The sequence below is a fragment of the Streptomyces sp. NPDC043876 genome (genome assembly GCF_056435825.1).
This window is the reverse complement of record NZ_JBWKDV010000018.1, coordinates 1-57,671: the sequence shown is the minus strand read 5'-3', so window position 1 is coordinate 57,671 and position 57,671 is coordinate 1. Positions and strand designations below refer to the sequence as shown.

At 68.5% G+C, this 57,671-nt stretch carries 38 protein-coding genes and 12 pseudogenes (1 of these 50 running past the window's edge); 27 read left to right on the top strand and 23 right to left on the bottom strand.

Translation table 11 applies throughout. The features are described from left to right. Window positions 1-810 carry the 5' portion of an L-rhamnose isomerase gene (gene rhaI / locus AC0693_RS36165; RefSeq protein WP_478804226.1) on the bottom strand. It extends 351 nt beyond the left edge of the window, so the window shows 810 of its 1,161 coding nt (coding positions 1-810); its start codon is at window positions 808-810; its stop codon lies off the left edge, out of view. Between the two features lie 204 nt (window positions 811-1,014). On the opposite strand from rhaI, the gene AC0693_RS36160 reads away from it, so the two are divergent. Next, complete coding sequence (locus tag AC0693_RS36160) at window positions 1,015-2,034, top strand: LacI family DNA-binding transcriptional regulator (protein ID WP_478804225.1); 1,020 nt, start codon at window positions 1,015-1,017, stop codon at window positions 2,032-2,034. A gap of 27 nt (window positions 2,035-2,061) precedes the next feature. Here AC0693_RS36160 and AC0693_RS36155 read toward each other — a convergent pair whose 3' ends face one another. Both AC0693_RS36155 and AC0693_RS36150 read right to left on the bottom strand, forming a co-directional pair. Then, complete coding sequence (locus tag AC0693_RS36155; protein WP_478804224.1) at window positions 2,062-4,404, bottom strand: beta-glucosidase H; 2,343 nt, start codon at window positions 4,402-4,404, stop codon at window positions 2,062-2,064. A 342-nt stretch (window positions 4,405-4,746) separates the two neighbouring features. Continuing rightward, a complete protein-coding gene (locus AC0693_RS36150; RefSeq protein WP_478804252.1) occupies window positions 4,747-5,901 on the bottom strand; it encodes an MFS transporter in 1,155 nt (384 codons plus the stop codon). Window positions 5,902-6,347: 446 nt separating this feature from the next. Between AC0693_RS36150 and AC0693_RS36145 the strand changes: the two are divergent. After that, window positions 6,348-7,019 (top strand): annotated as a pseudogene (locus AC0693_RS36145) (transposase); the annotation flags it as partial. Between the two features lie 809 nt (window positions 7,020-7,828). Next, window positions 7,829-8,047 (top strand): annotated as a pseudogene (locus tag AC0693_RS36140) (JmjC domain-containing protein); the annotation flags it as partial. Window positions 8,048-8,584: 537 nt separating this feature from the next. On the opposite strand, the gene AC0693_RS36135 reads toward AC0693_RS36140, so the two are convergent. Continuing rightward, window positions 8,585-10,360, bottom strand: a complete 1,776-nt coding sequence (locus tag AC0693_RS36135) for a 2-isopropylmalate synthase (protein ID WP_478804223.1) — start codon at window positions 10,358-10,360, stop codon at window positions 8,585-8,587. 157 nt (window positions 10,361-10,517) lie between these two features. On the opposite strand from AC0693_RS36135, the gene AC0693_RS36130 reads away from it, so the two are divergent. Beyond that, window positions 10,518-11,210, top strand: coding sequence for a FadR/GntR family transcriptional regulator (locus AC0693_RS36130; protein ID WP_478804222.1), 693 nt, complete (start codon window positions 10,518-10,520; stop codon window positions 11,208-11,210). A 66-nt stretch (window positions 11,211-11,276) separates the two neighbouring features. On the opposite strand, the pseudogene AC0693_RS36125 reads toward AC0693_RS36130, so the two are convergent. From AC0693_RS36125 to AC0693_RS36115, 3 genes and pseudogenes are all read right to left on the bottom strand, one after another. Beyond that, a pseudogene (locus AC0693_RS36125) lies at window positions 11,277-11,579 on the bottom strand (transposase); the annotation flags it as partial. A 420-nt stretch (window positions 11,580-11,999) separates the two neighbouring features. Then, window positions 12,000-12,533 carry a hypothetical protein gene (locus AC0693_RS36120; RefSeq protein WP_478804221.1) on the bottom strand — a complete coding sequence of 178 codons (534 nt, stop codon included), beginning with the start codon at window positions 12,531-12,533 and terminating at the stop codon, window positions 12,000-12,002. Between the two features lie 101 nt (window positions 12,534-12,634). Continuing rightward, complete coding sequence (locus AC0693_RS36115) at window positions 12,635-13,219, bottom strand: amidase domain-containing protein (protein WP_478804220.1); 585 nt, start codon at window positions 13,217-13,219, stop codon at window positions 12,635-12,637. Window positions 13,220-13,548: 329 nt separating this feature from the next. Here AC0693_RS36115 and AC0693_RS36110 point away from each other — a divergent pair. Together AC0693_RS36110 and AC0693_RS36105 are read left to right on the top strand one after the other, a co-directional pair. Further along, window positions 13,549-13,869, top strand: a pseudogene (locus tag AC0693_RS36110) (transposase); the annotation flags it as partial. 50 nt (window positions 13,870-13,919) lie between these two features. Then, a pseudogene (locus tag AC0693_RS36105) lies at window positions 13,920-14,297 on the top strand (DUF6193 family natural product biosynthesis protein). A 113-nt stretch (window positions 14,298-14,410) separates the two neighbouring features. Here the strand turns inward: AC0693_RS36105 and AC0693_RS36100 are convergent. Together AC0693_RS36100 and AC0693_RS36095 are read right to left on the bottom strand one after the other, a co-directional pair. After that, complete coding sequence (locus AC0693_RS36100) at window positions 14,411-14,623, bottom strand: DUF4287 domain-containing protein (RefSeq protein ID WP_469318577.1); 213 nt, start codon at window positions 14,621-14,623, stop codon at window positions 14,411-14,413. Window positions 14,624-14,694: 71 nt separating this feature from the next. Then, the gene (locus AC0693_RS36095; protein ID WP_478804219.1) at window positions 14,695-15,366 is read right to left on the bottom strand and encodes a DUF998 domain-containing protein; all 672 of its coding nucleotides are present in this window, start codon (window positions 15,364-15,366) and stop codon (window positions 14,695-14,697) included. A 124-nt stretch (window positions 15,367-15,490) separates the two neighbouring features. On the opposite strand from AC0693_RS36095, the gene AC0693_RS36090 reads away from it, so the two are divergent. Continuing rightward, complete coding sequence (locus AC0693_RS36090) at window positions 15,491-16,114, top strand: TetR/AcrR family transcriptional regulator (protein ID WP_478804218.1); 624 nt, start codon at window positions 15,491-15,493, stop codon at window positions 16,112-16,114. 320 nt (window positions 16,115-16,434) lie between these two features. Then, on the top strand, window positions 16,435-16,920 hold the full coding sequence (locus AC0693_RS36085; RefSeq protein ID WP_478804217.1) for a hypothetical protein: 486 nt from the start codon (window positions 16,435-16,437) through the stop codon (window positions 16,918-16,920). Here AC0693_RS36085 and AC0693_RS36080 read toward each other — a convergent pair. Both AC0693_RS36080 and AC0693_RS36075 read right to left on the bottom strand, forming a co-directional pair. After that, entirely contained in the window at window positions 16,917-17,093 is a 177-nt protein-coding gene (locus AC0693_RS36080) for a hypothetical protein (protein WP_478804216.1), read from the bottom strand. The two genes, AC0693_RS36085 and AC0693_RS36080, sit on opposite strands and share 4 nt — an antisense overlap. A 346-nt stretch (window positions 17,094-17,439) precedes the next feature. Then, the gene (locus AC0693_RS36075) at window positions 17,440-23,793 is read right to left on the bottom strand and encodes a DNRLRE domain-containing protein (protein ID WP_478804215.1); all 6,354 of its coding nucleotides are present in this window, start codon (window positions 23,791-23,793) and stop codon (window positions 17,440-17,442) included. Between the two features lie 515 nt (window positions 23,794-24,308). Here AC0693_RS36075 and AC0693_RS36070 point away from each other — a divergent pair. Then, on the top strand, window positions 24,309-25,577 hold the full coding sequence (locus AC0693_RS36070) for an ISL3 family transposase (RefSeq protein ID WP_478804251.1): 1,269 nt from the start codon (window positions 24,309-24,311) through the stop codon (window positions 25,575-25,577). Window positions 25,578-26,025: 448 nt separating this feature from the next. Here the strand turns inward: AC0693_RS36070 and AC0693_RS36065 are convergent, their stop codons facing one another. From AC0693_RS36065 to AC0693_RS36055, 3 genes and pseudogenes are all read right to left on the bottom strand, one after another. Next, complete coding sequence (locus tag AC0693_RS36065) at window positions 26,026-27,081, bottom strand: tyrosine-type recombinase/integrase (RefSeq protein ID WP_478804214.1); 1,056 nt, start codon at window positions 27,079-27,081, stop codon at window positions 26,026-26,028. Between the two features lie 109 nt (window positions 27,082-27,190). Then, window positions 27,191-27,319, bottom strand: a pseudogene (locus AC0693_RS36060) (HNH endonuclease); the annotation flags it as partial. 67 nt (window positions 27,320-27,386) lie between these two features. Continuing rightward, a complete protein-coding gene (locus tag AC0693_RS36055; RefSeq protein WP_478804213.1) occupies window positions 27,387-28,748 on the bottom strand; it encodes a HEAT repeat domain-containing protein in 1,362 nt (453 codons plus the stop codon). Window positions 28,749-29,351: 603 nt separating this feature from the next. Between AC0693_RS36055 and AC0693_RS36050 the strand changes: the two genes are divergently transcribed. The 9 genes and pseudogenes from AC0693_RS36050 (at window position 29,352) to AC0693_RS36010 (ending at window position 39,248) form a co-directional block, all read left to right on the top strand. Next, window positions 29,352-29,810 (top strand): lytic polysaccharide monooxygenase, encoded by a 459-nt coding sequence (locus tag AC0693_RS36050; protein WP_478804212.1) that lies wholly within the window; start codon window positions 29,352-29,354, stop codon window positions 29,808-29,810. A gap of 506 nt (window positions 29,811-30,316) precedes the next feature. Beyond that, window positions 30,317-30,922, top strand: coding sequence for an ABC transporter ATP-binding protein (locus tag AC0693_RS36045; RefSeq protein WP_478804211.1), 606 nt, complete (start codon window positions 30,317-30,319; stop codon window positions 30,920-30,922). Then, window positions 30,919-31,743, top strand: a complete 825-nt coding sequence (locus AC0693_RS36040; RefSeq protein ID WP_478804210.1) for an ABC transporter permease — start codon at window positions 30,919-30,921, stop codon at window positions 31,741-31,743. Before AC0693_RS36045 ends, AC0693_RS36040 begins: the two co-directional genes overlap by 4 nt. A gap of 140 nt (window positions 31,744-31,883) precedes the next feature. Continuing rightward, window positions 31,884-33,635, top strand: a complete 1,752-nt coding sequence (gene uppS, locus AC0693_RS36035; RefSeq protein WP_478804209.1) for a polyprenyl diphosphate synthase — start codon at window positions 31,884-31,886, stop codon at window positions 33,633-33,635. 308 nt (window positions 33,636-33,943) lie between these two features. After that, window positions 33,944-35,290: a cytochrome P450 gene (locus tag AC0693_RS36030; protein ID WP_478804208.1), complete on the top strand. Its 1,347-nt coding sequence runs from the start codon at window positions 33,944-33,946 to the stop codon at window positions 35,288-35,290. Between the two features lie 380 nt (window positions 35,291-35,670). Beyond that, window positions 35,671-35,937 (top strand): MoaD/ThiS family protein, encoded by a 267-nt coding sequence (locus AC0693_RS36025; RefSeq protein ID WP_478804207.1) that lies wholly within the window; start codon window positions 35,671-35,673, stop codon window positions 35,935-35,937. Window positions 35,938-36,326: 389 nt separating this feature from the next. Beyond that, a pseudogene (locus AC0693_RS36020) lies at window positions 36,327-37,819 on the top strand (NF041680 family putative transposase). Between the two features lie 74 nt (window positions 37,820-37,893). After that, the gene (locus AC0693_RS36015) at window positions 37,894-38,367 is read left to right on the top strand and encodes a hypothetical protein (RefSeq protein WP_478804206.1); all 474 of its coding nucleotides are present in this window, start codon (window positions 37,894-37,896) and stop codon (window positions 38,365-38,367) included. A 125-nt stretch (window positions 38,368-38,492) separates the two neighbouring features. Beyond that, on the top strand, window positions 38,493-39,248 hold the full coding sequence (locus AC0693_RS36010) for a 2-phosphosulfolactate phosphatase (protein WP_478804205.1): 756 nt from the start codon (window positions 38,493-38,495) through the stop codon (window positions 39,246-39,248). Window positions 39,249-39,300: 52 nt separating this feature from the next. Here the strand turns inward: AC0693_RS36010 and AC0693_RS36005 are convergent. Then, window positions 39,301-39,482 (bottom strand): annotated as a pseudogene (locus tag AC0693_RS36005) (IS5-like element IS4811 family transposase); the annotation flags it as partial. 128 nt (window positions 39,483-39,610) lie between these two features. Between AC0693_RS36005 and AC0693_RS36000 the strand changes: the two are divergent. Next, the gene (locus AC0693_RS36000) at window positions 39,611-40,276 is read left to right on the top strand and encodes a hypothetical protein (RefSeq protein WP_478804204.1); all 666 of its coding nucleotides are present in this window, start codon (window positions 39,611-39,613) and stop codon (window positions 40,274-40,276) included. 164 nt (window positions 40,277-40,440) lie between these two features. Here AC0693_RS36000 and AC0693_RS35995 read toward each other — a convergent pair whose 3' ends face one another. Beyond that, window positions 40,441-40,977, bottom strand: coding sequence for a hypothetical protein (locus AC0693_RS35995; protein ID WP_478804203.1), 537 nt, complete (start codon window positions 40,975-40,977; stop codon window positions 40,441-40,443). Between the two features lie 390 nt (window positions 40,978-41,367). Beyond that, window positions 41,368-42,315 carry an alpha/beta fold hydrolase gene (locus tag AC0693_RS35990; RefSeq protein WP_478804202.1) on the bottom strand — a complete coding sequence of 316 codons (948 nt, stop codon included), beginning with the start codon at window positions 42,313-42,315 and terminating at the stop codon, window positions 41,368-41,370. 88 nt (window positions 42,316-42,403) lie between these two features. Here AC0693_RS35990 and AC0693_RS35985 point away from each other — a divergent pair, with 88 nt between their 5' ends. The 5 genes and pseudogenes from AC0693_RS35985 (at window position 42,404) to AC0693_RS35965 (ending at window position 47,629) form a co-directional block, all read left to right on the top strand. Then, window positions 42,404-43,186, top strand: a complete 783-nt coding sequence (locus tag AC0693_RS35985; protein ID WP_478804201.1) for a TetR/AcrR family transcriptional regulator — start codon at window positions 42,404-42,406, stop codon at window positions 43,184-43,186. Between the two features lie 459 nt (window positions 43,187-43,645). Continuing rightward, window positions 43,646-44,114: pseudogene (locus AC0693_RS35980) on the top strand (MarR family transcriptional regulator). Between the two features lie 154 nt (window positions 44,115-44,268). Continuing rightward, window positions 44,269-46,194, top strand: coding sequence for a sensor histidine kinase (locus AC0693_RS35975; RefSeq protein WP_478804200.1), 1,926 nt, complete (start codon window positions 44,269-44,271; stop codon window positions 46,192-46,194). Then, window positions 46,158-46,811, top strand: a complete 654-nt coding sequence (locus AC0693_RS35970) for a response regulator transcription factor (RefSeq protein WP_392900409.1) — start codon at window positions 46,158-46,160, stop codon at window positions 46,809-46,811. The genes AC0693_RS35975 and AC0693_RS35970 overlap by 37 nt, the downstream gene beginning before the upstream one ends. Before the next feature lie 155 nt (window positions 46,812-46,966). After that, the gene (locus AC0693_RS35965; protein ID WP_478804199.1) at window positions 46,967-47,629 is read left to right on the top strand and encodes a VC0807 family protein; all 663 of its coding nucleotides are present in this window, start codon (window positions 46,967-46,969) and stop codon (window positions 47,627-47,629) included. 446 nt (window positions 47,630-48,075) lie between these two features. On the opposite strand, the gene AC0693_RS35960 is transcribed toward AC0693_RS35965, so the two are convergent. From AC0693_RS35960 to AC0693_RS35945, 4 genes and pseudogenes are all read right to left on the bottom strand, one after another. Then, entirely contained in the window at window positions 48,076-49,617 is a 1,542-nt protein-coding gene (locus tag AC0693_RS35960) for an ISL3 family transposase (protein ID WP_478804198.1), read from the bottom strand. A gap of 82 nt (window positions 49,618-49,699) precedes the next feature. Further along, window positions 49,700-50,251, bottom strand: a pseudogene (locus AC0693_RS35955) (IS256 family transposase); the annotation flags it as partial. Between the two features lie 843 nt (window positions 50,252-51,094). After that, window positions 51,095-51,571, bottom strand: a pseudogene (locus tag AC0693_RS35950) (IS5 family transposase); the annotation flags it as partial. After that, on the bottom strand, window positions 51,547-51,819 hold the full coding sequence (locus AC0693_RS35945; protein WP_478804197.1) for a hypothetical protein: 273 nt from the start codon (window positions 51,817-51,819) through the stop codon (window positions 51,547-51,549). The gene AC0693_RS35945 and the pseudogene AC0693_RS35950, both read right to left, overlap by 25 nt. 83 nt (window positions 51,820-51,902) lie before the next feature. Here AC0693_RS35945 and AC0693_RS35940 point away from each other — a divergent pair. Then, a pseudogene (locus AC0693_RS35940) lies at window positions 51,903-52,061 on the top strand (HNH endonuclease signature motif containing protein); the annotation flags it as partial. 504 nt (window positions 52,062-52,565) lie between these two features. Here the strand turns inward: AC0693_RS35940 and AC0693_RS35935 are convergent. Beyond that, window positions 52,566-52,727 (bottom strand): hypothetical protein, encoded by a 162-nt coding sequence (locus AC0693_RS35935; protein WP_478804196.1) that lies wholly within the window; start codon window positions 52,725-52,727, stop codon window positions 52,566-52,568. Window positions 52,728-53,441: 714 nt separating this feature from the next. On the opposite strand from AC0693_RS35935, the gene AC0693_RS35930 reads away from it, so the two are divergent. Continuing rightward, a complete protein-coding gene (locus tag AC0693_RS35930; RefSeq protein ID WP_478804195.1) occupies window positions 53,442-54,533 on the top strand; it encodes a hypothetical protein in 1,092 nt (363 codons plus the stop codon). A gap of 50 nt (window positions 54,534-54,583) precedes the next feature. Here the strand turns inward: AC0693_RS35930 and AC0693_RS35925 are convergent, their stop codons facing one another. Next, on the bottom strand, window positions 54,584-56,560 hold the full coding sequence (locus tag AC0693_RS35925; RefSeq protein WP_478804194.1) for a hypothetical protein: 1,977 nt from the start codon (window positions 56,558-56,560) through the stop codon (window positions 54,584-54,586). Between the two features lie 386 nt (window positions 56,561-56,946). On the opposite strand from AC0693_RS35925, the gene AC0693_RS35920 reads away from it, so the two are divergent. Beyond that, the gene (locus tag AC0693_RS35920; RefSeq protein WP_478804193.1) at window positions 56,947-57,273 is read left to right on the top strand and encodes a hypothetical protein; all 327 of its coding nucleotides are present in this window, start codon (window positions 56,947-56,949) and stop codon (window positions 57,271-57,273) included. Window positions 57,274-57,671 lie beyond the last annotated feature (398 nt).

The following is a 57,671-nucleotide window of genomic DNA, read 5'->3' as shown; positions in this document are numbered from 1 at the left end:
GATCACCTCGTACATGATCCGGAAGAGCTGGAAGGGGTCCGCGGCGCCCACCATCAGGTCGTCGTCGGCGTAGAAGCGCGAGTTGAAGTCGAACGCGCCGAGCTTCCCCTCGCGCAGCAGCGTCGCGACGATGAACTCGATGTTGGTGCCCGGTGCGTGGTGCCCGGTGTCCACGACCACCTGCGCCCGCTCGCCCAGCTTCAGGCAGTGCGCGTAGGCGGTGCCCCAGTCCGGTACGTCCGTGGCGTAGAAGGCGGGCTCGAAGAACTTGTACTCCAGAAGCATCCGCTGGTCCTCGCCCAGCCGGCCGTAGACCTCGGCAAAGGCCTCGGCCAGACGGTCCTGGCGTGCGCGGATGTCGTCCTGGCCGGGATAGTTGGTGCCGTCCGCGAACCACAGCTTCAAGTCCCTGGACCCGGTGGCGTCCATGATGTCCACGCACTCCAGGAGGTGACCGACCGCCTTCTTCCGGACCTTCGGATCGGGGTGACAGACGCTGCCCAGCCTGTAGTCGTCGTCCTGGAAGACGTTCGCGTTGATCGCGCCCAGACGCAGTCCGCGCTCGGCCGCGTCCGCGGCGAGAGCCCCGTAGTCGTCCACGCGATCCCAGGGGATGTGCAGGGCGACGCTCGGCGCGGCCCCGGTCAACTCGTGGACCTTGGCGGCGTCGTCGAGCTTCTCCTGCGGGGTACGGGGCACCCCGGGCTGGGAGAAGACCTTGAAGCGGGTGCCGGAATTGCCGTAGGCCCACGACGGCGTCTCGATGGCCTGGGTCTTCAGGGCAGCCTTCACGGCGGCGTGGTCGGTCACTGGGCGCTCCTGCGGCATGAAGATGAAATGAAACGATTCAATTACTTGCTCGGGACGCTAAGAGCTTGCCCGGGTGCCTGTCAAGCCTGCTCGTGTCGCAGGGCGGCGGGCTCGCTGTGGCTGCTGTGGGAGGTGTGGTTAAAACGATTCATCCATTAACCTGGAGGTTCGCTGTCAGCTCGTACTGCCTGGAGGTCTGGGCCCATGGCCCCATCGGTGGGGATCAAAGACGTCGCCCGTGCTGCCGGGGTCTCCGTGGGAACCGTCTCAAACGTGATCAACCGCCCGGACTCGGTCTCCGAAACCACCAGGCTCCGGGTGCAAGCCGCCATCGACCGGCTCGGCTACGTACGCAGCGAGTCCGCACGCCAGCTGCGCGCCGGTCACAGCCGCATCCTGGGTCTGCTCGTCCTCGACATGGCCAACCCCTTCTTCGTCGACATCGCGAAGGGTGCCGAACGGGCCGCGCGCCGGGCGGGACTGGGCGTCATGGTGTGCAACAGCGGGCAGAGCCCCGCCGAGGAAGCCGAATACCTCGCGCTCTTCGCGGAGCAGCGGGTGCGGGGCGTGCTCCTCACACCCGCCGATGCCAGTGGCCGCAACCTCGAGGCGTTCCGGCGGCACGGCATTGCCTTCATCGTCGTCGACCGGGTCGCCGAGGGCGCCGACCAGTGTTCGGTCTCGGTCGACGACGTGGTCGGCGGGACCCTGGCCGTACGCCACCTCATCGATGGTGGGCATCGATCGATCGGCTACGTGTCCGGGCCCGAGGAGCTCAGCCAGGTCAGGGACCGGCGCACCGGAGCATGGAGCGCGCTGACCGAAGCCGGCCTGGCACGGTCGGCGCTGTTCGAGCTGCCGGCCGGAAGTCTCGACGTGGCCGCGGGCCGGGACGCGGGCTCCCGCTTCCTGGGCCTGTCCGACCGGCCGACCGCGGTCTTCTGCGCCAACGACCTGCTGGCCCTCGGATTCCTCCAGACCATGTACGCCGCCGGCGTGCGGGTCCCCGACGACGTGGCCATCGTCGGCTACGACGACATCGAATTCGCCGCGGCGGCCGCGGTTCCGCTGACATCCGTCCGGCAGCCGGCCGTCATGATGGGCACGATGGCGGCCGAGATGCTCCTCGAGGAGACGGGTGAGGCCGGGGCCGCACATGAGCACCGGCACATCGTCCTGCAGCCTGAACTGGTGGTGCGCGGCTCCTCTCTGCCCTCACGGTGATACGGAACCGGGAGGGCAGAGGGGCGGTCAGCCGATGGAGAGGGTGCGCTGCCCGGTGATGTCGCGGGACGCACGCGCCGCGGCGAAGGTGTAGAGCCCGGGAACGAGCGTCCAGTTGCCCGAGTTCCACACCATCAGGTCTTCGGGCGCGATGGTGAAGACGAGGCGCTGAGCGGCACCTCGATCCAGGGACACCTTGCCGAACGCGACCAAGCGGCGCGGTTCGGCTGAGGCGGCGCTGGGCAAGGTGGCGTAGATCTGTACGACCTCGGTGCCGTGGCGGTTGCCGGTGTTCGTGACGGTTACCGCGAAGGTCACGCTTCTCCTGCCCGGGTCGAAGGCGGCCTCAAGGGAGCCGTGGGCGAACGTCGTGTAGGACAGGCCGTGGCCGAAGGGGAAGAGGGGCTGCTGTCCCCTGGCGTCGTAGTAGCGGTACCCGACGGCGATTCCCTCGTCGTAGGAGACGGACGCGTTCTGCCCCGGGTAGGAAGCCGGGGTTGCTCCTGGGCCCTGGGCGGCTCTGGCCGGGAAGGTCACGGGGAGGCGTCCGGAGGGATCGCTGTCGCCGAAGAGGACGGCGGCCAGTGCCGTTCCCATGCCCCGCCCGCCGTACCACGCCTGCACGACGGACTCGACCTGATCCAGCCATGGCATCGCAACGGGGCCGTCGGTGTTGAGGACCACGATGGTGCGGGGATTGGCCGCTGCCACGGCGGCGATGAGCTGGTTCTGGTCTCCGGGCAGGTCCAGCCGTCCGTGATCCATGGCCTCACCGGCCACACGGTTGGCGAAGACGACGGCGACGTCGGCGGCGCGCGCGGCCTGGACGGCTGCCGGAATGGCGGATGCCGGCTGCCAGCCGAGAGTGAGGCCGCATGTGCCCGGGTCGGCCGTGGCATTGCTGTACACGAGCTCCACGGACACGGCTCGGCCGGCCGTCAGGTCGATCGTTCCCTGGAGGGGGTAGTCGTAGGGGCCGAGGAAGAAGCGCCGAGTGCCTCGGGAGCCCGTGACCACCGTGACACCGTCGATCTTCAGGGTGGCCGTGCCGGCGGGCAGGAGGGAGAAGCGGTGCAATCCGGTGTGAGTCGGCGTGAGGGTGCCCGACCAGCTCGCGGACCAGACTCCGGGCAGCGTGTCCACCGGGGCGGCGGCGAAGTCGACGGCCGTGTCCGTGCGGGTGGCCACGGGAGTACCCGTCGGGTCGGCACGCGCGTAATGGCGCGCGCTGAGGCCTGCGGCTCCGCCGTCGGCACGCAGCACGCCGGTGGGGACGACGGCCAGGGGGACATCGCCCGTCGACCCCTGGGTGTGGGTGACCCTGATGCCGGCGCCCGCCCGGGAGCGGATGGCGTCCAACGGCGTGGTCCAGTCACCCGGGTCCACGTAGCTGGAACCCGCGATGCCCGTAAAGGCATCGGCGCCTGCGGGGCCGATGACGGCCAGCGACTGGAGGGACGGCGCAAGGGGAAGGGTGGCGGCGCGGTTGGCCAGGAGAACGGTCGAGGAGACGGCGGCCTCGTGGGCGAGGTTCTTGTGTTCCTGCGTACTGACGTTCTGCGCGGGGGCGGGCACCGGGTTGTCGACCAGGCCGTTCGCGAACATGGTGACGAGGATCCGGCGGGCCGCATCGTTCAGCCGAGAGAGCGCGACGGCGCCGTTGGTGAGCGCACCTGGCGCCAGTTTGACGCCGGCGCTGCCCAGACCCGCGAGGTCCATGCCCGCTCTGGCAGCCGCGACCTGGTCGTCACCGGCCCAGAAGTCGGGGACGGTGTACCCCTGAAGGCCCAGACGGACCTTGACGTCGTCGAACAGGGCCGGGCCCTGAGTCGCGAAAGTACCGTTGACCTTCGGGTAGGACATCATCACGGACGTCGTCGGAGCGGCACTGATGACATGGCGGAACGGCGCTTGGTACACCTCGTGAAGGGCTCGCTCGGAGACCAGACAGTTGACGAAGAAGCGGTCCACTTCCTGCGTGTAGCCGGCGAAGTGTTTGACCGTCGCGGTGACGTGGCGGCTCTGGATGGCGGTGGTAAGAGCTGCTCCGAGACGACCGGCGAGGAGCGGGTCCTCACCCCAACTCTCGGCTTGCCGTCCGAAGTGCCACGTTCGGACGAGGTCGACGGTAGGACCGAGGAGGTTGTTGTAGCCCTTGGCTCGTCCTTCGGTCCCGAGTACGACGCCGATGCGGTGTGCCAGGTTCTCGTCGAAGGTCGCCGCTTGGGCGATGGGCACCGGGAAGGCGGTAACCCCTTGCTCGCCCCGCAGGCCCGCGGACGCATCGACCATGGACAGGGCGGGGATCCCGAGGTGGCTCACGGCGGCGAAGTCGCAGCGGATCAGCGCCTCCTTCTCGGCTGCCGTCATCCGGGCCAGGAGGGCGTCAGCCCGAGTGAACACAGAGGGGTCTGTCGAAGCGCTCGCTGTGCCGGCGGCTGCTGGAGCCATGCTCACGGCGAGGGCCGTTGCGATGGCGGAGGTGAGGAAGGTGCGTCTGTTCATGGCGGTTCTCCGGGCAGAAGGGACATCGAAATGTGAGGCCAACACGGTTGAACTGGAGGTGAGATGCGGTGGGAGAGCGGAGCGAAAGTCGCCACGAGCCGACGCCTTGGCGCTCTGTCGCCACGGCACTCCGGCTCACGGGGGACGAGGCGCTCGGAATCGGTCGGCTGGATGTTGGTGCCACGCGATACGGCCGACGTCCCACCCCTACTCCTGTGCGGCAGGCGCGCATGCAGCTATGGGCCGACGGCGCGTCAGCGTCGAGACGGCTGCTGCGACAAGGCCGGTCAGTAGGGCGAGGAGAGCGACTGCCATCGCCAGGCTCCCAGTAGCTCCCTCGCCTCCGAGGAGGACGAGCGGGCAGAGGAATTCGCCGAGGAAGAACGCTGCAGTCCACAGCCCCATGCCGCGTCCACGGTCCGAGAACCCGAGGCCGGACATCGCGCGGGTCACCAACGCCGGCAACAGCAAACCGGTGCCGATGCAGTTCACCACTGCTCCAGTGACCAGCAGAGGCAGGCTGCCGGCGGCACCCATGATCAGAAAGCCCGCGGCACAGATGCCGAAGAAGGACGGAAGCGACTGCCGGCGCTGAGCGGGAAGGCGGGTGAAGATGATGGAGCCGAGAACGGTGGCGGCGCTGGCTGCTGCCGTGACAGCCCCGATGGCGCCGCTGGAGTCCACGTCCAGGCCGTCCAGCAGGAAGGCCATCTCGACGGGCACCGTGTAGAAGACCACGGCACCGAAGACGGTGAGCACGCAGATGCCGGCCATGCGCCGGAACGGAAAGGGACGCTTCGACGCGGCGGCATGGACCATGTCAACTTTCTCTGCAGGCCGGGGCGTCGGCAGTGCACGTGCCATGGCGGGGGCGATCAGCAGGCCGACGGCATGGAGCCAGAACGGAGCGCGCCAGCTGGCTGAGCCGAGGACCCCGCCCAGGACGAAGAAGAACGTTGCCGAAACCGAGGCGCACATGGTCTGCAGGGCTAGATAGCGGTCCCGGACCTCCCCGCTGTAGTAGTCGCCGATCAGGGTGGTGCAGGCGGTCATGATGGCGGCCTCGGCTATGCCGACGAGGAATCGGCTGACGAGTATCCCGTGCAGGGATTCCAGCCAGAGGGGGGCCGTGCCGAAGACCGAGTACATGACCGTGGCGACGACCAGAAGACGCTTTCGGCCGATCCTGTCGACGAGGACCCCTGCGAAGGGGGCGAGCAAAGCAATCGACAAGGCCGGGACTGTGAGGACGAGGGGCACCAAGGCGCCACTACCGGGAACACCCTCGAAGTGGTCCCGCATGCGGGGCAGAACCGGCGCGAGGAGGACCGCTCCGAGGACGGGCAGGCAACTGCCGGCCATCAACAGGACAGCCGGGAGTCGCCCCACGGTTCGCTGGTGCGGGGACTGGGTGGCGGCTGCGGACATGGCGGGGCTCCAGAGCAGGATGGTGGGAGTGCCCAGGTACGGCGGTGCGCCGACAGCCCGAGGCGAAGTTGCCTCGACTATGCGTTGCAGCGGCCTGCGTTGCCCACCCTCCGTGTCATCGCCGTTCGCTATGGCTCGGATCCAGCGGGCGAATGTCCTGCTCGGGTGCCGAAGGCTCGACCGGGTGCTTTCAGAGACGCGCAGCGTCATAGCTGTATGTGACAACTCCCGGGCGTGGCACTCCTTTCAGCCCCGTCGGCCCGGGGTGGACAGCCGCCACCCGCTGGTAGCAGTCCGGTTTGCTTAGACCGTGTCCTACGGAGCTTTTCGGGTGGTCGTCGGGGAGTGACGGTTCATGATCCCTGCGGTATGCCGGTGGTATGCGTTATCCGGAAGGTGGGGGTCTGACCGCTGAGCGTCGGACGCTTCGTGAGGGGATCCCCGATTCAGGCCGACGTGCGCTTCGCGGCGGGTGAGAAGACCGCGGTGATCGCGAAAGATCTGCGGGTGAGTGTGCGCTCGGTGGAACGCTGGCGCCGTGCTTGGCGCGCGGGCGGCATGGAGGGCCTGCGTTCTGCAGGTCCGGCGAACTCCCCGATCGTCACCGACGCCCAGTTCGCCATGGCGGCATCCGGGGGCCCGGACCGTCTTCGAGGACGAGGCCGGATTCTCGATGACTCCGCCCCGTGTCCGCACCTGGGGCCTGCGCGGGCAGACCCCCGTCATCCGCGTCCGTGGCAGGTCCCGCCGACGGACCTCGGTCGCCGCGCTGCTGCTTCAAGCCCGGTGAGAAGAGCCGCCTCATCCACCGGCCCCGCACGCATCTGCGGCTCAAGGGCGCACGCAAAAGCTTCTCCTGGAAGGACTACCGCGACTTCCTGGTCCGCGCGCACATCCAGCTTGACGGCCCGATCGTGGTGGTCTGGGACAATCTCAACACGCTTCTGGCCGCCGGGCTCAAACGGTACGAGGCCGAGCACGACTGGCTCACCACCGTCCGCCTTCCGCCGTATGCACCCGAGCTGAACCCTGTCGAAGCCGTCCGGTCACTGGGCGCCGGGCCGGCGGCTGCGGTCCCGGCCTCGGCGGGAGGGATCGGGGACTCTCTCCGTCAGCTGTGCAATCACCACGGGCTCCAGGCCGCCGGCGTGACGACCGCAGGGACCGGAGCGGCCAACGGCAAACTTCTCGGCCTCCCGCTCGGCGGAGCCCTCAACCAGTGCGGTGGCGCCGACCTACCCGGCCAAAACCAGGGCGGAGTCCTTATGGGAGCGCATTCGGCGGTAGACAAACTCAACTCGAACATTCACAACCTCCACCCCTGACCGAACGACGGGACTTTCCGGCGACGCGCGGCACCGGAGAAGGGCCGCCCTCGCTCCGTGTGCCGCCCGTTCGGCCGGCCTCCGGCCGTCCCGCCTGGCATCGGACCCGGCGGCCAGGCTCTCACCGTTTCCAGCTTCCGCTTGTATCCCGCCCGGGCGGAGTCGGGCTGCGCCGCTGGTTATAACAGCAGGAGCTGACCATCTGATGTTCGACGCCCCTTCCTGGGCGGAACGGCTGGGCGGGGACACCTTCCTCGCGCAGCCGTATTTCCGCTCCCACCTCGTCCTCCGCGGCAAGCCCGACGGCTTCCACGACCTCGTCTCCTGGACCACCCTCAACCAGGTGATCGCCACGCACCGACTGGAACCGCCGCGGCTGCGGCTCTCGCACGGCGGCCAGACGGTGCCGCTGCGCCGATACGCGCTCCCCGTCACCACCCGACGGGCCACGGTCTGGCACCGCATCCAGCCTTCCGAGCTCCACGCGCGCATCCGCGAAGGCGCCTCCCTCGTCATCGACTCGATCGACGAAATGCATGCCCCCATCACCGCCGCAGCCGAAGGCCTGGAGCGGTGCCTGCGTACCCCGGTACAGGCGAACGCGACCGCGTCGTGGACCACGACCGCGCCCCGCTCCCACCTGGCGCGACACCGACACCCCACCCGTCCCCGAAGGCGAACCTCTGGCCGATGTCGTCCTGAACCCGGGCGACACCCTCTACCTGCCCCGAGGCTGGTGGCACGGCGTCACCGCCGACCAGGGCACACCCTCCCTCCACCTGACCTTCGGCCTCACCACCCAGACCGGCGCCGACTTCATGACCTGGGTCATCGACCAGCTCCGCCGCGAAGTCCGCTTCCGCACCGACGTCCCCCGCTTCACCACCCCCACCGCCCAGACCGAGTACGTCACCACGCTCCGCGAAGCCGTGGTGGCAATGCTGGACGACCCGGCGGTCACCGACCGGTGGGCCCGCTCACTCGACGCCACCCACCACGGCCGCCCATACGCCTCCCTGCCCCACCTGGACCAGGTCCCCGCCGATCCCAACCCGACCGCCCGGCTGACCTTCCCGCGCGCCCGACTCGACCAGAACCCCGACACGGGGAGTGGACGCTCACGACGGCCGAGACCGCGTGGGACTTCGCCGCTCCAGCGGGCCCACTGCTACAACGGCTGGAGACGGGAGAGCCGGCCACGCACGGCGGACTCGCCCAGCAGGCGGGGCTGCCCGTTGCCCACGCCGTGGCGCTGCTCACCGTTCTCGTCGAGGGCCAGGCGGGGAGCCGCCTCACGCTTCGTACGCCCGGTTCACTGCGCAGAGGACGGCCTGTACGGAGGCCGTGAGGACGGAGGTGTCCAGGCCCGCTCCCCAGACGGTACGGCCCCCCACCCTGCACTCGACGTAGGCTGCGGCCTCTCCCGAGCTGCCGGTGGTGACCGCGTGCTCGGCGAAGTCGAGGACATCGACGGGGATTCCGGCGCGCGTGAAGGCGTCGGCCAGGGCGGAGAGCGGCCCGTTGCCCTTGCCATCGGCCATTACGGTGCTGTCACCGACGCGCAGGACGCAGGCGAAGCGGTGGCCGCGGCCGGTGGAGTCGGCGGTGTCGGCGTCGGTTCCAGTGCCGTGGCCGGCGGCGTGGGCGGTGCTCCAAGATTCCAGGGCCACGGGGCCCGCGCCCCGGCCGGGCTCCAGGTAGGCCGTGCGGAAGAGCGCGTGGAGGTCGCCGGGGGTGGCTTCGCGTCCGCTTTCGTCGGTCACGGCCTGGACGGTCCGGGAGACATCAGGGCGCATGCGCTCCGGCAGGTCGAGGCCGTGGTGGGTGCGCAGCAGATGGGCGACTCCGCCCTTCCCCGACTGGGAATTGACGCGGATGACGGCTTCGTAGCCCCGGCCGAGGTCGGCGGGGTCCAGCGGCAGGTAGGGCACGTTCCAGGGGGCGAGCTCCGGCGGGATCCCGGCCGCGGCGGCGTCCTTCGCGTGCCGTGCGAGCCCCTTGCTGATGGCGTCCTGGTGGGTGCCGGAGAAGGCCGTGTGCACGAGGTCGCCCACGTAGGGATGGCGGGGGTGGACGGGGAGCCGGTTGCAGTACTCGACGATGTCGCGGACGGCGTCGATGTCGGAGAGGTCGAGCATGGGATCGACGCCCTGGGCGTAGAGGTTGAGCGCGAGGGTCACCAGATCGACGTTGCCGGTGCGTTCGCCGTTGCCGAAGAGGCACCCCTCGACGCGCTGGGCCCCGGCGAGGACGGCGAGTTCGGCGCAGGCCACGCCGGTGCCGCGGTCGTTGTGGGGGTGCACGGAGAGGATCACCGCGTCGCGGCGGGCGAGGTGGCGGTGCATGTACTCGATCTGGTCGGCGTACACGTTAGGGGTGGAGATCTCGACGGTGGCGGGCAGGTTGTGGGTGACCGGTCGGTCGGGGCTGGCGTCCCAGAGCGCGGTGAGGCCGTCGCAGAGCTCCAGGACGTAGTCGGGTTCGGTGAGGTTGAAGGTCTCCGGGGAGAACTGGAAGCGGACGTCGGTGTCGGGGTGGGTCTCGGCGAGCCGTGCCATGAGAGTGGCGGCCTCGTGGACGGTGCGCCGGACCTCGGCGCGGTCGCGGCCGAGGACGGTGTCGCGCCAGACCGGCGAGGTGGCGATGTAGAGGTGGACGACTGCGCGGGGCAGGCCGTCGAGGGCGGCGAAGGTGCGCTCGATGAGTTCGGGGCGGGCCGGCGTGAAGACAACCGGGGTGACGTCCTCGGGGAAGCTCCCGGAACCGACGAGTCCGGCAAGGTGGCGGACGAAGTCGAAGTCGGCGCGGCTGGCGGAGGGGTAGCCGACCTCGATCTCCTTGAAGCCCGTGCGGACGAGCAGCTCGAAGAAGCGGTGCTTGCGGTCGGTGTCCATGGGCTCGGCGAGGGCCTGGTTGCCGTCGCGGAGGTCGACGGGCACCCACAGCGGGGGGCGCTCCAGCCGGGCGGAGGGCCAGAGACGGTCGAACTCGGGAACGTGGACGCGGTCCTGGAACGGTCGGTAACGGTGGTACGGCATGGGGCCGGGGCGCTGGGGATTGCGGATCATGGCCGGTACCGTAACCACTCCTCAGCTCCTCAGACAAGTGCTCCTCAGACAAGTTGCGGTAGATTTCTCGGCGAACCCCGCCGGCATCCGGTGGACGCGCCCGCCATCCGGAGCGTCGGAGTCTCGGAGTCCGGACATCAGAGAATCAGGTGATTGCATGCCGCTCGGTGCCGTCCGTCCCAGTCCTCTGGTCGAACAGGCCGCCGAGCGGCTGCGCGAGCAGATCGTCCAGGGCCACTGGCCGGTCGGCACGAAGCTCCCCGGCGAGACGACGCTCGCCAAGGAGCTCGGTGTGGGGCGCTCCACGGTCCGCGAGGCGCTGCGTGCCCTGGCGGGCGCCGGGCTCGTTCAGCCCCGGCAGGGAGCGGGCGTCTTCGTCACCGCGACCCGGCCGACGGAGGACTGGCCGGCCCGGCTGCGCAGGGCGGCGGTGACGGATGTGTACGAGGTACGGATGCTGGTGGAGGTCGAGGCGGCCCGCCTCGCGGCGCAGCGCCGGACCGAGGAGGACGTGACGGCGATGCGGAAGGCGCTGGACGGCCGGCGCGAGGCCGCCGGGGGCGACGACGTGGGTTTCGTCGACGCCGACATCGCCCTGCACGCGGCGGTCGTGGCCGCGGCGCGCAACCCCGTCCTGACCGACCTGTTCGCGGAGTTCGCGCCGGTACTCCGCGAGGGCCTTGTCGAACTCCTGGACCTGCTCGGGCTGCGCGGCACCGACCTCCGGCACGGCGAGGACGCCCACGCCGACGTGGTGCGGGCGGTGGAGGCCGGCGAGGCGGAGGAGGCCGCACGGCTGACCCGCCAGGAACTCGAGTCGACACTGGCGCTTCTCCAGTCAACCCCCTGAGCCCCGCGCCCGGGCCTCACCAGCGGGCAGGCGGCTCACGCTAAGAGGTCGTTTTCGTCAGATGTTTCATCCCAGAATCGCGTGTTCTGTGGCCTTTTTCGGATCGCGCCAGGAGATGGTTTTCTCGCTGGTGAGGCGGCGGGCCATGAGGTCGGTCATGGCGATGTGGATCACGGCTTCGGAGCGGGCGGGCAAGGTTTCGTAGTCGCGGGCAAGGCGTCGCTGGAGCATGAGCCATCCGTAGGTCCGCTCGACTGCCCACCGTTTGGGTATGGGGGTGAATCCCCTGGTCCCGGGCTTGCGGGTGATGATCTCCATGTCGATGCCGAGTGCGGCGGCATGTTCAACGAGATGCTGGCGGTATGGGGACGCCCAGCCCCGCCTCCGGCACATGAGCCGCCCGCCGCCCGGCTGGGGGTTCAGTCTCTCTCGGGAGCGTTCTCCGATGGACGTAATCGGCAACCTTGAACCGTTGCGGCGGCCCGTCCGCTCGCGCTCCCGGTCATACCCTCGGGCGGCTGTTTCACGGCCGCGAATCGTTCGTCTCGTCCTCGACGCTGGCCAGGATCCGGTAGACGGCGAAGGAAGCGCCCGGCTGCCTGTGAGGCCAGCGGGAGGAGACCTAGCGGGCGTTGCTAACGGCGCTGTATTTGAGGCCGATGTCCTCGGCGAGCCGCGTCAGCGACTCCTTGACCGTCCATCCGGCTTCCTCGGAGACGACAAAGTGGCGCCGCCCCCTCGGAAGTCCGCGGGGACGGCGCCCCTCGTCGGTACACGACCCGGTTCAGTTCACGGGACCATCTTCGAACCGAGCTCGCCCGGCTTCTTCGGCACCCAGGGCGCCACGGCGGTGGCCTCGCCGGGGTCCGGCTCGGCCATGCTCACCCGAAAGACGCCTTTTCCGTCCATGTTCACGGGCAGGACGTAGATCTCCTTGATCTGACCGGTGTCGTGCATGTAGAGCACCACGGTCTGACGGTACGAGCCCTCGTCGTAGAACTCCGCGGTGACCTTCCCGCCGGCGCCCTTTCGGAAGGCGGCGATCCAGTTCTCGGCGGTCTTCTCGGTCGTGCGCAGGTCCTTGCCGGGGTCGGCCAGGGCCGCCAGCCCGTCGGCGTCCCCGTCTGCGATCCGCCACACCACCTGCTGGGTGATCCCCAGAGTCCCCGTGGACGGATATCCGAGCACGGCGAGCGGCGGGTGACTGCTGTAATCCCCGGCGTACTGCACTTCGTCGCTACTGACGTCCGCCGAGCAGCCGGTCAGCACGCCCAGGGTCAGGGCGGCGCAGAACACGGCCCGCAGAACCGGTCCGGGCGTCACCGGGACCTCGGCCTCAGAGCGGCGACCGCCACGATGTTCCCCTCGTTCCTGGCGAGGAGCTCGGGCAGGGTGCTGAGCGGCGTACCCGAGCTGGGCGATCCTCACCGTGCCTCCCTGGATGCCCCGCACCACGGCCGTGTGGTTGTAGACACGGTCCCCCTGTACTGGAAGAACAGTATGTCTCTGGGACGCAGGTCGTACGAACGGTTGAGGTAGCCCGGCTGGCGGTAGTTGAACATGTGGACGAATAGGTTCTGGGCTGCAGGCCAGGTGTAGCTGTTCTTCTTCCACGACGTCCACGTGTTCTTCCACCACGCGCGGTCCTGGAAGCACGCCCAATCGCGCATCTTCATGCCACCGCCGTAGTGCAGCGACTTCGACACGAAGTTGGCGCCGTCGTTGTTCCTGAACTCCGGCTTGTCGTACGCGTGGCCGAGGGCCCAGCTCCCGGTGCCCGAGCCGTTGACGTAGGAGGCCGTACGGACGCCAGCCGCGGACTCGCCCGGCAGGGGGAAGCCGTCCGCGCCGAGCGCGATGGTCTCCACGCCGGACGGCACACTCGGGGCGTCGGCCGGGGTGGCGGCCACCTGGGATCCCGCCGCGGCCGTAGTGGAGAGGGTCTGCCCCGACTCGATGTCATCGGCCTCGCTCTCCAGCTTCGCGGCGCCCGCGACGATGTTGAACACGAAGCGCCTGTAGCCGGAGTTCTCGGCGACCTCGTCGACGCCGTTGATCCGGCCCCTCGCGCGTTCCGACGACGGGGTCTTCCTGCACGCCGAGCAGTTCTCTGAGGACGTCCGCGTGCGGCGATTCGGCGGCGGCGTCCTCAGTGGTGAGGTTCTCTCCGGTCGTGACCCCGTCGGCGAGGTCCTCGCCGAGAGCGGATCGGCGGGATTCCTCGAGCAATGCTCAAGACCTGTGGATCATCTCGGGGAGGACGTACCTTCCCGTGTGATTGATCGATAGGTCACCGAGCAAGACCGGTGTTCGCAGCACCGGCCGGCAAGGCACGTCCGTGCTCAGCGTAGTGAACGACGACGGCACCACCACCGACGGCTCCTGCCTGATCGACGAGATCGTCCGGGAGGGGGCGAGAAGGATGCTGGCCGCCGCAATGGAGGCCGAAGTCAACCCCTACATAACCGAGTTGGTCGATGAGCGCGACGACAACGGGCGCCGCCTGGTGGTCCGAAACGGCTATCACCAGCCCAGACAGGTCACCACCGCGGCCGACGCGGTCGAGGTGAAGGCGCCGCGGGTGAAGGACAAGCGCGTCGACGAGGCCACGGGCGAGCGCAAGCGGTTCTCCTCCGCGATCCTGCCGCCCTGGTGCCGCAGTCGTCACCGGGTGCATCGGTGGAGCAAACGCTCTGGCACCTTCTCCCCATGGACACGACGGGTGCTGCGGCAGAGTTCATTGAGGCAGAGGGGACGAGACTTCTCGGTTCGGACCGTGTGGACGTTGACGTGGTGCGCGCTGTCCATGCCGAGCCTCGGCTGCAGCAGCTCTTCCCCTGGGTCGGTATGTCGGAGCTGCACTTCAGTCGGTGTACCGAGCATCCCTGCCCATAGGACGTGCCCTACATCGCCCCACGGCAGGGTGGGGGCTTCATCGGGGCAGGACCGTCCAGGGGGGAGTCCGTCGGTGAGGCCGACACGGCTGAGCCGGCTGTTGAGATGGTGGCTGGCCATCTGCCTCCCAACTGCGGTCGAGCGGTCGTCGGGAACCGGCACGACCTCGCTGCCTTGGAACATCGAGGCTGACGAACGGGCATTGGCCTATAGAGCAGCAGGTTCCACAGAAGCTGAGCCAGAGCCCGAGAACTGACAGCACGCCGGGGGCGGGCCGTCAGTTCCACAGCTCGCAGGGTCCGCGGTCAGTTGTCGCCGTGTTCGGCAAGGGTGTGGGCGACGAGGGCGTTGGCGTGCCCGTGGCCGAGGCCGTGTTCGGACTTGAGCCATGTGACGAGTTCCATGTGCTTGGTCAGGGGCGAGGTGCGGATCATCTCCTTCCACTGCTCGATCGGGCGGCCGTACTTCTTCTCGATCGATGGAAAGTAGCTGGCGGGGCCTTTTACGGGTGCGGTCATGGTGCGGCATCCTACTTCTGTGTGCGTGCGGCGGTGTGGGGTTGTTGCTGTGGGTGCGGGGAGCGGAGTCGTTACCGCTGTGCGGGCGGGGCGGGGCTGGCCAGTTGGGCGATGGCTGCGGTGAGCGCGAGCAGGCCGAGGCCGGCGGCGGCGGTGAAGGCCGCGACCGTGGTGGCGGAGCCGGCGAACCCGGTGATGAGCGCCAGCGGCAGGAGGCGGTAGGCCAGGGCCCAGCCGCGCCGGCCGCGGGTGGCGAAGTGTCGTGCCAGCACGAGGAACGCGGCGCACAGCGCGAGATAGCCCGCCATGCCGCTGAGCATGTGGACCGTTCCGTGCCCGCTCAGCGTGGCCGGACCGTCCGGCGTACCGGCTGGGAAGCCCGCGCCGGGGTCCGCCGTGAACACCCCGGCGAGCACGAAGGACGCGCCGAACACGCCGACCAGGCGCGGTGTCCAGGCGCCGCCGATGCTGCGGCCGATCGCCCGGCGCAGACCCACCGCGCCCGCCATGATCAGCACGCCGGTGACCAGGAAGCTGGTGACCTGGATCCAGCCCAGCGAGCCGAGGCTGAGCTGGCTGATGGCGTTTCGGGTGAAGTCGAAGCCGGTGCGGGTGAGTCCCCCGATCACCCCCACCCCCAGAAACAGCGGGCCTGCCACTGCCCCGCCGGCGAGCAGAGCGCGGGTGGCGAGCGGAGTCGAGAGACCGCGGTCGGTGAACGGTGCGCGGATCGCCTGGGTCATGCGAAATCCCCCTATGCCGAGGATCGGACCTTGGAACTGGACGGTGCAGTACTGTCGAACTGGACGGTACAGTACCCGTATCGAAACTGGACTGTCCAGTACTGTTAGCTTGAAGGAGGAGGCATTGGAAGCGAACGAATCCCGAGGACGCTCGGCCCGCAAGCACGAGGCGATCATGGAGGCCGCGACAGCGGTGTTCATGGCGAAGGGCTACGCCGGCACGAGCATGGACGACATCGCCAAGTTGGCCGCCGTGTCCAAGCAGACGGTGTACAAGCACTTCGCCGACAAGGAGAAGCTGTTCGCCGAGATCGTCCTGGCCACCACCGACCGGGTCGAGGCCATGATCGACCTGGTGGCCGACATCCCCGCAGACGCCGACTCGTTGGAGGAGAACCTGCTCCGGCTGGCTCGCCAGTTCCTGACCACCCTCACCCAGCCCCCGGTGCTCCAGCTGCGGCGCCTCGTCATCGCCAACGCCGACACCTTCCCCGACCTGGGCGCCGCCTGGTACGAGCAGGGCTTCGAGCGGGTACTCGCCACCCTGGCCGACACCTTCCAACGCCTGGCGGACCAGGGCTTGCTGCGGATCGACGACCCCCTCCTGGCCGCCAACCACTTCTCCGGCCTGCTGCTGTGGATCCCGGTGAACAAGGCAATGTTCCACGGCAGCCCGCAGCACACCCAGCCCCAACTCGACGACTACGCCGACGCGGGCGTGCGGGCCTTCCTCGCCGCATACCATTGACCCCAGCCGCAACCGGACTGCCCCGGCAATATGCACACCGCCAGGGCGGAGCCGGGAGGCCGGTGCCACCGGAATCCGGATTCTGGCTCGCTTTCCGTGAAGCACGCACGCTGAGTTTCGAGATCCACACGCCGAGCCGTACAGCTACGGGCTCGTTCTCGCCTTCGATGGTGGTCGGTTCGGTGTGCCCTGGGGGCACCGGCCGGGCGCCTTCGCGCTCGGCCACTGAGCGAGCGCCGCGAGCCCTCGTTGGAATGCCTGCTCCGCCTTGGATACCTTCGGGCTCGCGCGCGTCGCGGCCGGGTTGGTGGGGCGCCCCTATGTCCTTGGTCAAGGTGGTCCGAGGGTTTCAAGGCGTCTGGGACGATGTGCTTGTGCATGCTGATGATCAGGTTGGCGAGGGCGTCCCTGCTGAGCTCGCGGTGTTTCTCCGGGGCGCTGTCGATGACCGCCCGGTGAGAATCGCTCCTTCCCTCTGTGGAGCTTGCGGCGGCCAGGTGTTCTTCGTGCTGGTGAATGACTGTGGAGCGGAGCGGGAGTGCTCTGGCTGCGGCAGCCGTGCGTTCATCGCAGACAGCGAGGACTACTGGGAGGAGGACTCCTGGGAGACCGAGAGGTCCGGCCCGGCCTACTGTCCGTGCGGAAGGGACAAGTTCGAGGCCGCAGTCGCCTTCTCCCTCGGCGAGGACGGATCGATCCGTTGGGTGACCGTCGGCCTTCGGTGCATCGCGGACGGATTCTGCGGTGTCTCTATCGACTGGGAGATCGACTACGACCCCACGGATCACCTCTTGATCATGGTCTAGGTCTGCGGAGCGGCCGCCCGAACAGGCTGCGGTTCGTTGAAGGTTCCGTCCCGGAGCATCGCGACGAGGACGTCGGCCCGTCGTCTGGTGAGGCAGAGAAGGACCTGCGTGTGGTGCTTGCCCTGGGCGATGGCCAGTGGCAGGGCGCCGATGGAGGCCGGCTGGTCGACCACGACCAGCACCGTCCCGTGCTTGGCCGCCCGTCGGTCCGCCGAGGTGGAAGCCGAGATCTGAGAGCTGCGCCGCCGACATCCCCGGTGGGGCGCCCGCCGGATCTCCCACGAGCTGGCCGGCCAAGGACCCGGAACCCCTTCGGGTGGCCAGCCGATCGATGGTCAGGTTGTTGCGCACAGCCATCACTCAGGCCGGCGAGGCCTGATCTCGAACAACGCAAGCGGGCGGCCCGCGCGAGGCCTTGAACCTGGACTCCGAACGAAATCGCAGCCCCCATTGCCGCCGATAACACCGGAAGCCCCACCGAATGCCTTCGGTGGGGCTTCATCGGCCGAAACTAAACCGCTAGTTGTCGCCCATGGTGTTGATGTAGTGGGTCAGGTCCTTCAGATTGTCGATCAGCGGCTTCCACGTCTTCTTGGCCCGCTTGACGTAGTTGCTCTTGCCCATGAACCAGGCATCCGCGAACGGCGGCACGTTCCCGTGAATCGTGATCTCCATCTTCCCGCTCCGCTTCCGGGTGAAGTAGAAGGAGATGAAGCCCGGGTAGTCAGGGTGCCCCCAACGGGTGTTGAAGCGGAAGCCGTTGGAGGAAATGCTCTTGACCACGACCGGGAAGGCGATCTTCACGCCCAGGATCTTGACCCAGAGGTCCATCTTCTGGCCCGGCTTCTTCAGCTTGCTGGCGTGCCCACCGATCGGGAACACCCAGTTGAAGTTGTCCCGGAACTTCTTGAAGTATCGCTTCGCCGACATGTGCGGGTTGCCGACGGTGTACTTCAGCCAGTAGTCCCAGGTGCCGGCCGTGTCCGTGCAGTTGACCGGATCGGCCGAGCAATAGCCGTAGGCGCTGGCTCCGCCGCCTTGGACCGGATCGTCCTGGAGGAAGGTGCCGGTCGCCGGGTCGTACAGGCGCGCGCCCATCAGGACGTGACCGTTGGGCGTGTCGGACTGCCGTGCCGCGGTGCCCAGCCAGCCGTACCGGACGGCCGGGGTGCCGAGCCGCTGCCCGTACTCGTCGAAGCGCTGCACGACCGGGTCCTTGGTCGTGTCCAGCGGCAGCTGGACGCCGATGTCCCCGTGCACGTTCGACAACTGGAGGACGGTGTCACCGGCGGCGCCGGTCACCGCGCTCATCCCGCTGGCCAGGTCCGCGACCATGCGGGTGACCGTGCTGGTGCCGCCCGCGGTGCGGGTGCTCCAGCTGGGGCTGTCGCCGTCGCCGCCGTAGTGGCTGACGATGACCGACTCGGTCGTCCAGGCGCCGTCGGCGCCCTTGGACTCCGTGGTCGTGGTGGCCTGGCGGCCGGCCGCGTCCAGCGCGTAGCTCTGCCGTGCGGAGGCCGTGGCGGTCTCGCGCACCGCGTCACTGGCGAAGTAGCCGACCGTGCTGCCGTCGGCGGCAGTGGTGCGGCGGCCGAAGGCGTCGTGCACCGTCTTCTGCGTGGTCGTCCCGGTGGTCGACGACAGCAGCCGGCCGGCGCTGTCGTAGGCGTACCCGGTCGCGGCGGTCGTGGTGGTGCCCGTCGTGCCGCACGCGGCGTCGGTCAGCGATTCCTCCCGGTTGGTGCGGTTGGCGCGAGAGCCGTCGAAGGCGTAGACCCGGACGGTGCATGCACTGCCGGTGTCGTCCTGGGCCCGGGTGAGGCGGCCCTGCGCGTCGTAGCTGTACTGGCTGGTGACGGTGGAGCCGTCGGTCTGCGCGTGGGCCGCGATCTGGCCGAAGACGGTCCGGTCCGCGGTGTCCGCGAGGACGGTCGTGCCCTGCACATTGGTGTAGAGGCGGGAGGTCTCCGCTCCGGTCGAGTCGTATCCCAGGGCCAGCTTGTATCCGCCGGGCAGGGATTCGGAGACCAGGCGGCCGTCGGCGTCGTACTGTCCGGTGAAGGATCCCGCCACCGAGTCGGTGATCGACGTGAGCACGCCGCGCGGGTCCACGCTGGTGTCGTACGCGTAGCTCGCGCTGGAGGGCGCGGAGTTGCTGACCTTCACCGGACGGCCCAAGGCGTCGTACTGCGTCGCGGTGGTGTTGCCCGCGCCGTCCTCGTAGGTGATTTCCCGGCCGAGTCGGTCGATGGACGATCGGATGGTCGCGCCGCCCGAGGTGACGCTGGTGGACAGCCCGTCGGCTGCGTACGCGACGACGGTGTCCGGCACCGCGTTGCCGAGGCCGCCGGTGACGGAGCTGCCCGTGGGACGGCCCACCGTGTCGTACGAGGTGGCGGTGGTGCGAGTGACGCCGTTGGCGGTCTCCTTGACCACCGCGGCCTGGCCCCAGCGGCCGTAGGTGAAGGACTTCGTCACGAGCTCGGCCGTCTGCGCGTCACCTCCGGTGACGGTGCCGCCCGGTGCGCTGGTGCACACCAGGCCCGCCCACTCCGGGTGTCCGGCGCACGCACCAGTGGTCCCCCAGTAGGTGGTGATGGTGGTCCCGGGCCCGGCCGCGTCGGACTCGGGGGCGGTGGCCTTGATCTGACGGCCGGCGGCGTCGTAGCCGACGGTCGTCGTGAGCGCCTTGCCCTGCGGGTCGCGGATCTCCTTCAGTACCAGGCCGGTGTTCCAGTCGTAGACGGTGGCGACGGTCTCGGTGTCGGCGTCGGCCGGGAAGCCCGGGATGCGGGCGCCGGTGGTCTCACCGGTCTGCAGGTCCGACACCGGGGAACCGGCGGGCCGGCCCTCGTCGTAGCTCGAGACGCTGTGCAACTGGGCCAGGACCGCGGTGCCCGCTGCCAGGCCGGTCCCGGCGCCTGCGGTGGCGGAGCGCAGGGTCACCGTCTGCAGGGGGCCGGTGCTCTCCCGTTCGAGCGAGGAGCCGCTCGCGGCATTGGCGTAGACCGTGGTCTCGGACAGCAGCAGTGCCGCCTGGGCGGTGCCCTCGGCCGGGGTGGCGGCGGTCGCCCGCACCTTGGCCAGCTCGGCCGCCAGCAGCGGGTCCGAGGTGGCGGCCCTGCCGAGCGCGACGTCCCGGTTGGCGGCGGTCAGCGCGCGGACCTGGTTGCCCTCCTCGTCGAACTCGCTCACGGATATCCGGCCGCCGGGGGCGGCCGTGTTCACCGTGTTGAAGTCGGCGTCGAGGTAGGTGACCGTGGCCCGCCGGTAGTCCGTCGCGGCGAGGTCGGAGCCCTTGCCGGAGGCGGGTACCTGGTCGGCCGGGAAGACGGCGGTCGCGGTCACCGGCAGGTCGGTCTGCCCCCAGGTGGCCGCGGTCGCCGCGTCCAGCTGGTAGGGGGCCGCGGCGCCGGACACCGGCACGTCGTACACCAGGGAGGTGGTGGCCGTCCCGTTGGTACCGGTCGCGCTGCCGGGCACCAGTGTCGGCCGGGACACCTTCAGCAGCTTGCCCGCCGGAGTGTTCCCGGTCGCGGTGCTGTAGCCGAAGGTCCACGGCAGCTGGCCCGCCGGCGTGTACGTGGCGACGCGCTTGGCCGCATCGTAGGTGTAGGCCGTCTTCTGCGCGGGGGAGACCCGGGGGTCCCAGGCCTCGCGCAGCAGGCCCTGGGCGTCGTAGGCGTACTGGCCGACCACGGTGGCGGTCGCCGCACCGGCGCCCGGATCCGTGGCCCACACCTTCAGCTGCCTGACCTGGTCCTTGACGTCGCCGAGCGTGGTGCCGGCGGCGGTCGTCGCCGTGGCGTACTCGAACTCGAGGACGCGGCAGCCGGCCGTGGAGGGACGGGCGGCGCAGGTGGAGTTGTCCTGGTCCACCGCCTTGTTGGGGGAGATCAGGTACTTGGGCCGGGCCACGGTGCGGGTACCGACCATGACCGGCTCTGAGACCAGCGTCGTGGTGGAGTCCTCCGTCAGCTCCCGGCTGGTGCTCAGCGTCCACGTGTCCGCCCCGGCGACCCGGGTGAATGCGGAAACGGTTCCGCTGCCGGTGTGGGTGAGCGACAGCGTGGTGTCCGCCAGCGCGCCCGTCAGCGTCAGCTGGGTGTCGCCGGAAGCGGCCTTCCACTTGCCGTCGCTGCCGAGGGTGAAGGCGACCGAGCTGCCGTCGGCGTTCATCAGGGACACCGAAGTGGCACTGGTCCGGCGGACCTTGGTGTATTCCACGCCGGTCGTCGCGGTGACCGAGGAGACCCAGTCCGGCCCGAAGATCGGGGCCTGTCCCTCGCTGTCGGCATCGACGGCCCGCGAAGAGTACGTCCGCGACACGGAGGCCTCGAAGACCGAAGCGTCGTCCTCCGACATCGAGAAGTCACCCGTGAGCAGGTTCACCGAACCCGGGCCGACGTTCTCCTGCGCCGCGGCGGCGCCCGCCCGGTCCAGGGTGACCGAGACGGCGGAACTGGCCGCGGTGGCGCCGCCGCCGTCGGTGAAGGAGGTCCGCAGTTCCACGGCGCCGTCCTCGTCGAGGGTGTTGGCCATGTGCCACACGAGCTTGGCGGAGGTCCCGCCGGTCACCGGCACCGGCCAAGAGGCCACGGCCGCACCGCTGCCCGCCGCGACGACGTCGGAGACGGGCACGTCGTGCCACGCGTCCGCGGAGCCGCGCCGGTACTGCCAGCGCGCGCCGGTGAACGAAGCGGCGCCGGACGCCGACAGCGGTACGTCGGCCAGGGTCCAGGAGCCGTCGCGCGGCGCGAGCACACCGAGGCCGCTGTCGCCGACGCCGAAGGAATAGGCCTTCTCCGCAGACAGGTTGCCCGCCGAGTCGACGGCACGGACGCGCAGCGTGTGGCTGCCGTTGCCGGGGGCGATGGAGATGGTCTGCGGGTCGCCGCCGGTGCCGTCGGTGGTGTCCAGGGCCCGCTGCGACAGCGTCGGCGAGTCGAGGCTCCACTGGTAGCCGGCGCCGTCGGTGCTCGTCGTGTCGAGCGTGCAAGTGGCGCTGCCGGAGACCTTCGCGGTCCACGCGCCCGCCGGGTACGCAGGGCAGCTGACGCTCGGCGCGGCGGGCAGGCCGGTGTTGACGGCGAAGGCGGTGTAGCCCGACCACGCGCCGTACTCGGTGCCGTCGTAGCCGCGCACGCGGTAGCGCAGGTAACTGCCGACGGGGAAGGCGTTGGCGAGCGGGACGGTGAGCGTCGCGATGGAACCCGACGCCACCGATCCGGTGGTGCCCGTGTAGGTGTAGGCGGTGCCGGTGATGTGGCCCGGGTCGGCGGTGATCTCGAACTGTGCCTTCACGTTCGAGCCGTCCGCGTCGGTGACCTTCGCGGACAGCGAGGGCGTCAGCGAGGTGACGTAGCGGCCTCCGTTGTAGGCGTTGACCGTCATCGGGGCGATCGCCGCGCCGCTGGTCGTGGCGTACGAGTTGTACGTGACGGTCAGGTGCGGTTCCGCGGAGTTGTCACCCGAGACGTAGTTGGCGGACCGGAAGCGCCGCCACGTCGTGGAGTCGGTCTCGCTGGCTCCGAGCAGCTGGAGACCGTAGTTCGGCGAGCCGTCGGCCCAGGCCTGCACGATCTCGTCGATGTCGAAGTTGACCGTGCCCGCTGGGCAGGAGGAGTCGTAGCCCAGGGCGGCCTTGTTCGTTACCGCGCCCGTGGTGGTGGTGCTGGGCTGGGCGCCCCAGGTGATGGCGGAGGAGGACCAGTCGGAGGTGATGCGGCGCACCTGGGTGCCCGCCCCGGTCGTGGCGCAGGTCGAGGAGTAAGACGAGTACAGGGCCAGGTTGGTGTCCGTGATGTGCTTGCCCTTGAACTTCGCCACATCGAACTTCAGGTACGAACGGGCCTTGTCGGCCCCGCCGTTGTACGTGCCCGTTTTCAGCTCGGGCGAGGAGACCTGGGAGTCGGGATAGTCGGGGGTCTGCACCCAGGTGTCGGTGGTGGCCGAGAGGGTGGACGTCGGGTCGACCGTGACCGGGTAGACGAGGCCCTTCTTCTGGAAGAAGGAGGCGTCGGGGGTGAGCACGATCGTCTGCGAACCGTCGGCCGCGGACTCGATGCGGGTGTTCACGCGGGCCCGGTGCTTGGCCTCGCCGGAAGCCTTGTCCTTGCTGGAGTCCCACATCATGGGCGCGGGCGCCTCGGCGACGAGGGCGCCGTCGGTGCCCTTGAGCAGCAGGTGCCCGGAATCGGCCTGGGTGACGGTGAGGCCCTCCAGGTGCAGCGGGATCCGGTACGAGACGGGCGCGGTGGGTGCCCGGTCGAGGATCACGTTCTGCGAGAAGCCGTCCGCGAGCGCGGTGACCTCGAGGCGTTCCCCGGCCCCGAGCTGGTAGCTGGCGGTGTCACCCTTGACCGTCGGTGCGGGCAGATCCTTCTGCCAGCCCATGCCGAAGGCGTGCTTGCCCCGCTTCACGGAGGCCAGCTGCCGGTCGCCGCCGTCCGAGAGGGCGATGGCGGCGGACGCCTTGCGGGGCTGGAGCGAGGGACCCGTGTCGGCGAGGGAGGTGTTGATGTCCTTCCAGACGTCCCCCTCCTTCACGCGTATCGGAGCCGCGTAGACGGAGCTCTGGAAACTGCCGTTGGGCAGTGCGTACGTGGTGGAGTCGGCCGCTCGGGCCGACAGCACCTCGATGGTGCGGTTCTGGAGCCGGGCCTTGAGGAGGGCGGAAGCCTCGTCCTCGGCGGTCGCTGGGCCGAGCGAGAACACCGCCGCCGGGCTCGGCGGGGGCGTGGCCGCGAGCGCGGCTCCCTGCGCGGTGAGCGTGAGCGAGAGGGCTCCGGCCAGGAGGGCCATCCCCCGTCCCCTGGCGCCGGATATCCGGCCGGGCGGTCCGAAGCGGCCGCCCGTCATTCGATGGGTCACTGGTTCTCCTTCAGCTGATCTCCGGATGAAGATCAGCTGAGAACTCTCGCAGTGGCCCCGGGGAAGAGTGACGAGGGGGTGCACCTACAGTAGTGAAAACCGGATGCTCACCCCGATTTGCTCGTGCCTATGCGGCCTTATCTCCGCTTTGGGCGCACTCCTGAGCCGCGGCGCGGCGGCTTGACGGTAATGAAAGAGTCAAAAGCGATCTTGACCATCTCTTGACCAACGCCGAGGGGTTCCCGGGGCCCGACACTCGCGTCCGGGCGGGAGGCAGCCTGCGAGGCGGCGCCTCGATCCAACTGCTGGGCCAGAGCGACGACGATGCTGCGGGCTCGCGGAGGCAGAGCGGACAACGGTCCTGGACCCGGGCGCTCTCACCGAGCACTCCCGCGTGATGCGAATCCCGAATTTGGGCTCTGCCCGGAGGTCCATGAAATCCAGGTCATGAGCCGTATGGCGGAACGTTTTGGCAGGGCGTATCTCGCTGGTGGGGGGTTTGCTCGTTGGATGATGTGTTGTTCCGGGACGTCGATGTGCGGTTGGAGGCCGTGGAGTTCACGGCCGAGGCGTTGGTAGCGGTAGCGGCCGCTTGCGGTCCGCCGCCCAGGTGCCCAGGGTGCCGGGCCCAGGCTCAGCGGGTGCATTCCTGCTGCGAACGGTGCCTTGCCGAGCGGCCACTGTCTGGGAGGAAGCTGCTGGTCAGGCTGCGGGTCCGGCGGTTCTTCTGCGACCGGTCCGCATGCCAGCGGCAAACGTTCGTCGAACAGTTCGGCGGGTTGAGCGAGCGGTATCGCCGCTCCAGTCTCGGGCTGAAGGCCTGGCTCCGTCAGGTCGCCGTCGAGCTCGGTGGGCGGGCCGGCGAACGGCTGTGCCGCCACATGCACCTCGCGGCCGGACGCACGCAACTGCCGGAGCTGCTGGTTCCTCCGCCGGTGCCGGAGCGAGCCCCGCGGGTGCTCGGTGTCGATGAGTTCGCCTTCCGCAGGGGCCGCACCTACGGAACCATCCTCGTCGACGTGGAGGCCGGCCAGGTCGTGGATGTTCTGCCCGACCGTACCTCCGAGACCTTCGCCGCCTGGCTCCACGAGCATCCAGGCGCCGAGATCATCTGCCGTGACCGGGCCTCGGCCCACACTCGCGCGGTCAAGGAAGCGGCACCTGACGCTGTGGAAGTCGCCGACCGCTGGCACCTGCTCCAAAACCTTGCCGCCGCAGTGGAGAGGACGTGCCACCAGCACCGCATCTGCCTGCACAAACGCGTCGACCAGGTGACCAGCCGCATCCCGGAAGCACCGCCTCTGATGCAGCTCCCGCTCCACGAACTACCGCGGACACCGATCCTCGACCGGACCCGGCACCGCCACGCTGACGTCCACAAGCTCGTCGCCGCGGGCTGGACCATCAGCGCCATCGCACGCCGTCTCCACCTCGACCGGAAAACCGTCCGGCGCTTCCGCGACACCGACCTCGACCAGCTGCTGGCCTCGGCAAACGAACGCCAGCCGGCCGGAGTGCTGGAACCGTTCAAGCCCTACCTGAACACCCGCTTCACCGAAAGCCTCGGCCAGGCCAGCGGCAGCCGCCTCTTCCAGGAGATCTCCGAGCGCGGCTACGTGAGGCCCAGAGCGCGGATTGCTCCGAGGTCCAGGGCAGGCCGTGCGCGGCAAGATCGACGATGCATCGGGTTACGTGAGTCTGACACAAGGAGCTTTTCAGCTCCTCATGCCCGCATCCGGCGACGAGGCACTCGGCCCATTCCGGGTGGGACCTCTGACGGCTGACCCACTCGCCAAGGACCAGCTCCGAAGATTTTCTTCGATGCTCGTTCCAGAGTTTGCTGTGGCCTCTGCACAAGCCAGTGGAGATCCGCTCCCGGCGACACGCACCGTCGGCAGCGATGCAGAACCCCCTGTGGGATCCGGCCCTGAGCCGGACCGGCGGCTGGTGTGTGGAATCGAAGTCTGCGGGGCTCTTCCGGCTCCTCCGCAACGCAATTGCACAGGGCTGACATCGTCTGGTGGGACTGATGCTGGGGCAGGCCGCAGTCCGGCAGAGGAACACCTTGGCTGAGCGGGTTCTCCGGGCCTGCAGTAAACAGCAGCGCATCGGGGTCCCATTCACCGGTACGCCAATCGGGGTCGATCCTGTCACGGAGCCACTGGGTCCAGCCGAGAAGCAGGGAGGACTCACCTGCGCCTCGTGTGATCGGAACTGGTGCAGATGTCGTGTTCATGAGCCTGCCTTCCGCGCGGCCTGGAGATCGTGAACCCGGCGGGCGTGCTCTCGTTTCTCCTCGTTAGTGGTGTGCAGGTACACGTTCATCGAATGCTCGGAGACGTGACCGGCAAAGTCCTGCGCGGTATCGCGCGGCATCTTGCCCTTGATCCAACGGGTGATAGTGCCGTGGCGGACCATGTGAGGGTGCGCGTCCAGGCAGGCCGCCTTGGCGAGACGCTTGAACAACTCGTAAGCGTTGGCGTACTTCATGGGCCCGCCACGCGGGGTGGCGAAGAGGTTCACGAACACCATGTCGGTGCCGGCCGCCGCAGAGACCTCGTCCCGCTCGTACTGGTAGTCACTGTAGGACCCAACGGTTCCAAGGGAGACCGGAATCCACCTGGACCTCCTCGACTTCGCGAGTGCCCCGTTGGTGTTGGTGTCGCGTCGGATGACGTGGATGTGCGGACCGGGCACTCGGCAGCCGAGCATCGTTGAGTCCGGTAACAGGTGCATATCCGCGCGGCGCAGTCCCAGCGCTTCCCCAATTCGGATGCCGGTCTCGCGCAGGATCTCCAGGAGGAATCGATCCCGAGCGTGTTTCGCATGGTCGATCATGGAGCCGACCTGTCCATAGGTCAGCCACTGGAATCCGGGGACGTCGATCCTGAACCTGATGGTTTTGACCAGCACGTTTCGGTCGCCACCCTGGTCAGGATCGGCCTGAAATCCGTCGGGCAGAACCACGAGGTACTTCGGCTCCACGAGAAGGCTGACGATTGACGGCGGGACGATGTCGCTGCGGTGGAGTGCGAGCCAGCGCAGGAACTTGGAGACTGTACTCAGATGGTCGTTCGCGGTCCCGCGACCGCGGTACTTCGGGGCTGAAGCGGGCTGCCGGCTTCTCGGCGAGAGGGGCTCCTCGACCAGCCAGTGCAGGTACTGCGCAAGGCTCTGAATGGTGGGTCTGGCCCAGTCGGTGCCACTGGCGGCGGTGTACGACAGGTACAAGGCGATGTGACCGGCGTACTTCTTCTCGGTGTTGACCGAAGAATCGCGGGCTCTCAACCCGTCCAAATAGTGAAGCGATGGCTCATGGATCTGGAAGTCCTCATCGGTGACGATCCAACGGATCGCACCGGACGGAATGATCGCCTTCTCAGGCCGAAATGTAGGAGCCGTCCGAGGGCGGCCACTCCGCCGGATCCTTGTCGCTCTTGCTCCTGTTCGAAGCCGCGGAGACCGCGATGAGCGTGTCCGGCGAGGCCTGGTCGTTCGCGTACGCCTCCCGGCGGGATGCTGACCAGGGCACTCGTTCAACTGGCGGGGAGTGCTAATCGAAGCGTGCGATATTCCGCCAGGGTTTACGCCTGTCAGAGGCTGGCCTTGGCGAGGACCTGATCCATACGGGCTCTTGGCAGCAGGGGGTTGGCCGCAGCATCATCGGCGACCCTTGGTTCAGGGTCTGCCAAGAGCAGTTCCAGCAGGTCTGTGGGGATGTTGGGGTGTCGGGCTGTGCTGGCGCGCAGGAACGACTCGGCGCTGGCCGCGAGCTCCCGCAGGTCCGCAGGAGGGAGCTCAGGGTCTTTCAGCGCGAGGATGCGTACTCTCGGGTCGTGGTCTTCCACGAAGCCGCGCAGCTCGTGTCGCGGGAAGTTGGGGTGGTCCACCAGCATGGGGCGGGTGTGGGAGAGGTCGCCGTGGGCGCGGAGTAGCCGCAGGAGGACCTGTGGCGGTGCGTCGGGTCGGTGGGCGGCCGCGCGGCGGACGGACACGTCAGGATCGTCGTCCAGTTGTCGCCACCCATGATCCGGCAGGTCCCTGCTGGCCGCTACTTCTCGGCGGAACACCACATGCGGGCACTGCAGGTAGGTCAGCCGCTCGGCCAGCGGCGCGTCCCGCAGCCAATTCGGGCTGTAGGGCGACCAGTGGAGTGCGAGGCCCGCGTCGTCGCTGCCGGACTCGTCTTCGGCCTCCACCAGCGCGAGCAGCCGGTCGCGGGTCTCGGGGGCGGTGTGGCGGCTGTAGGCGACCGCGACGCGCACCTGCGGGTCCCCGCTGTCCTGCATGTGGGTCACCATGTTGGTGGTCAGATGAGGGTTGCCGGCCACGGCGTGTAGCACCTCCTCGTCACCGGTCGCCAGCAGCTGCGTGAACTGGTCGAATGTCAGTGGGATACGACGAGCGATATTGGCCTTGACGGCAGGGTCGGCGAGGCAGCGCTCGTAGTAGTCGTCAGGGACGCCCGGGTGCTCGGCTCTGGTGGCTGCAGCACGCACCTCGGGGTCCGGGTCGGTGAGCAGCGCCAGCTGCACGGTGATTGGCCGGTCCCGCCAGGCGGCTGCGACCATTGCGCGCACCTTGGGATCGGAGGCGGCCGCGAGCTCCGTCGGGATTCGGTCGTAGGCTTCGACCAGGTCCTCGATACTCATCGGCACCCCGCGCTCCACCATGGTCCGGACAAAGTCCGCGTAGGCGTTGCGGATCGCCGGATCGGGGTGCTCGGCGATCCTGGCGCGCATCGCCGGGGAGATCCGATGCCCGTGCAGGCGCACTGCCGTATCGCTGCCGCCGTACTTCAGCAGGGCTTCAGTCACCGCATCTGGTAACTGCCCCTTGCGCGTAGCCATTCCGTGTCGGCCAGCGGGGTGTACGGCCAACCGCACCATGACTTCGACTGGGGCGGCGGGGTTTCTCCCCAGCCCGGACAGGTGCGGCTGCTCCAGGTGGACCATGTGGCCACGCTACCCGGACTGTCCGCTCAATCGGACAGCCCTGTGCACCCTCCACCATGGCCGGCCGTTGGCAGGCGGACGGCCCTCCGCCCGGGTCACTCGATTAGACGGGGATTCGCCGGCGAAACGACACTCCGTACGGTTCCCGCGGGCCGACACCCGGCGCAGGTTCGACGACGGCTGGTTCAGGGTGGTGGGGTGGCCAGGCGTGCTTCGAGGTAGGCGGTCCAGTCGGTGGAGGCGCGTCGCCGCCAGTGGGCGGCGGTGACGGGATGGAGGCCGGGCATCGGTCCGAGGACTGCTGGGGGAAGGTCCTGGGCGAAGGCGACGAGGGCGGTGGCGCGGGCGGCCCGGTTGGGGATGTGGTGGGCGGCCAGACGGCGGCCGAAGACGCTGGCGGAGAGGTGCTGTCCTGGGCGGTCGCGGGGGAACAGCCAGTCCTGGGAAGAGTTCCCAGTTGGTCGGGGGCGGCATGTCCCTAAGTTCGGTCAACAGGCTGGCCAAGGATCCGGGCAGGGGGATGGGGGTGAGATCGAGTGTGAGGGAGGTGTTCTCCCCGACGGTGGTGACGGCGTGGGTGGTCAGGGTGGTGATCCGGGTCAGGTGCTGGCGGAACAGAAGGAGGATGGCAAGATCGCCAGTGCCGATAACCCCTACGCGTACAAGCTCGACGGGCTACGGGACGAATTCGGCAACGCATGGAACGCCCACCCCGTCCGGAACGGCGGTCAGACGATCAACGTCGAGATGACCTTCGGCGGCAAGGTCAAGGTCCGCCGGGTCACCGCCTACCCCACCAAGGCGAACTGGGACAGCCAGCAGCCGCTGACCCGCGTCCAGCTCGACCTGGCCAACCCCCTCTACACGCGCACCTACCCCGCCGTGCCCTACTCCGCCACCGACGAGGAACTCCCGGACGGCCTGGTCGCCCCCACACCGATGACGTTCTCCTTCAACCTTCCGCAGCGCCCGGCGGGTCACCATCTCCTGCTGCTGGAGATCGACCACCCCGACAACGGTGAAGCCACCTACCAGGTCATCGACTTCCGCTACACGAACTGACCTCAGGTGACGCTCCGACCGTGATGGGGAGCCGGGGGCACAACCAGAGGCCCGACTGGGGAAGCCCAGCCGGGCCTCTGGGCAGTACACCGTCACCCGCTGGAAGTCCTTCACCGCCGCGGTCTTCTTCACGATCTGGACCGACGCCAGCGGCGGGGCCGGGGCAGCTGCCGAGGCAAAGGAGGCCGGCCCCACCGCCGACAGCACCAGTCCGACCGCCGCAGCACAGACCGCCAGCCGGGGAACCATGCCGGGATTGCTTCCGAAAGCCCATGGAACGACTACCGCGAGGAGCAGTGGGTCGGCAGGTAGGAGTGGGCACCCCAGAAGCTCGAGGTCACCGCCGAGCGGCTCGCCACTGCCGATTAGCACACTCGTACAGAACACCAGGCGGAGAGGGAACGACACTGACAGCGCCTGTGCCAGGTGTGTAGCTGCGTGCCTGTGGCCGGTCGCGTTCGTTAAGCCTGCGATCGGTCTAGGTAAGTAGCGTGGGGTGTCGCAGCGTGGAAGTCGGGGATGTACACCATCACTATGGCAAGCGGCTGGTGCTGCGGGGTGTCGACTTCACCCTGCCTGCCGGATCATTGACCGGGATCGTGGGGGAGAACGGTGCGGGCAAGTCCACCCTGTTGAAGATCCTCGCTGGGGAGTTGCGCCCCTCGCGCGGCAGGGTTCGACACGGCGGCCGGTTCGGGTACTGCCCGCAGCAGGTAGTGGTGAACGACGCACTGACGGTGCGCCAGCATTTGACGTTCTTCCGGGCGGCATTCCGTCTCGACAGCCTCAGCTATGCGAGGGAGGTCATGGACGTGCTCGGATTCGCCGACTACCTGGACGAGCGGGCCGGCGTGCTCAGCGGAGGGACGCGGCAGAAGCTAAACGTGACGCTGGCATTGATGCACGACCCGCAGGTGCTGCTGCTGGATGAGCCCTATCAGGGCTTCGACTGGGACACCTACCTGCGGTTCTGGCAGCTTGCATCCCGGTTGCGCGAACGTGGGCGTTCAGTTCTGGTCGTCTCTCATCTCGCTTACGACACCGAGCGCCTGGATGAATTGTGGCGCCTGGACGGCGGTCGCCTCCAGGCGCGCGGGAGGGAAGCGGCATGAAGGAGCAGGTGACGCTGCTCGTCACGGCAACGCGGTACGCGGTGGCCGAGCACGCCCGTAACCGGTTCGCCGCAGTGCTCATCGTGGTCTTCCTTCCTGTGTGGACGCTTCTGGCGTATGTGTCGATGCCGGACGGGCCGGTGCGAGTACGGCTCCACGCCACGGGGGAGCTCCTGGCGCCTCATGGCAACGAGCTCACCGCCGTCAGCGGTGCGCTGAACGCGGTTACCCTGATCACCGGGTTCTTGATGTTCGCCGCGACGTTCAACGGCAGCCAGTTCGACCGGCGCCTTGTGATGGCCGGCTATCCACGACCTCACCTGATCGTGGCGAAGCTGGCCGGCCTCGCTCTCGCGTCCGCTCTGGTGGCCGGCTACGCGACAGCCGTCATGTACCTGGCCTGGGCTCCGCGTCAGCCGGCCCTGCTCGCCGCGGCCCTCTTCAGCGCCGGCCTTACCTACGGCGTACTCGGAGTCGGCTTCGGCGCGTTGCTGCGCAAGGAAGTGGAAGGCATGTTCGCCATCGTGATGACCAGCGTCGTCGACATCGCGACACAGAACCCCATCTCCAGTTCCAGCGCAGACAGCGCCATCACGCACTACCTGCCTTCCTACGGCGCCATGCAGGCAGCCACCGCAGCAGCATTCTCCAGCAATTCCGCCCCCAGATACCTGCTCATCGAACTGACCTGGTTCGCAGCGGCAGCGCTTTTGTGCCTGCTGACCTTCCAGTGGCGTACCCGCAGCGCCCTGCCTTCCCCTCGGTATTCGACGCGGCGGAGCTGGGACCTGCCGCGCGGCGGGCGCTGCCAGAAAAACTGACGTACCAACAGCACCATGATCACCAGCACAACCTCAGTAGCTGTGCTCTCGTTGTGATCAGTGTGCACTCCACCACTTCAGACGAGAAGCGGTCTGCCACCCTGCGAACTGGTCACCGCTCGAGAAGGTTGCTAGCGAGGGTGGTCGGTGACGACCCGGCGCTTCAAGCGGCATACCTGCTCTGCAAAACTCGAACAAAGCAGCAGGACCCGACGGAATACGCGCTGATTCAACTGGTGCCTGCGGTGCTCCGCCCCGCCTGCTGGGCGCTGTGGGCGGCGGCCAACGCCCTCGACGACCTTGCCGACGACCGCACGGCCGACGCGGGGGAACGAACCGCACGGGTCAAAGAGTGGATCAACGCCCTGGGCCATGAACTGGCAACCGGGACAAGCACCGACCCGATCCGCCTGACCCTCGTGGATACCGCATGGCGCTGGGGGCTGGACCTCTCAGGGCTGCACAACGCCATGGCACTGGTCCAGCACGACGCCCACGGCAGGCGGTTCACCGACTGGCACAGCTGGCGTGCCTGGGGCCGCGGCACCCTGCTGCCCTGGTTCGAGCAAGTCCGCGACCTCTTCGACAGGGCCGGCGTGCCGGTGGCACTCCGCCTGGACAGGCAAGGCGATTATGAGCAGTTCCTCGACGGAGTCCGACTCACCGACATCCTCACCGATCTGTCCGCCGACCTCGCCCAGGAGGACCTTCTCCTGCCCGGGCAGATCCTCGAGCAGTTCCCGGGATCCGCAGACGACCTGACGCAGCGGCGCTGGAGCCCTGCCACCGCCGACCTGATCACCGCCCTGACCCGGCTTGCCCGCCGATGGGTGACCCAGCCTGCCCTCGCCCAAGGGATGCACCCCGGCCTCACAACCGTCCTCGACACGATGGCCGACCTGCTGCGCGCACAGCTCGATGCCGTGAGCGCCGCCGGCCCCGCCCTCTTTCATGCCCCGCCCAGGCCCTCCTTCGTCACCACGGCCCGCCTCCTCGCCCCGGCTCGGGCACGCGCCGCTCTCGCCTGGAGCCTGACCGAGGTGACCGTGCCACCACCACGCCGACCCCGGCACGCCACCGTGCTCACACAGCGTCCGCCCACGCAGCGCCCGGCCTTTCGCAGCCCGCCATCTCACCCCAGCGGTGAGCGACCACCACAGATCCCAGCCGACCAGATGCCCACCCACGTCGCCGTGATCATGGACGGCAACGGCCGGTGGGCACAGCAACGCGGCCTGTCGCGGCACGAAGGCCACCGGACCGGCCGCTCCGCCGCCTACGAGATGGTCTACGGTGCCCTGGAGATCGGCCTGCGGCACCTGACCCTCTACACCTTCTCCACCGAGAACTGGAAGCGCGACGACGAAGAGATCGGCACCATCCTCGCCGTCCTGCGCCACGAGCTAAGCGAATACCCTCTCGCGGATCTTGACGTCAGGATGCGCTGGCACGGCCGCCCGGACAGACTGCCTCAAGACGTGATCGACCTCATGAGAATGCGGGAGAGCAGCACACGTGACCGCACCGGCCTGACACTGACCACTTGCATCAATTACGGCGGCCGGGACGAGATCACCCGTACCGCTGCCGCCCTCGCCCGCCGGGTACGAAGCGGCCAGCTTGATCCCGACCTGATCAGTGAAACGGACGTCGCACAACACCTTCCCCTGCCAGACATGCCGGATGTCGATCTGCTGTGGCGCACTGGCAATGAGCAGCGCATCTCCAACTTCCTGCCCTGGCATACCGCCTACGCCGAGCTGTACTTCACCGCCGACTACTGGCCCGAGACTGATCGGCGCCATCTGTGGCAGGCCATCTCCGAGTACACACACCGACAGCGCCGCCACGGCGCACCCCTCCCAGCATTGGAGTCTCACAGGCCGCAGTAACCCGATCGCGGTGCCCCAGGCGGTCTTGTCGCTCCAGGCCCTGGAATGCGCTCATCCAGCTGACGCCACCGCGTCCACCGCCCGCGCTCAGCGTGCGCCTCACCGCCACGCTCACATCCCTCACAACCCCCCAGTTCAGCCACGCGCTCACAGCCTGACATCACCGGCCGGCGCCTGTGATGGGACCCGGCATCTTCAGTCGGCTAACGCGCAGCTTCGGCTCTGTACTCAAGCCCGGCAGTACCGCGCCAGGAACCTACGGACTCACCCCTCATCCCTCATCTCCTATCGATCCGGGACACCTCTGAATGACTGAGAAGTCGCCACTCAAGCCACTACCCGCCCCCGCCATCATGCCGATCATGGTGGGACGTTTCCTCTCGGGCCCGCGCTACATGGAGCGCCACTTCGCCCGACACGGCGCGATCGTTCCCGACTGGGCGCCGGGTGCCAGAGCTGTATGGCTGCGTGATCCGCGTCTGATCGAGCAAGCCCTGCACAGCTCCGGAGTGGAGCACCACACAACTGGCCGTCTCTTGGGGCGCGCCATGGGTTCCACGGCGATGCTGAACCAGCTGACCGGCGCACAGCACCATGCGGTCAGCCGGCTGATGATCCCCGCCCTGCGCGGTGACGCTCTGTCCGGCAACCGGGCTGCCATCGCCGTCGCAGCACAGCGGATGGTGAATGCCTGCCCAGTGGGTACGTCGTTCCGCCTGCTCCCCCTGCTGGACACAGCTGTCGCCGAAGCCAACGTCAGGGCGTGCCTCAGTGTCGACGATCCTGGCCTTCTGCACACCTGGGTCAAGGCCATCGCTCGGCTCCGCCAGAACACCGTCCGTCCTGCGGTGATGGCCTACGCACTGGGCATGCTGCCCTGGTGGCCCACAGGACACAGGGCTTGGAATGCCTGCCTTCATCTGGTGCGCGAGGAAGTTGCCCGGCGACGCCGCACTGGCACGCTTCACAACGACGTCCTGGGAATGTTGCTGACCTCTGACAGCGACGAACTGAGCGACGAGGTGCTGTGCGACCAGATCGTCTTCTACCTGTTGGCTGCCCAGGCCCCCGCCCTTGCAGCGGCCTGGGTCATCGAGCGCGCCACGCGCACACCGCACGTGTGGCAACGGCTGGTCGACGAGGCGACCGCGCAGGGTGACAGCGCTCCCTACACAGACGCGGTCATCCGCGAAGCGCTGCGTCTGCGACCGCCGGTCACAGCCATCCCCTGGCTGCTGCACGAGCCATGCGACATCGGCGGATACCACGTGCCAGCCGGGACGTTCGCCGTAGCGAGCCTATGGGATCTGCACCGAAACCCCGATCTATACCCCGATCCGGAGGCGTTTCGTCCCGAACGGTTCCTGGGGAACCGGCCCCCTCGCGGCGCCTGGCTGCCCTTCGGAACTGGCCCCCACGCTTGCATCGGCGGTCAACTGGCCCTTATCCAAGTCACCGTGCTGGTGCACACACTCATCCGCCATGGGCAACTCCTGCCCGTGAGGCGACAGGACGAAGGAATCGGCCACCGCGCCAGCACGGAGCCCTACCCCGCCCAGGGCTGCCGGGTCACCCTGCACCCCGTTCGCGCGCGTCATCCGCAGGGCGCTCAAAGCCCAGCAGCAGGACCCCCGCCCGTACGCGCCGCTGCCTGAGGACCGAGCACTGTCGGAGGGCTGTCATGGGCGTAGGTGCGAGCCGGCGGCGCGCCGCCTCCTGGCCCGCTTCGGCCGCTAAGACTTCTACCAGTAACCGCCAGCGGGAAAGGGCAGCTCGCGCCGCTCCCCGTGCTGAGCCGAGCCGCCAGTCAGCACGGCTGGGCGAAGGTCCCCTGCAGGGCCGTTCCGTGTACTGCCGGGCATTTCGCCAAGGCTTCGGCTCCGCGAGCGTGCCACCTGCGGGCTGCGGCGAGGTCATCTGTGCATGAGGGACCATCGCCTGTCATGCCGACGGTGGTTTGGCTGCAAGCTGCCTTGTACTGCCAATTGCTGCGTGCCAGCCTCGCCATGTCTTGATCAACAATTAGGGAGAGAGCATGGAGTTCGGCTTTTCCGGTTTGCTGTTGAGGTTCACCGACTACGAGCGGGCCGCGACGGTTCAGGCTTCAACGTTGGGTGAGGCCTTGAGCTCCTTGAGGCTTCGGTTCCCGCAGCTGGGCCCAGTGCTCTGGGACGGTAACGGCAACGTTCAGAGGGTCCACCGAGTCATTGTCAACGGGGAGGTCGTCGCTCCTGACATGAGCAGGCCCCTTACAGAGACGGACAGCGTCGAATTCCTTACCGCCGTCGCGGGGGGCGCATAGAGGCAGGTCGCTGGCTACCGCACCGCACTCGGCAGGCCTGGTCCAGGTGTCAGGCAGACCTTGGCGGCCGCGAAACCGGCGGGCGGTCCGGAGCGCAGCTTTCGGGGCTTCGTCTGGGGGGCTTGCATTGGGCAGGGCCTTTCTGGGCGCTGGTGGTGACGGTGTTTTCGCCCTGCTGCGCTCGGGGGTTCTCGGGGCCTGGGTGCCAGGGGGTCGGCCTGCCGCAGGATTCGAGGAGGTCGGCGCGCTGCGGCACGTTCAGCTTGCCGTTTAACGTCCGGGCATCGAACGGGCTCGAACTTGTCCGGCGTCTTTCCAGTTCACCGGGGGTATCAGGGGCTGGGAAGTGATCCTTGGGGCAGGTTCGCTGCTGCACGGAGGCCGGGATCGTGGAACTGGTCGAGCCCAAGGATCAACGGGACGCGTTCACAACGGTGGTGGAGTTCCGATCGGAGCTGTACGCGTGCATGGTCTCCGGAAGTGACGCATTGTTTGAGCTGTGCGATGCCCTGCTGTGCTCCGATGGGCCGGTCCGTACTCTCGTGGACCTCGCCCTCGCGCCCGAGCATCGGAGGGGCCACGGCGCCCTGTACTCCGGTCTGAGCCGAGGCCGGATCGACGTTGCCCGGCTGCGGCGGGCCCTGGCCGGGGTGCCCTTGCCCAGGGCCGGGGACGGCCGCCTGGTGTTGGCGGTCGACGTATCCCCATGGCTGCGACCGGACGCCGATACGTGCTCGGACCGCTCCTTCTGCCATACCTTCGGCCGCGGCCTGGGCAAGCACCAGATGGTTCCCGGCTGGCCATACTCGATCGTCGCCGCCCTGGAAACCGGCCGTACCTCGTGGACGGCATTGCTGGACGCGATCCGACGGGAGCCCGGCGCGGACCTGACCGCGGTCACCGCCGACCAGGTCCGCGACGTCATCGAACGTCTCGTGGAAGCCGGCCAGTGGCGGCAGGGTGATCCTGATGTCCTGATGTCCTGGTCGTCCTGGACGCCGGATACGACGCACCCCGAATCGCGCACCTCTTGTCCGATCTTCCGGTCGAGGTGCTGGGGCGGCTCCGCTCGGACCGGGTGATGCGCAAGCCCGTTCCGGTGCCGTGGATCTGCCCGCCTCAGGGCGGTCGCCCGCCCAAGCATGGCGGCGAGTTCGTCTTCGGCCGACCCGAGACCTGGGGCGAGGACACCGCGGTGACCGTCACCGACACCGACCGATACGGGACGGCGACCGCGCAGGCATGGGATCGCCTGCACCCCCGGCTGACCCGGCGGGCGGCGTGGCTCGACCACGAGGGATTGTTGCCCATCATCGAGGGCACCGTGATCCGGTTGACGGTCGCGAAACTGCCCAGCGGCGGAGTGAACAGGCCCGTCTGGCTGTGGTGGTCGGGCACCGGGGCCGGCCCCGCCGACGTCGACCGGTGCTGGCAGGTGTTCCTCCGCCGCTTCGATGTGGAGCACACCTTCCGACTACTCAAGCAGACTCTCGGCTGGACCAAGCCGAAGCTGCGGGACTCGGCGGCGGCAGACCGCCGGACCTGGCTCGTCCTGGCCGCACACGCTCAGCTCCGTCTCGCCCGCCCACTCGCTCAGGATCTACGTCGACCATGGGAGCGGCCCGCGGAAGCGAACAGGCTCACCCCGGCGCGGGTCCGGCGGGGGTTCAGGAACCTACGGGCGAAGACGGGCACGCCAGCCGGTGCACCGAAACCCACACGGCCCGGCCCCGGCCGCCCGCTGGGCTCGAAGAACCGACAGCCCGCCGCCCGCTACGACGTCGGACGAGTCCTCGCCACCGGCGAGTCCTACACCCGACCCGCACACCACAAGGTGGGCACCAAACCCAGACGCAGCTCCGAATCGAGTGCGGCAGCGTGAATCTCCGGACCGACAGCATGGAGGCCGTGCGACGATTCGTTGGCCAACAGGGCCACGAGCGGGAACGAAGGACGATGGAATACATCAATCTGGATGCACAGGTCGGCAACCTGGCAGGCGTCCTGTCCCCGGCTCGATACCTGGAGCATCTGCCGTCGCTGGCAGACGATCTGCCAGCCGGGGCCCGGGCATTCGCCACTGCGCCAGAGCACTACGACTTCTCCAGCAAGCGGTGTGTGAAGGACCTGGAGCTCCAGCACGTCAGGAGTGTCGAATCTGATGACGAGCAGATGGAGATCCAGTTCCGGCACAACTGCTGGAAGCACGACGAAGACCTGGTCATCCGCTACACAGGTGTCTCCAGCTTCGATGGCGGAAGCATCGAGGACAACGACTGGGCGACCGCCGGAACGGTCATCCTCGACGAGGTCCTGCCCCACCAGAACGGTTGCAGTCACGAGATCGCGTTCTGGAACGGCTCACTCACCGTCGTCTGCCATGACCTCGTCGCGACCTGGACCGCGGCTGACTGCCCCGACAATTCATAGACCAGCAGGGCCCCCGATCGCCGAGGTTAAACGGCAAGTTGAGTACTTGTTTCCGATCCTGGAGCCCACTCGACTCGACCTCGGTGGTGGTGGGGGCTCGCCAGTTGCTGGCATGATCGGCGTTCATGGGAAGCTGGTTCATGCAGGCAGGACACGGGGTGCGATTTGAGTGGGGCCCTGTCGGCGCGGCTCGTCTCGCGGAAGACGTCGCCTGTCTTGTCGTCGTTGACGTCCTCTCGTTCACCACGTCGGTGACGGTCGCGGTGGAGGCGGGAGCTCAGGTCTTTCCTTATCGCTGGCGTGACGAGACTGCTGTGTTGTTCGCCGACCAGATCGACGCCATGTTGGCGGTAGGGCGGAGAATGGCCACCGAGACCTCACCGTGGTCACTGTCGCCGGCCGCATTGCGGCGTGCTCCCTTCACGCCTCGGCTGGTGCTCCCCTCGCCCAACGGATCCACCATCGCCGCCTCTGCCGGACAATCCACCGTCGTCGCCGCATCTCTGCGGAACTCAACCGCTGTCGGCCAATGGCTCGCTGATCAGGGCTATGGAACGGCTGAACGACCTGTCGCAGTCATTGCCTCGGGCGAACGCTGGCCCGATGGCAGTCTCAGGCCGGCGCTTGAGGATCTGCTCGGAGCTGGAGCTGTGATTGATTCTCTGCGCCGACTTGGCAGAGACCAGCTCTCGCCGGAGGCAGCGGTGGCAGCGGCAGCCTTCGCGGGCGTCACGAACGTCGGTGCCGTCGTCGCGGACAGCTCCTCGGGACGAGAACTCATCGACGGGGGTTATGCCGATGACGTCGCCATAGCGACGGAACTGGACGCTTCCATCGTGATTCCCGTCCTCAGCAGTGGTGCCTTTACTGCCGCTGGATGACAGCCTGGACTCGTAACTCCCGTCAAGCCGCCTGTTCGAGTTCGGTCTGCCTGGCTGTGTGCCGTGGTGTCCACTGGACGGGCTTGCGGGTGATGCGTCGGGTCATAAGGGTGATGGCGGCCCATGTGATGAGGGCTTCGCTGTGTTGGACGAGCCTCTCGTAGTCGCGGGCGTGGCGGCGGGCGTGCATGAGCCATGCCAGGATACGTTCGACGACCACCGGCGGGGCAGGATGTCGGCGTACTTCTCTGGCTGCGCCGCGGGGTACAGAGGTATGTGCACCAGTCCGCTGGTCGAGTTCTGACCTCTGACCTCTGCCGCCTGCTGGCCTGTCTGCCGGTGCCGTAGGCCAGACTGTCCGGATGGCCGTGGACACAGTGCTCGCATCATCGGACGACATGCGTAACTACCTCGTCGATCAGTTCAACCTTGTGCTGCGCAGGCCGGGGATGTACGGCGATGTGGAGCTCGCCGCTTGGATGGCGATAGACCATCTGCTCTTCCTTGAGCAACGGCCCGAGGTTTGGGGTGACCAGAAGCACGCCTGGGGCGAAGTAGGCCTTTGGCCCCCCACTGGCGTCAAAGGCGCCATCAATCGTCTGCTTGCATCCGACCACGATGCCAGCGTGGCCTCCGTATACGCGGAGTTCGCATGGCGACAGGGGTGGCTCAATCCCGACCGAGTGCTGGACGCCGAGACATACGCGTCAATGCGGAGCATCATCGGTCCGTGGGCCCAGCACGACCGAGTGTGGGCGGATGTTCTTGCTGCCTTCGGTCCTCCGTCGGTGCTGTTCGGCGGAACCAACCCGCTCTACGGAAAAACCCTCGGATATGTCACCAAGGACATCGCAGAGCCGATGATCTCCTTCCACCTGTGGAACGGCACCGAGCCTGGATCCGATTCGTCATGGCCCCCGGATCGGGAAGCGCCGTTGCTTCTCGCGGTCCGCTGTGGTGATGGCCCGTTCGCCGATCGATTCACGTTCACACCGGAAGGTCAGCGCCGGCGCCCGGAGATCGCCTGACCCCCGTGACGCGCGAACTCAAGTTCAGGCTGCGTCTGTGTCGCGTTCGATGGCGGCGAGTCGGTTCGAGCGCACGTTCGCGTGGTCGATGAACTCCCGCCGCCCGGCCCGGGACTACGAGACGCTGCCGGCCAGCAGCGAGGCGGTGATCCGGTGGTCGAGTATCACGCGGATAAGCCGGCGTCTGGCACGGCCACGGGCCGCCGACCAGCACTGAACATCCCGGACACCTCCAGGAGGAGCCACCCGCGTTCCGCCAGGCGCCTGGCCTTCGACCGCACTCCCTCGACCTTCGCCGGCGTCGTCCCAAGGCCCAGCTCCGCCGCGATCTCCTTGGCCATCACTGGCCCCCTGCCCGCGGACCGCCGCCCAAGCACGCCCAGGATCCGCTGGTAGTCGGGCGCGAGCACGGTCACCGGCAGCCCGCCCCGCCAGGGCGGCACCACCGACCCCGGCACCGGTGAGGGCACCGTTTCCTGCTTCGCCTCGGTCACGGCAGTCGTCTCGGCGGCGGACACGGCCAGGGCCTCGACGAGCTCCTCCCGCGCGATCACCCGCCGGTCCAGTTCGATTTCCGCGGCCTCCAACACCTCAGCCAACCGCGCGGCTTCCTCCCGCAGGCCCTCCACCCGCACCCGGGCAGCCGCCTCCCGCACCTCCAGCATTCCCAACACCGACGCCACCGCGCACCCCTCGGTCATGAAGCGGATACAAGATGCCGCGTGCCTCCCTCACCCCGAGCGAAACCATGCCTGAACAGCGGAAATCAAGGAATCACGTTCGGTTGAGATACGGCTTCTGAAGCCGACGGGACGCTCGCGGGCGTTGCGCGCGTGGAGCCCCCGTGCCGCGTGCAGGACGATCTCCGCGCGCCGCCGTAACCGGTACGGGGTCTTCTTGCCGTAGGCCATCTTCTTCAACCGCTCGCGCTCGGCGGCGGTCGCGGCTATCGGGCAGGCCGGGGCAACGGGCATGGCAGGCGGGCCGCTCGGGGTAAGTGGATCACGACGGATGGCATCCTGCCGCGTCCGGCGCCTCAACGATCCGGCACTATGGCCACCGTGCCCACGGCGCCGGAGTGCACCGGGCTGTCACTCGCTCAGCGGCTGTCCGAACACGCCCGCACTGCCTGACCGCAACTGGCGGACTGCCAGGTCGCTGACCTGGTGGGCGATGTCGGTCCACAGGGCGGCGGGGAGGTCGTGGCCGACGCCCGGGTAGGTCACCAGGCGGGCGCCGTCGATGGCCCGGGCGGTGGCGCGGCCCGCGCTGACGCGCAGGATCGGGTCCTGCTCGCCGTGCAGGACCAGGGTGGGTCGGCGTAGTTCCCTGAGCCTGGGTCCGTGCCACTGGGCGCCGATCTGGCGGCTCTGCGCCTTGTTGTCGCGCGGGCCGCTGTCCACGTCGGCCTCGACCCAGGCGCGGGCCGCGGCCTCGTCGAAGGGGTGGCCGGGAGAGGCGATGCCGCGCCAGACGGTGAGGGCGGCCTCGATGTCGCCCTCGCGGCCCTCGGGGAACTTGGTCCGGGCGAGCTTGGCGAGCAGCCCGAACCGCAGGTAGCGCAGGACCCCCAGCCCGGAGACGTCGCTGGGCAGGGCCGCCGAGGAGGTGACGCTGAGCACCCGGTCGGGGTGTCGCAGCGCGATCCGCTGGGCGATCGCGCCGCCCAGGGAGTGGCCGAAGACATGGGCTCGCTCCCAGCCGAGTTCGTCCATCACAGCGATGGCGTCGTCGGTCATGTCCTCGGAGGTGTAGGCGTCCCCGCGCTTGGCGAACAGGGCCTTGAAGGGGTTGGTGGTGGCGGTGTCCGGCATCCGGGTCGACTGGCCGGCGTCGCGCTGGTCGTAGCGGGCCACGGCGAACCCGGCGTCGCCGAAGGCCTGGCACAGTCCGGCCGGCCACCAGAACCGGGCGGTGGCCAACCCCATGATCAGCAGCAGCGGTTCGCCCTCGGCGCCCTTCAGTTGGTCGAAGGCCACCTGCACGTCGCCGTTGTGCGCGTACCGGGTCGACGTCCACTGCTGCTGCACCTGGGGCATGTCGGCTCTCTTCCATCTACTGCGATCACTGTTCGCAGTTCATGTGGCCTAAAGTACTGCATACGTCGTTCGCAGAAAAGGAGGGGTCATGACCGAGCCGTCCGCCCACAGCATCTGGCTGCGCCCCGAACGCGCCGGACGCGGTCCGACGCCCACGTTCGACCGCGACCGCATCGCCGCCGCCGGGATCGCCCTGGCCGACGCGGACGGCCTGCTCGCCGTCACCATGCGGGCCGTGGCGGTCGCCCTCGGGGCCGGGCCGGCATCCCTCTACCGCTATGTGGCCACCCGCGACGAACTGCTGGAACTGATGATCGACCAGGTCAACGGCGAGATCTCCTACGCCGGGCTCGGTTCCGGACACTGGCTCGACGACCTGCTCGCCCTGGCCCGCCAGAGCAGGAGCGTCTACCTCGCGCACCCATGGCTGCTCGACGCGACCGCGGCGAGGACCCCGGTGGGGCCGCACGCGGTCACCTACCTGGAGCACGCCCTGGCCGCGCTCGCCGACGTCGACGTCAGTCCCCGGACCAAGCTGGAGGCCATCGCGATCCTCAATGCCGTCGTCTCCACTCTGACCCGCGCCGAGGAGATCCAGCGTCTCGCCGAGCAGACCATCCCGCAGTGGCAGCAGGCCCAGGCGGAATACCTCACCCAGGTCGCCATGGCGGGCCATCACCCGCACCTCACCACCGCCCTGATCAGGCAGCCGCCCGAGGCCGAGGATTCATCGGAATCGCTCTTGGACCGCATCCTCACCCGCGTACTCACCGGGCTCCTTCAGCCCGACGACATCGGAGCGGCCTCCGTGCGCGGTCGCGCGAAGGCAGAGCCACCCGCGGCCAGTCCGGGGTCGACCGCAACCTCCTGATGCCTCAACAGGAGAGTCATGCCCGAGCTCTCACCTCCCGCGACGCTCCGCCCCCTCACAAATGACCATCTGTGAGAGTGGCGACAGGCAGTTTCGGCGGCACCCCGGGAGATCCCCAGACTGCGCCTGCGGCCGCCTCTACCTGGCCGTCCCCGAGATCTAGCCGGACCTCACGCACAACAACAGCGGGAGTCAACCCCAGAGGGATTTCCGGCGTCGACCACTAAGGGGGCGGTGGTGTACCGCGTGCGTGAGTTCGGCAGTGCGGTTGCCGACATCGTTCGCGAACTCGGCACACTCTACTTCTGAAGCGTGTCAGGGGTTCCGTCGTCCAGACCGTGCCGCTGAACGGGACCGCAATCGGCGCCCTTGCCCTCAACCTAAGTTGAGGCCCTACGGTCTTCTTATGGTCGGCACAGCGTGCGGACTTCGCACCGACGCACGAAGAGGATAGATCTCATGACGAACCAGCCGATGACCGATGCCGAGCTCGCCGGACAGCCAGCGGCGTACTGGAGCGGTGTCGCCCATGAGGCACTCATCGCTTACACCCGGGCCCAGCAGGCAGCAAAGGGCTACACACAGCCCCAGTTCTGGCTCCTGCGCAACCTGTCGGCGAACGACATCTTGCCCGACGGCGCGGGCATGACGCTGCCCGAGCTGCGGCAGGCCATGGCCTCCTACCTCCGGCCCGAGGACGATCTGGCGGCGGAGGCCGGGGTCCTACTGGAACGTGGCTGGCTGAGACGTGACACCGAGGCCCGGCTGTAGCTCACGCAAGAGGGTGAACAGGCCCGCGTCGACCTCGCGCGCCACGCCCCCGCGATCCGCGCCGCCCTCCACGACGGGATCGGGTGATGCGGACTACGTCACCACGGTGAGGGTGCTTCAGCGGCTTATCCGCAATGCGGGCAAGAGCGTCGCTTGACCTGGACGTCGCCTCCTGGGCCCGTCTGGAACGGACGTGCCAGACTGGGTGGGTGCTTGCTCCGATCGGCCGGGATGAACGACACGGGGTGCCGACCGGAGCGGTCTGCGCCCAGGCGCGCCTGCGCGCGTACGCCACGGCGTCCCTGCGCGGCGTGGCGCTGGCGGCGCTGGGCGTAGTGGGGTTGCTGGCCGTGCTGCCCGCCGTGGTCGCGGTGGCCCTGGGCATGGTCGGCGTGCTGGATTCGGTGCGGCGGCTGCCGTGCATGCGGCGCGAGTTGGCCGGGCGGTGGTCGGACGTACCCGTCGGCGATCCCTACCTGCCCGAGCCGCCGGATCCCCGGCCGCGCGAAAGCGGTATGTACCGCGACGGCAGGCAGCTGTACGTCTCGTACGACGCGGTGGTACGGCGCCGTCGCGCCCGCCAGATGCGACGGGACCCGGCGACGCTTCGGGACCTGGCGTGGATGCTGCTCGACCCGTTGGTCGGGGTACCGGTGGCGGCGTCGCCCGCGGTGCTGGTGGGCGCCGGCCTGTACGGCGTGGTGGTATGCGTGGGCCGGGCCGTCGGCGGCGCGGGCCTGACGTGGGCGGCGGCGGCCGCCGGTGCCGGACTTGCCTCGGTGGTGACGGGGCTGACCGCGGGGCCGTTGCTGTTGCGGGTGCACGGGCGCTGGACCCGGCTGTTGCTGGCCCCCCGACCCGCGCCGCCGGCGGGGCCGGCCGGGAAGAAGCGGAACACCCTGACCGGCCGTCTGCAACTGCTGGGCGCAGCACTGCTGTTGTCGGCGCTCGCGCTGGTCGGCTCGTTGCTGGCCGCCGTGCAGGTGGTGGCGCTCGTGGTCAGCTTGTGCACCGGCCTGGTGGAGGTCTTCCCGAAGGCCGTGCGATTCGGCCGCCGCTTCGTCGCGCTGGGCCGACGGCTGGCAGCGGACCTGGCGGGCGTGGAGATCCCGGTGCCCTATCTGGACGCGCCGAAGCCGGTCGAGCGGGGCGCGGACGGCCATTACCGATACGGGCGCCGCCTGTACCGGTCTCCTTACCTGGTACGGCAGTTGCAGCTGACCCGCCACACTCTGACCGATCCGGCGGTGTGGCGGGACCTGCTGTGGCTGGCGGTGGGTCCGGTGGCGGCCGCCGCGCTGCTGCTCGTCCCGCCGCTCGTCGCGGGCTTCGCCCTGTTCGGGCTGGTGGTGCCGGGCTCGCTGGACGCGCTGACGGATGGCGCGGGCCCGTACAGCTTCTGGGACGAGACGCTGCGGCAGTTGCCACCGGTGCAGCAGCTCGCCGGCGTCCCGTGGCTCGCTGTCCCGGTGGGTGCGGTGCTGGTGGCGGCGGCCGTCTGGGTGGCGCCGTACGCGCTTGCGGCGCACGCCCGGTTCGGGAGGCTGCTGTTGCGGCCGACGCGGCACGCTCAGCTGGCGCGTCGGGTGCAGCGGCTGACCGAGAGCCGCGCGGACGCCACCGGCGTGCAGGCCGCCGAGCTGCGCCGGATCGAGCGGGACCTGCACGACGGTGCCCAGGTGAGCCTGGTGTCGATCGGGATCACCCTGCGTATGGTCGAGCGGCGGCTTGGCGAAGATGCGCCGGAGCTGCGGGAGCTGGTGGCTGAGGCGCGCCGGCAGTCGGCAACGGCGCTGGCGCAGCTGCGGGACCTGGTGCGGGGCATCCATCCGCCGGTGCTGGCGGAGCGGGGCGTGGGCGACGCGGTGCGGGCGATGGCGCTGGACTGCCCGCTGGACGTCGAGGTGACGGTGGACGTCCCCGGGCGCCCGGAGGCCCCGGTGGAGGCGTGCGCGTACTTCGCAATGTGCGAGGTTCTCGCCAACGCGGCCAAGCACTCGGGGGCCTCCAGGGTGCACATCGGCCTGTGGCACTCGGACGGGGCACTGCGGATGACGGTGACCGACGACGGCTGCGGCGGCGCCGACCTTGACCGGGGCACCGGGCTGCAGGGCGTGCGCCGGCGGCTGGGTACCTTTGACGGAGATCTTTTCGTGAGCAGCCCGGTGGGCGGCCCGACCGTCGTGACCATGGAGCTGCCGTGCGTATTGTCCTCGCCGAGGATCAATTCCTGCTGAGGGACGGGATGGTGCGGCTGCTGGAGTCCTACGACTTCGAAGTCGTCGCGGCCGTCGACAACGGGCCCGAACTGGCGCGGGCCCTGCTGGCACACCGCCCGGACATTGCGCTGGTCGACGTACGGCTGCCCCCCACGTTCACCGACGAGGGCCTGCAGGCGGCTCTGGCAGCGCGGCGCGAGGTGCCCGGGCTGCCGGTGCTGGTGCTGTCGCAGCACGTGGAGCAGTTGTACGCCCGGGAGTTGCTGGCCGACGGTCGGGGCGGGATCGGCTATTTGCTCAAGGACCGGGTCTTCAGTGACGAGGAGTTCGTGGACGCGCTGCGCCGGGTGGCGGGCGGCGGGACCGCGATGGATCCCGAGGTGATCTCCAAGCTGGTGGGGCGCAGCGAACACAAGGGTCCGCTGGCCTCGCTGACCGGGCGCGAGCTCCAGGTGCTGGAGCTGATGGCGCAGGGCCGGTCCAACGCGGGCATCGCCCTGGAGCTGCATCTGAGCGACAGTGCCGTCAGCAAGCATTCGGCGAGCATCTTCACCAAGCTGGGGCTGGTGCAGGACAACACCGACAACCGGCGGGTGCTGGCGGTGCTGGCCTACTTGAACCCGCCCCAGGGCTGACGGACGACGACGCCCCCGGGAGGGGTGGAGTTTTCTGCACCCCAGGTCTGCTCCCTTCTGCATTCCGGCCCCCTGCCCGCCCCCGTAGCGTCAGGGAGCAGTGGACGGACCGGAGAGCGGTCCGGGTGGGGCGCGAGGCCAGGGAGTGTGCGGGGATGACGGGCAAGGGCGAACAGCGGGCGGCGGTCGCGCAGCCGGAGACAGTCGCGAAGGCGGACCCGAAGGTGCTGCTGATGCGCACCGCCTTCATGGATGTCGGCGTGCCGCTCGGCCTCTACTACGGGCTGCGGGCGGCAGGGATCGGGCAGTGGCTGTCCCTGCTGGTCAGCGGCGCCCTGCCGCTGGGGCAGCTGGTGTACAGGACGGTCACCGAGCGCCGTGTGGCGGCCGTCACCCTCTTCACCCTGAGCGTCATGGTCTGTGGCACCGCGATCACGCTCGTCACGGGGGATGCCCGGCTGCTGCTGGCTCGCGAGAGCTACCTGACGGGGCTGCTCGGCTTTTGGATGATCGGCACCCTGTTCGCCGAGCGCCCCTTCATCTTCACCACCATGGTCAAGATGCTGCCCGAGGAGACCGCCCGAGCCTGGCACAGCAACTGGGAGCGGCACGCGCGCTTCCGCCGTGTGATGCGCTGGATGTCGCTGGCCTGGGGCGCCTCCTTCCTGATCGACTCCGCCGCCCGCGTCGTCATGGCGTACGCCCTGCCCGTCGACCTCGTCCCGGTGCTGTCGGTCATCCTGCTGGTGGGCATGCTGACGGCCGTCGTCCGGATCAGCAAGGCGTATGGCCGCCGCGTCATGGCGGACATCGGCTGACCTCCCGAGCCGGGCACGGCGTTCAGAGTGCGCCGAGAGTGATCTCCGTTGCCGTCAAAGCCGGGCTGTTTGTTCGTGTGCGACGAAGTGTGAAGGCGACTGCGGGTCAAGCGACTGTCGCGCCCGCGTTGTGGATCAACCGCTGGAGCACCTTCACCGTGGTGATGTAATCCGCGTCGTCGATGCCATCGTGGAGGGCGCACGCAAGCTGATGGCTCGTTTCGGCTGCTGGAGCCCCAAATTCCTTCGTAGGGAACGCGGCGGCGCCCAGTGGCTTCACGGCGGTGTTCGAGTGGTGAGGTCCGCTACGCCTGTCGCCACCCGGGTCCGTGAGGCCTCCGGGTAGATCGTGCGGACGGCCTGGCCGCTGGGTGGTGGCAGCCTCGTGGGCGCGGTCTGTGAAGTTTTCGGCTCTGTCTCACATTCGGTGGTAACGCTGGGTGGTGTTATCCGAGGAGGATGCGGTGCCGGAGCAGGGTGAAGCCTGCTCGTCCGTGCATCTGGCGGCCCAACCGCTTGGTCTTGGTGTTGATCCCTTCGGTCGGGCCGTTGCTGTATGGAAGAGTGACCGCGGCGATGACAGCGTCACGGTCTCGCTCAAGTCCGCGGGCGAAGGCGTGCAGGTGCGGCAAGTCGGCAGTACGGATCTGGGCGATCCAGCGATTGAGCGCGTCGACGTTCTCGGGCCGGGGCTTCAGGAGCTGGGCGAAAGTCCGGACGGCGCCGGCCAGGTCGGTCATCTCGGGGCAGGCGGCAGTCAGCTGGTCCAGGAGATCGCGATGCCCGCTCGTGAGGTTCTCGGGCCTGCTCAGTAGCATCCGGGTAAGCCTGCGCGGGGAGATGTGGCTGCGGTCGGCGTCCGCGCGGCCTTGGTTGATGTACTTGTGCAGGAGGTTCAGGCAGCCGGTGAACCCGAGAGCCTTGATCTCTTCGAAGAGGTGCTGGATGGGAACAGCAGGGTCCTCGGCCCGGCGTTTGCGCAGGTGCTCGCGATAGGGATCGACGAGACTGGCCCGGTACTTGGGGACGCGGAGCATGCGCTCGGGTCGGTCGGCGCGGGCATAGCGTTTGACAGTGTTCAGGGACAGTTGCAATCGGCGGGCGCATTCGAGCAGGCTCACATGCTGCTGGAGGAGGCCGTGGACCTGATGCCAACGCTCGAGCGTCGTTTCGGCTCGTAGTCCTTCATAGATTGGAGTGTCCAGCACGGCGGCCCAGCAGGTGCTGTGTGCCTTGACCTCGTTCAGGGCGGTTTCGCAGAGGTTGTGCCACAAGTGCCACCGGTCGCTGACCTGCACTGCGTCGGGCAGGGCACGGCGGATGGCTTCGGCGTAGGTCGTGGAGCCGTCGCGGCATACGACCTCGACACCCGGATGCTCGCGCAGCCACGCTTCCAGCGTGTCGGCCGTACGGTCGGGCAGCACGTCAATCCGCTCATGCGTTTCCGCGTCGATCACCACGGTCGCGTACCGGTGGCGCCGGCGCAGGGCAAAAGCGTCGACACCGATCACGCGGGGCACCCGCCCGGTGGGCAGCGCAATACGAAGCAGGGTCCGCAGGGCCGTGTGACGCGACAGGCCCATCGCGAGTATCTCCAGCAGACGCGATCCCGCACGGCCCGCTAACTCCTTGACCACGGCCTTGATCTGCTTGGTCAGACGGGTTGTGCGCCGCTGGTATCGCTCCAGTACCCCGGGCAACTGCTCGCGGAAAGTGTGGCGGCAGCCCCGGGTAGGACACACCAGACGCCGTACCCGGACCCGGACCACGACCCGCCGGCCGTCGAGCGGCAGGTCGGCGACCGTCCGCCAGTGATAGCCGTGCACCCGCCCAGAAAGCACCCCGCACACCGGGCAGGCTGCGATCTCCCTTGGAGTCCGTGCCCTCACGACCACGCGCTCACCCTCGTCGACCACATCCTCGACGACCAGCGGGGATATCCCCGAAAACACCGTTGCCACCAGCTCGTTGAGACTCTTCACGCTCACATCAACGACCTACGCCACTCTGCGTCACCACCGAATGTGAGACAGAGCCAAGTTTTCGGTGTAACTGGGTTGGTTTGTAGGTTCAGATTCGGTTGTTGGTGAGGCGTCCGTCGAAGGCGATGTCGAAGGCCTGGAGGGCTCGCTTCCAGCGGGTGGTCCAGCGTTTGCGGCCGGCGCCGGTCGGGTCCAGGGACATCACCGCGAGGTAGACGCACTTCAGAGCTGCGTTCTCTGAGGGGAAGTGCCCGCGGGCCCTGACCGCCCGGCGGATCCTGGCGTTGACGGACTCGATCGCGTTGGTGGTGCAGACGATCCGGCGGATCTCGGCGTCGAACTGCAGGAACGGGACGAACTCGGCCCAGGCGTTCTCCCACAACCGGACGATCGCAGGGTACTTCTGGCCCCATTCCTCGCAGAACTCGAGGAACCGGCTGGTGGCAGCGTCTTCGGTCGGCGCGGTGTAGACCGGCTTCAGCGCCTTCGCGATCTTGTCCCAGTCCTGGCGGCCCGCATAGCGGAACGAGGCCCGCAGCAGGTGAACGACGCAGGTCTGGACGACGGTCTTGGGCAAGACCTCGCCGAACGCGTCGGGCAGGCCCTTCAGCCCGTCGCAGACCAGCATCAAGACGTCCTCACACACCTCGCTCCCGAAGTTCAGGACCTCGTGAAGACGAAGTCCATGCCGCTCGACGCGGCACGCTCCCTAGGCAAGCTGGCCCGGGACGGAGCATGGACCGGCAAACAACAGCTGGAGTGGTGGCGGTCCGAACAGGAACAGCGCACCGCAGCCTCCGCCGAGCGGTCCGCCGTCCCGAACAGCCGTAAAGGTCTCCGCGTCTGCCACGGAGCAGCAGGAGGCCGGCAGCAGAGCGGAGCCTGCTGCCTCGCAGGCGTCGGCAGGGGTGGCATCCGTTTCCCGGGCAGGCCCATCCAGGTGCCGGCACCAGCGAGGCAGATGGTCCGAACCCGCACAAGCCCAAGATGTTTCCGTACTTGGACGGCATCGAAGCGGCCGGTCACTTGATCCGCAAAATGCCGCCTACCGAGTTCGCCAAAATGCTTGCTGTGCTCAACCGCCACACAGAGAGCCAGGAAGCCGTTCCGGCTCACTGAACCAACCAGCCCAGAGGGCCCACCTACGCCGCGGTGTAGGTGGGCCCTCTCATATCCCCCTTGGGTAATGTGTGATGTGCGTCACTCGACTGATTGGGCCATGCGGGTGAAGCTGTGGCGCGATGAGATTTCTAGGGCCCGATGAAAATCGGCTGGTGGGGGATCGGCAAGAGAACGTGGTGCGCTGTCAAGTCGGCTCGGTTCCGCAGCCTTGCTTCCCGTGAAACACCGCATCTCACCTGGGGCTTGACGGTCCCTCGGACGTTCGTTCATGGCCGTTCAGACCTCGGTGCTGCGTAAGATTCGACCCGTTCGGCACCGTGAGCGCGCTGGGTCGGCCGGGGTCTAGGCCGTTTCTTAGCGATCACCTCGCGGCCCAGATGTGGATGGCCGCGAGGTGGAGGGCCGCCTGGTAGACAGTCGCGGTCTTGTCGTAACGAGTGGCCAGGCCGCGCCACTGCTTGAGCTTGTTGATGCAGCGTTCGACGGTGTTCCGCTGCTTGTAGACCTCGCGATCAAAGGCCGGCTGACGGCCGCCTCTTCTGCCGAGCCGCCTGCGATTGGCGATCTGGTCGGCAGGCTGCGGGATCACGGCCCGGATCCCGCGTCGACGCAGGTGTTCGTGGATCGCGCGGGACGAATACGCCTTGTCGGCCAGCACGACGACGGGGCGGGTTCGGGGCCTTCCTTTCCGCCTCGCCACCCGGATTGCGGCCATGACCTGGGGGAATGCCGGTGCGTCCCCGGCCTGGCCGGGTGTGAGGACGAACGCGAGTGGCCGGCAGTGGCCGTCGGAGGCGAGGTGGATCTTCGTGGTCAGCCCGCCGCGGGATCGTCCGAGGGCATGGTCGGCCGGCTCGCCTGCCGGAACCCGCGCACCGAGGCCAGGGGCGTTTCAAAGCCCTGATGATCAAGCCACCAGATCGCGACCGACGACCCGCCTGCGACCAGCCATGATCTACTCACCACCGTGCAGCTGTGCGCCCGACGCCGCCGATAGTCCAACTCCTCCCAGGCCATGATCGCTTCGCGACTCACTAGACTGGCCGCCGCCGGCTGCGCCTGCCCGTTAGGGTCGCTGCGAACCATGTAATCAGACAGTCATACGAGGATCCGCCCCTCGGTGCGGGCACGGCCGAAGCGGCGCGAGGTAATCGCAGCGGGCAACAACACTGCGGCACGGCTCCGGTGGGTGCTCCGTAAGGCGGGCTCTGCGGAGTGCCGCACGGTGCGGGGTAGCGTTCCTGCCGTCCGCTGTCGACGTGAACCACATAGAGCCGCTGACCCTCGGGGGCTCGGACGCGGACGGGAACGTTCCACCGCTCTGCCGTCCGTGTCATCGCGAAGACTTCGGGGCTCGGACTCGCCGTTCTGACGCTGCCCGCGTGAGCTACTTACCAGGCAGGCGGCTTGCTCCCCATCGGCGGTTACTCCTCGAAGACATCAATGGCTGGGTACTCAGTTTCCTCTTCGATGACGATCTCGTAAGACGCCTGAGCTTCGGGGGCATCCTTGCGACCTTCCGGGGTGCTCTCGTCAGACATAGCTACCTCCTTACTTACTGGCCCGGCACGGTGTCGACCCACGCGGATTTTCCCATGATCATCCGCAACGCAACAGCTATCCCCCGGCCACGATTGGGAGGCACCCCATGCCCTGCAAGCCCCGTACCCCCTGCCCTACCCTCGGGTGCCCAGAGCTGACTTGGCTGACAAGCGTCTCCGACACGGCTGGTCAGGGCCGCCGCGCAGCGGGCCCTGACTAGGCCCTGCGTCCGCTGCGCGGCTTGGACGCCAGCCACCCAGAACCCTGACGACGTCGCAGGCCAGATCGTGTTAGTTGTAGTTCAGGAAGGTCTCGGGGAAGTAGACGGCAGAGTTGATCACGGTCAGGGCGCCCATGGTGAGACCGGGAGCCGAAGGGTTTGGGTCGGCCATCATGGCCGCGGAGGCCGACGGCACCAGTAGGCCCACGGAGAGCACCGACGTGGTGATCACTGACGCGACCCGGGCACGAGTGCGAGCGCATTGCAACATGTTTGTCCTTTCGGTGGTCCGCGCTGATCGCGGTCATACCGCCCAACTCCATAAACGACGCAACGCTGCGGACGACCTCCCCTCAATCGAGTGACTGCCCGCGCAAGCCCCCGCCGGAGGCCATCGCGGAGCTGACCAGCCTGCTCGCCCCAGGGGGACGCCCGCCGCCGATCCGCCCGGACTGCACCAGCGACCGTCAAGCCGGCGTTGCCAACCCGGTCGCTGCCTCCTCTCTGACCGCACCCACCTACGTCCACCTACAAACCTGGACTGCATCGCATGGCTGCATCCATTCCCGACGCTGTCCAGGGCTGTTGCCCGGGCTGTACGAAACTGCGCTGGCTGCGTCCGGGCACCGGCCGCTGCGCCTGGTGCTCGCGCACGTGTCCGGGCTGTGGCGGAGGCAGGCGTGCGACGGAGGAGAGCTGCGCGGCGTGCCGCCGTCGTGCAGCAGGCCGGCCCGCGCCCGGTCCGTGCCGGCGTTGCGGCCGCCGCCGGACTCTGGAGTCGGCGACCCAGCGGTGTCGGCCGTGCTCCGATCCCGCGATGGCGGAGCCTCTCGTCGCGTGTTCGGGATGCGGTGCCCTGTCTCAGTGGGCGCGGGGGATGTGCAAGGCCTGTTACGAGCAGTCGCCGCATACGGTGGAGACCCGTGCGGCCAGCTGGGCCGGAAGGTTGCCGCAGAGACCTTCCTGGTGGGATGCCTTCACCGCGGATCTGGCGACTCACCGGCACGCCTTCTACGCCGCGGATGCCATTGCCCACACAGCCCGTCTGATCCTCGATGCCGGCACTGCCGACCCGCGTTCGCTCCTCATCCACGCGCGCGGCAAGACTTCGTGGCTCGGCCGGCTCCTCGCCGACTTCTTCCGCGCCCAGCACCTCCTCGGGCCCGGTGAAACCGAGGACGCGAGAGCTGCTGCCCGCCGGGAACGCCGCATCCAAGCTGTCCCCGCCCCGCTGCGCCCCGCCGTTCGCGGCTTCGCAGAGGCGCTGCTGGTCCAGCGTGAGCGGGCTGAGGGGCTGGGGCTGCAGCCGAATCGGCTGAAGACCATCGAGGTCCGCCTCGACACCATTCGGGACCTGGCGCTCTACGCCCATGCGCAGGGACACACCACGTGGGCAACCTTGAGGATTACGGACTTGGAAGCGTTCTTGGCCCGCAACCCGGCCCGCCGGGCCTCCTGGCTCGCGGGACTACGCCCGTTCTTCGCCCACGTCCACCGCACCGGCGTGGTCCTCCACAATGCCGGTGCGCTCCTCGATGCCCCACAGTCACGCGGTTTCCGGGGCACGACCCTCACCCTGGCCGAGCAGCGTGTCCTCTTCCGGCGCTGGAGCAGCGGCACGGACGTCCACCCGCACGAGGCGTTCATCGGACTGGCCGCGCTCCTCCACGCCGCGACCACCACCGAACTGCGCCTCCTCACCCTCGACCACGTCAACACCGACTGCCGCAGGGTCCGCTTTCCCGGCCGCTCCATCAGCATCGAACTCGACACCGCGACCTGGAACGCACTCAAGGACTGCCTCGGCCACCGGACTGCCCTGCGCACCGACAACCCGCACATGCTGGTAACCCGACTGACCAGAATCACCACCGGTCCGGCCGGCCCAGCCCACATCCGCGACAGCCTGGCCCCCGTCGGCCTGCTGCCTCGCGTCCTGCGCTCCACGCGGCTGCTCACCCTCGCTGGCGAACTCGATCTCAAGCAGCTCACCGCAGCGCTGGGCATGTCCTATGCCGGCGCCGCGCACTACCTGTAGCCGGGGTGAGGGCCTCAACGCCCGTCTGGAAGGCCGCGGCGATGGACGGGTCACCCGCAGACGGCGAGGAGTTCGTCGACAGCAGCGCGGATGTCTTCATCCTGGGTGAAGCCGCGCCAGGCGCCGCTGCTGCGTAGCCGCAGGTCATGGTGGGTTACGGCGTGCAGGAGTTGGGCGGCGGGCCGCGCGGCGGGGCCGATCTGTGCCAGGTGGCGCACGGCGGGGAGCATGACGGGAAGGTAGTCGCCCTTGGCCAGGCCCTGTACGGCGGTCATCAGCGCGGGGACAGCGGTCTGTGTGTCGCCGGTGGCGGCCCACAGGGCGTGGGCTGCCTCGACGCGGGACCAGGGGTCGGTGTCGGTGGTCATCGCCCGGAGCCGGTTCGCGAAGCCGGCAGCATGTAGGCCGAGGTCGGCGAGCTTGCGCAGGGCAGGACGCGGGATGTTTCCCTGAGGCGCGGCCCGTTCGAATGCCTCCAGGAGCGGTCCGGGCTCACCACTGACTTTCCAGTAGGCCCATGCCGCGAGCTCCGTGTGCGTCCCCCCTGCGTCCGCCCGGGCCAGCAGCAGTTCCCGGGCCCCGTTGCCCGCAGGTCCGATGCCGGCGAGGGCGAGCGCCGCGCCGCCCCAGTTCCGGTCGTCCTCCATGAGGTTGAGAAGCTCCGGAACCGCTGCCTTCGCGGCAGGGCCCCAGCCCGCAAGCACCCGGCAGAAACGGTTGATGACCAGCTCGTCCGTGCTCGTACTGAGCTGGCCGCAGACCGCTGGCAGCAGTCGCTCGATGTGGTCCGCAAGGTATCCGAGTACCTCCGGGAGCGAGGGGAGGACCGCATGGTGCCAGCCGGCGGTGGCGGGGTAGCTGGCGGAGTTCGACGCGAACCCGGACCGCGCGCCGGCCACCAGCTCGATCAGGCCCGGCAGGCACCGCGGATCGTTCATCCTGGCCAGCGCCCACAAGGCGGCCTCGCTGACGGTCTCCTGCTTTCGGGTCGTCCTCGCAGCGTTGTCGCCGAGCAGTGCGGCGACCTCGTCGGCGTGGGCAGAGGCTGCGGGACCAAGGCAGGCCAGCAGCTCGGCTGCCCGGAATCGGGCCTCGCAGGCAGGGTCGTTCAGACGGGCGGCGATGCGGAGGAGAAGAGCAGAGGCAGGGGAGCGCCACTGGGCCAGCAGCCCTGCTGCCTGGGCCAGGGCGCCGGTCCTCTGCTCTTCGGCGACATGGTCGTTCAGCAGGCCAAGAGCGAAGCCGGTGGACGGCCCGGGAAACAGGGCTGCGGTCCGGTGCTGGACACCCTGTACTCCGGAGTCCATCGCCGTAGTGTGGCGCCACAACTCGACACTGGGGTCCCGGACTGCCTCCAACAACAGCTCCAGCCGCTGTTCGGGAAGGTCCGGCTTGCTTGGGGCGAGTGCGTGCACTGCGGCCAGGCGCACTTGCGCCTCAGGGGCATCGAGCAGCCCCTGAAGGAGGTCGAAGACTTCGGCGGCGTGCACGCCCGCGGGCTGTCGCAACACAGCCTGCCCGAGTGCGAGGATCACATCGAGCCGGGTCGCTGGATCATCCTCGGCCTGCCACCGCCTCAGCAGCGAAGGCAGAGTCAGCTCACCAGAGCTGCCGCAGACACCGACCACGTCAGCGGCGTCCCGCCGAATCCAGGGCTCAGGGTCCTCCAGCAGGACCAGAACCTCAGGCAGGACTCGCTCCCACGCTGGCCGCCAGCCGGGATCGAGGAACTGCTCGCGGACCTGCTGCGCCTCCGACGCCAGCCTCGCCACCAGCTCCATCACCGTGCGACGACATTTCACCTCTGCCGCCGCGGCAAGAAGCAGGAGGAAGGGCAGCGCAGCTGATGCGGCAGAGCAGACCCAACCGCCTTGATGAAACAACAGGTTGAGCAGGTCACACGCTGCGTCCTCGGCATCGCCCGGGTCCGGCCCCGCGCACCTGCGCAGCAAGTCGGGCACGTCCTCGGCCGACCCGTAGTTGTGCTTCAGTGCCGCCCAGTCGACCTCATCCAGTCCCACCCACATGCAGCGACCCTACCGCCGCACCAGGTGTGGTGCTCGGCCTCGTTGCCCGAGTTTACCCGCATACCAGATTGAGTCACAGAGTGGTCGTGGCCCTGGCTGCTGGCAGCACGGTGGGGGTGTGGTGGTCTGGTGGGATCGAGGCAGTGCAAAGAAGAAGTAGCTGGCTGTGGGGGAATAAGGCGTTGGGTCTGTGGGACGTCAAAGAGGACGGGGAGCGTGAGCAGTGGGTGTGGAGCCCGCTGGTTGGCGTGGGTCTGTTGGAGTTCGGTATGAGGTCGGACGAGGTGGCTGCGGCGCTCAGCGGCCCGGAACCCCGTACACGGACTTGTGCCGAGTATCCCGACCGGAGTCGGGTGCCAAGCTGGGAGCGATACCCCGACCCTGGGGTGGCGCTCTACTACACGGGTGCGGGCCACCTGGCGGCCGTGGCCGTTGATGCCCTGAATGGCCCTCAGGTCACTGTGGACGGTATAGGTCTGGTCGGGCGTGTTCCCTCGGAGGCCGAGGACTGGCTGCATGCTTATGCCGAAGAGCATGCGCACACGGATTTGAAGTACGCCCCGGACGGGAATCCGGTCTCAGGCGACCTGGGCCTGTTCATCCGCGTCCAGCGGGCCGGCGACATCGTCCTGACCCGGCCGGTCTTCCTCTTCAAAGGCTGGACCGGAGACATGTGGGACTGCATCCCCGCCGAGGAGTGGCACACCTTCTGACCCACCTCGCACCAGGGCAGTGCGAGCCGTCTCACGCGTGCTGACTGCCTGGACTGATCGACCTTTCCCCGGTACCCAGGAGACGGTGGCCCCGGTGCTCACTGCTGCTGGCCGCCCGCGGAGTGGGCTGGTCCTGGAGGCGGAGCCGGAAGGGCCGGGGGTGGGAGCGAAGCGGACGCCGCAACGAGCCGAAGGCTCGGACCCCGTGAAACGGGGTCATTCAGGCCTGCGAAGCAGGCCGTTGGGGGTGGAGCGAAGCGAGACCCCCAACCCGTCCGGAGCGAAGCGCAGGACACCGGCCCGAAGGGCCGGCCCTGGCTCGGCGAAGCCGAGCCCCGCCGAGCGAAGCGAGGCGGTTCTCTCCTGAGCGCGCAGCGCTCAGGTACCCGCTCCGCGGG

Bases quoted from the DNA above. Each gene is read 5' to 3' on its own strand.
- AC0693_RS36160 (WP_478804225.1), top strand. From the start codon at position 1,015: ATGGCCCCATCGGTGGGGATCAAAGACGTCGCCCGTGCTGCCGGGGTC.
- AC0693_RS36155 (WP_478804224.1), bottom strand. From the start codon at position 4,404: ATGACGGCAGCCGAGAAGGAGGCGCTGATCCGCTGCGACTTCGCCGCC.
- AC0693_RS36150 (WP_478804252.1), bottom strand. From the start codon at position 5,901: ATGGCCGGCAGTTGCCTGCCCGTCCTCGGAGCGGTCCTCCTCGCGCCG.
- AC0693_RS36135 (WP_478804223.1), bottom strand. From the start codon at position 10,360: ATGATCCGCAATCCCCAGCGCCCCGGCCCCATGCCGTACCACCGTTAC.
- AC0693_RS36130 (WP_478804222.1), top strand. From the start codon at position 10,518: ATGCCGCTCGGTGCCGTCCGTCCCAGTCCTCTGGTCGAACAGGCCGCC.
- AC0693_RS36100 (WP_469318577.1), bottom strand. From the start codon at position 14,623: ATGACCGCACCCGTAAAAGGCCCCGCCAGCTACTTTCCATCGATCGAG.
- AC0693_RS36095 (WP_478804219.1), bottom strand. From the start codon at position 15,366: ATGACCCAGGCGATCCGCGCACCGTTCACCGACCGCGGTCTCTCGACT.
- AC0693_RS36085 (WP_478804217.1), top strand. From the start codon at position 16,435: ATGTCCTTGGTCAAGGTGGTCCGAGGGTTTCAAGGCGTCTGGGACGAT.
- AC0693_RS36055 (WP_478804213.1), bottom strand. From the start codon at position 28,748: ATGGTCCACCTGGAGCAGCCGCACCTGTCCGGGCTGGGGAGAAACCCC.
- AC0693_RS36040 (WP_478804210.1), top strand. From the start codon at position 30,919: ATGAAGGAGCAGGTGACGCTGCTCGTCACGGCAACGCGGTACGCGGTG.
- AC0693_RS36030 (WP_478804208.1), top strand. From the start codon at position 33,944: ATGACTGAGAAGTCGCCACTCAAGCCACTACCCGCCCCCGCCATCATG.
- AC0693_RS36025 (WP_478804207.1), top strand. From the start codon at position 35,671: ATGGAGTTCGGCTTTTCCGGTTTGCTGTTGAGGTTCACCGACTACGAG.
- AC0693_RS36015 (WP_478804206.1), top strand. From the start codon at position 37,894: ATGGAATACATCAATCTGGATGCACAGGTCGGCAACCTGGCAGGCGTC.
- AC0693_RS36010 (WP_478804205.1), top strand. From the start codon at position 38,493: ATGGGAAGCTGGTTCATGCAGGCAGGACACGGGGTGCGATTTGAGTGG.
- AC0693_RS36000 (WP_478804204.1), top strand. From the start codon at position 39,611: ATGGCCGTGGACACAGTGCTCGCATCATCGGACGACATGCGTAACTAC.
- AC0693_RS35995 (WP_478804203.1), bottom strand. From the start codon at position 40,977: ATGACCGAGGGGTGCGCGGTGGCGTCGGTGTTGGGAATGCTGGAGGTG.
- AC0693_RS35990 (WP_478804202.1), bottom strand. From the start codon at position 42,315: ATGCCCCAGGTGCAGCAGCAGTGGACGTCGACCCGGTACGCGCACAAC.
- AC0693_RS35985 (WP_478804201.1), top strand. From the start codon at position 42,404: ATGACCGAGCCGTCCGCCCACAGCATCTGGCTGCGCCCCGAACGCGCC.
- AC0693_RS35965 (WP_478804199.1), top strand. From the start codon at position 46,967: ATGACGGGCAAGGGCGAACAGCGGGCGGCGGTCGCGCAGCCGGAGACA.
- AC0693_RS35945 (WP_478804197.1), bottom strand. From the start codon at position 51,819: ATGGTTCGCAGCGACCCTAACGGGCAGGCGCAGCCGGCGGCGGCCAGT.
- AC0693_RS35925 (WP_478804194.1), bottom strand. From the start codon at position 56,560: ATGTGGGTGGGACTGGATGAGGTCGACTGGGCGGCACTGAAGCACAAC.